Below are 54148 nucleotides of genomic sequence, written 5' to 3' on the forward strand. Positions count from 1 at the left end.
GAGATGGTCATGCCGGGCGACAATACGCAGTTCAAGGTGAAGCTGATTGTGCCTGTTGCCATGGAGCAGGGCCTTCGTTTCGCCATCCGTGAAGGCGGCCGCACCGTCGGTGCCGGCGTCGTCTCCAAAATCCTGGACTGATCAACATGGCTGCAAGTCAAAAAATCCGGATCAAGCTCAAGTCATACGATCATACACTGATCGACAAGAGCGCCGAAAAGATCATCAAGACGGTCAAGTCGACCGGTGCTGTCGTCAGCGGTCCCATCCCGCTTCCGACGCGCAAGTCGATCTACACGGTTCTGCGGTCTCCTCACGTAAACAAGAAGAGCCGGGAACAGTTTGAAACCCGTAATCACAAGCGACTCATCGACATCCTGTCGACGAGCAGCAAGACGGTCGACGCCCTCATGAAGCTCGAGCTTCCGAGTGGCGTGGACGTTGAAATCAAGGTCTGATATGGAAAAGATGCTTCGTAAGCTCACTCTCTTCGTTCTGCTCATCGGCTTTGTTGCCGTGACTGCAGGGTGTGACAGCAATGACGACGACGACGCCAGTGTGGTCGTGGGCGCATGGGGCCTGGGTGGTCTCAGTGATGCCTCCGGCGATCGCACGGAAGGTTTCTCGGAAGGGTTCAACAGCGTGGTCATCACGTTCAATGGCGACAACACGATGTCACTGGCCATTGACAGCAAGAATGACGCCCTGGACCAGAACATTTCCGGTACCTATACCACGAACGAGTCGGCCGAGTCGCTGAGTGCCTCGTTGACGGTGGGCGGCAGCAGCCTTCCGTTGACTTTCACCTACGAAGAAGTCAACAGCAACTCCCTCCGCCTTACGGCAACGGGCAACACGTCAGTGCTGCTTGGATCCGTATTCCAGACATCCCTGGCCGATCCGGTGGTTATCACCGTCGTCCGGGTCAATTGAACGCGAACGTAACGCGCTTACCAATCCGGTCGTGGTGACACGGCCGAACCAAACAGGATTGCAATGAGCAAAGGAATTTTAGGCCGGAAAATCGGCATGAGCAGCTACTTCACGCCTCAGGGGGACCATGTCGCCTGTACCGTGATTGAAGTGGAGCCCAATGTCGTGACGCAGATCCGGACGGAAGAAAAGGACGGCTACAATGCGGTCCAGTTGGCCATGACGGCCCGCAAGGAAAAGCGGACCTCCTCGGCCATGAAGGGCCATTTCGAAGCTGCGGGCACGACGCCCAAGCGCTTTGTATGCGAATTCCGTCCATCGGACATGGAATTGTCCCTCGGCGATGAGGTCACGGCCTCCCAGATTTTCGTCGAAGGCGAGAAGATTGATGTCACGGGCACATCCAAGGGCAAAGGCTTCCAGGGTGTGGTCAAGCGCCATGGCTTTGCCGGCGTGGGCGATGCCACCCATGGTCAGCACAATCGTCAGCGTGCACCCGGTTCCATTGGCGCATCGTCATGGCCGTCGCGCGTGTTCAAAGGGATGCGGATGGCCGGTCGTACCGGGAATGACCGGGTAACGGTCAAGAACCTGCAGATCATCCGCATTCTCGAAGATCAGAATACAGTTCTCGTCCACGGGGCCGTCCCGGGTGCAAAGAACTCCCTGATCGAACTCAACAAGAAAAAGTGAGCCTCGGATAGACGATGAAATTGAAGATTCACAAGCAGGACGGGACTGCGTCGTCCAAGAGCGTCGCGCTGAGCGAGGCTGTGTTCGGTGTTGAGCCGAACGACCACGCCATCTGGCTGGATGTCCGCCGTATCCAGACGAATGCCCGCCAGGGTACCGCCAAGTCCAAGGAGAAGAGCGAAGTTGCCGGAAGTACGCGCAAGCTCTATCGCCAGAAGGGCACCGGTAACGCCCGTGCGGGATCGGCCAAGTCACCTGTGCGCAAGTCGGGAGGTACCATGTTCGGTCCTCGCCCGCGCGTGCACGGCATAAAGGTCAACAAGAAGACGCAGAAGGTGGCACGTCGCAGTGCGCTCACCTACAAAGCGCGGGAAGAAGCCGTCCGGTTGATCGAAGACTTTTCCTTCGATGCGCCGAGCAGCAAGGCCCTGTCGTCCATCCTTAAGGCTCTCGAGCTGAACGGACGGAGCGTACTGGTCCTGACGGGCGATCACTCGCCGGCCATTGCGCGCTCCGGACACAATGTGCCCAAGGTGACCGTGCGGGCTGTCCGTGACGTCTCGACGCTGGATGTCATGGCGGCACAGGTCGTGCTCATGCAGGCAAGTGCGCTTGAATCACTCGAAAAGCAGCTCGGACAGTAACATGAGCAACTCCATTCTCATTCAGCCTCTGGTAACAGAGAAGCTTACGGCCCTCATGGAAGAGGGACACTTTGCCTTTGAAGTCGCGAAATCGGCGAACAAGGTGGAAATCCGTAAGGCCATCGAGACGCGTTACCCGGGCGTCAAGGTCAAAGAAGTGCGCACCATGATCGTTCGCGGCAAGCGCCGCGCGCAGATGACGAAGCGTGGGCGAATTGAAGGTCGTCGGGCTGCCTACAAGAAGGCACTCGTTACGCTCCTTCCTGACAGTGAACAGATCGATTTCTTCGAGGAAGTATAGGGCTGAACGCCCGGACTGGAATCCATCATGGCAATCAAGAAACTCAAGCCCAATACTCCGGCACAGCGCCAGCGCTCGGTATCGGCGTTCGAGACGATTACAAAGTCTGAACCCGAGAAGAGCCTGTTGTCGCCGCTGAAGAAGAAGGGTGGACGCAACAACAACGGCCGCATCACGGTCCGCCACCAGGGTGGTGGGCACAAGCGCCGGTACCGCATCATCGATTTCAAGCGCAACAAGATCGGCATTCCCGCCCGTGTTGCCAGCATTGAATACGATCCCAACCGGACGGCGCGTATTGCCCTTCTGGTCTATGCGGACGGCGAAAAGCGGTACATCATTGCTCCGAACGAGATCACTGTGGGCATGACGCTTCACAATGGTCCGGATTCACCTCCGGAGGCCGGCAACTGCCTGCCCCTCGCGAAGATTCCGGTCGGCTCGTTCGTTCACGCGATCGAAATGCGTCCCGGGAAGGGTGCTCAGATGGCCCGGTCCGCCGGCACCTTTGCACAGCTCACGGCTCGCGAAGGGAAGTACGCCAATCTCAAGCTGCCCTCTGGCGAGACGCGTATGGTACCGGTTGTCTGCATGGCCACGATCGGCACAACCAGCAACCCGGACCATATGAACATCGAGTTGGGCAAGGCCGGACGCAGCCGCTGGCTGGGCATCCGTCCGAAGACCCGCGGTGTTGCCATGAACCCGGTTGATCACCCCATGGGTGGTGGTGAAGGCAAGGCTTCTGGTGGACATCCTCGTTCTCCCTCGGGCGTCCCTGCGAAGGGTTTCAAGACGCGCAAGAAGAAGAATTCCTCTGACAAGTACATCGTACGCAGTCGCAAACGTAAGTAAGTATGGCTCGGTCACTCAAAAAAGGCCCCTTCATCCACTTCAAACTCCAGGAGAAGGTGGATGAACTGAACAGCTCCGGCAAGAAGAAAGTCGTCAAGACCTGGTCGCGGGCGTCGATGATCACTCCGGAGTTTGTTGGGCACACGTTCGCCGTGCACAACGGCAAGCAGTTCATTCCGGTGTATATCACCGAAAACATGGTGGGTCATCGTCTCGGGGAATTCTCTCCGACGCGCGCCTATCGCAGCCATGCTGGTACATCCAAGGACCGCAAGGGCAAGAAGTAAACCGACGGTCTAATCATCCGAGACAATGGAATCCAGAGCAGTACGTAAACACATCCGGAGCTCAGCCAAGAAGATGCGGCCGGTCGTCAATGTGGTCCGTGGACAGAGTGTCCCGGCAGCGCTTGATGCACTGAGCTTTCTCCCGCAGAAAGTGACGTCCATCGTCCGGCTTACCATCCTTTCTGCCGTCCATAATCTTATGGACCAGAACAAGGAAGAGCGGGTCGATGAGCAAGAGCTCGTGATCAGTGAGATCCGCGTGGACCAGGGGCCGGCATTCAAGCGGTTCCGTCCTGTCTCCCGTGGTCGGGCGCATCCGATCCTGAAGCGAACGTGTCATCTCACGGTTGTCGTCTCGAACCCGGCTGCGGTCGCGGTTGCCGACGAGGAAGCCTAAACGAATACAATAGAATGGGTCAGAAAACACATCCGATCGGTTTCCGCCTGGGCATCATCCGGGGCTGGGATTCCAACTGGTACGCAGGCAAGGACTTTGCCGAGAAGCTGGTTGAGGACGAGGAAATCCGCAACTATCTCGCCGCACGTCTGAAGCGTGCCGGTCTGAGCCGTGTCGTCATCGAGCGGACGCCCAAGCGCGTCATCCTGACGTTGCACACGAGCCGTCCCGGCGTTGTCATCGGTCGCGGTGGAGCCGAGGTGGAGAAGCTTCGCGAAGAGATCAAGAAGCTTACCAACAAGGACATCCAGATCAACATCAACGAGATCAAGCGCCCCGAATTGGACGCCAGTCTGGTTGCGCAGAACATTGCCCAGCAGCTTGAAGGACGTGTGTCCTTCCGCCGTGCAATGAAGCAGACCATCACGGCTGCCATGCGGATGGGTGCAGAAGGCATCCGTATCCGGGTCGGTGGACGCCTTGGTGGCGCTGAAATGGGTCGCACCGAGCAGTATCTCGAGGGACGCGTGCCGCTGCACACCATCCGTGCGGATATAGACTACTCGGAGGCCACAGCCTATACCATTTACGGCACGACGGGTGTGAAGGTGTGGATTTACCGGGGTGAGATCCTCGGCAAGCCGGACCTCAGCCCGAATGTGCAGGCCCAGCGCCAGCAGCTGCAGCAGATGGAGCCCGAGCGGCGTCGTGGAGGACGCGGTCGGAGGGACCGTCGCGATGGCGAGCGGGATGCCGGTCGCGGTGGACGGGGCGGCAAACGATAATATTCGATTCAGAGAGGTAGCATCATGTTAATGCCAAAGCGCGTCAAGCGCCGCAAAGTCCATAAGGGAAGGATCAAGGGTAACGCCCAGCGCGGAACGCGTGTGGACTTCGGGGATTTCGGGATCAAAGCTCTTGAAATCGGTCGACTTACCAGCCGCCAGATTGAAGCCGCACGTATTTCCATGACGCGCCACATGAAGCGTCAGGGTAAGGTCTGGATCCGCATTTTCCCGGACAAACCCATCACCAAGAAGCCTGCTGAGACCCGAATGGGTAAAGGCAAGGGCTCACCCGAATATTGGGTAGCCGTGGTTCGTCCGGGCAGGATCCTGTTCGAGGTCGGCGGTGGCATCCAGTGGGATCTGGCCTCCGAGGCCATGCGGCGTGCCCAGCAGAAGCTTCCCATCAAGACGAAACAGGTCATCCGACCTGACTATACAGCCTGAGGACGGTCATGAAGGCAAAGGAAATACGCGAAATGTCAACGGAGGAGATCGCAACGCGCATCCAGGAGGAGCAGGCGGCCTACGGCCAGATGCACTTCCAGCATGCGATCGCCGATCTTCAGAATCCCATGCAGATTCGCCAGAAAAGAAGACTCATTGCACAGCTCCACACCATTCTGCGTGAGCGGACTGCTGCATCCTGACAGGAATCAATAAACAGGTAGTTGGTGGGGAAACGGTAAACGGCCCACCAAGCCGGAAAAACGAATGGAAACGACAACACAGAGAAACGCCCGTAAGGAAAGGGTTGGCGTTGTGGTGAGCGACAAGATGGACAAGTCCATCACGGTAGCCATCGAACGCCGGATGAAGCATCCGATCTACGGCAAGTTCGTCAAGAAGACGTCGAAGATCATGGCTCATGACGAAGAGAACACCGCCGGAACCGGCGATACCGTTCGAGTCATGGAGACGCGTCCGCTCAGCAAGAACAAGCGTTGGAGACTCGTCGAAATCGTCGAGCGGGCCAAGTAAGACCACCAACCCAATCCAAGTGCCAAAGAAATGATTCAGCAGGAATCCAGACTCAAAGTCGCGGACAACAGCGGAGCCAAGGAAGTGCTTTGCATCCGCGTTCTTGGTGGCAGCGGACGTCGTTACGCCCGTATCGGTGACCAGATTGTCGTCTCCGTGAAGTCAGCCATTCCGGGCGGAAACGTCAAGAAAGGTGATGTCTCGAAGGCGGTCATCGTTCGTACCAAGAAAGAATATCGCCGCCCTGACGGGACATACATCCGCTTCGACGAGAACGCGGCTGTATTGCTCAACGCCCAGGGCGAACCTCGTGGAACACGCATTTTCGGCCCGGTAGCGCGCGAGCTTCGTGAGCGCCAGTACATGCGCATTGTTTCCCTCGCACCCGAAGTATTGTAAACCCCAGACGTCATGCCACGGACGAAGAACAAGCAGAACAAGCTCCATATCCGTAAAGGGGATATCATTCGTGTGCTGTCCGGTAATGATCGCGGCAAGGAAGGAAAAATCCTCCGCGTATTTCCGGAAAAGCATCGTGTGATTGTCGAGGGTGTGAATGTGCGCATCCGCCATACCCGCCCGAACCAGATGTATCCCCAAGGTGGACGCATTGAGCAGGAGATGCCCATCCATGCATCGAATGTCATGCCCCTTGACGGGAACGGCGAGCCCACGCGGATTGGTCGCAAGAAGATCGAGGATCCTGAAACCGGCCGCGGCCGCTGGGTCCGTTATGCAAAGACGACCGGCGAGGAGCTGGACAGCTAAAATATTGGAATCCCATGGACGGTTACGTACCTAGACTCAAACAACACTACCGGGGCGAGATCATCGGCTCCATGACGAAGCAATTCGGCTATGAGAATCCGATGCAGGTTCCGAAGCTGGTGAAGATTGCCATCAACAAAGGTGTTGGTGAAGCGTCCCTGAACAAGAAGATCCTGGACGATGCGATCGAGGAGATCCGCACCATCACCGGGCAGCAGCCGACGGTCCGCATGGCCCGCAAGGCCGTGTCGAACTTCAAGCTTCGTGAAGGGATGGCCATCGGGGCAGCGGTTACCCTCCGGGGTGATCGGATGTACGAATTCCTGGATCGGTTGGTCACGCTGGCGCTGCCACGTGTTCGCGACTTCCGGGGTATCCCGGACAAGAGCTTCGATGGCCGTGGCAACTACACGCTCGGCATCAAGGAGCAGATCATTTTCCCGGAAATCAACGTGGACAAGACGGACCGGATTTCCGGTCTGGATGTGACCTTCGTTACCACCGCTGAAACCGACGAGGAGGCTTTTGCCCTCTTGAAGGCTTTCGGTATGCCCTTCATCCGGCGCGGCGAAGAAGCAGAAGCTGTTTAAGAACACACAAACATCATGGCAAAGAAAAGTTGGATAGCCCGCGAGAAGAAGCGCGAACGCATGGTCGCCCAGTACGCCGATCGGCGTAAGGCGCTCAAGAAGGCGCTGGACTCTGAGGGATTGCAGAAGCTGCCCAGGGATGCTAGCCCGGTCCGTATGCGGAACCGGTGCAAGCTGACCGGTCGGTCGCGCGGCTACATCCGTCGCTTCGGATTGAGCCGGATTGCTTTCCGGGAAATGGCACTGGCGGGTCTCATCCCCGGTGTCCGTAAATCAAGCTGGTAGGAACCTCCTGCCGCTTCGTTCACGTGGTCAAGCGCTACGGCGAACTGACCGCAACACGAGACAAGAAAAATGAACGTAGTTGATCCAGTTGCAGACATGCTGACGCGTATAAGAAACGCACAGCAAGCCTCGCATCGACATGTGGATATTCCTGCTTCCAAGTTGAAGCGTGCCGTAACCCAGATCCTTCTGGACAAGGGGTACATCCGTCGCTACATCGACATCGATGATGACAAGCAGGGACTTATCCGCATCTACCTCAAGTACAGCAAGAAGGGTACTCCGGTTATCCAGAACCTGAAACGGGTTTCCACGCCCGGTTTGCGTACGTACGTCAATGCTGACGATCTGCCCCGCGTGCGGAACGGTCTGGGTATTGCCATCATTTCCACATCCCGTGGCGTGATGACCGACAAGGAAGCCCGTCTCCACCACATTGGTGGGGAAGTGTTGGCCTACGTCTACTAGGATTTTTAAAACGAAGCGAGTGTAACAATGTCACGAGTGGGAAAAGCTCCGATTGCGGTCAGCAGCCAGGTAAAGGTTGACGTCGCGTCGAACAACGTTGTGACGGTCAAGGGACCCAAGGGCGAAATGACGCTCCAGGTGGACCCGGACCTTTCGTTGGCCCTCGAAAACGGGGAACTCACGGTCACACGCCCGACGGAGCAGAAGCGTCACAAGGCCATGCATGGCCTGTACCGGTCGCTCCTGGACAACATGGTCACCGGTGTCACCACCGGTTACAAGAAGGAACTCGAGGTAATCGGGGTCGGCTTCCGTGCCGCCGTACAGAACGGCGTGCTGGAATTGGCCCTTGGCTTCTCGCATCCCATTTACTTCCTGCCGCCGGACGGTATCTCGATTGATGTCGATACCAAGCGCGGAAAGAACACCATCATCATCATTGAGGGCATAGACAAGCAGATGGTCGGTCAGGTCGCTGCGAAAATCCGTGCCCTGCGTCCGCCAGAGCCCTACAAGGGCAAGGGTGTTCGCTACACGGATGAGTTTGTCCGTCGCAAGGCCGGCAAGACTGCTGCCCGATAACCCCGATTTCAACGATCATGGCACACAAGAAGAACGAACAGCGCGCCCGCGTAAAACGCGGTATTCGCAAAAAGGTGACCGGAACGGGCGTGCGCCCACGTCTTTCCGTGTTCCGCTCGAATCGGCACATCTATGCCCAGCTCATTGACGATTCGAATGGCGTGACCCTTGCTGCGGCATCGAGCCAGACGGCTGGTGCAGAAGGCAAGCCGGTGGACGTCAGTCGCGCCGTCGGGAAGAAGTTGGCCGAGTTGGCCAAGGCATCCGGTGTCGATGGCGCCGTATTCGATCGTAACGGCTACCGTTACCACGGCCGCGTCAAGGCGCTCGCCGAGGGTGCGCGCGAGGCCGGTCTCGAGTTTTAACCATATTCAACGGCTTTATAATGGCAAAGGGAAGAAATCGTCAGGATCGTCGCGACCGTACGCGGGCAACCGACGCACAGATCGAGTGGATTGAACGACTCGTTTCTGTCAAGCGCGTCGCGAAGGTGGTCAAAGGTGGTCGCCGATTCTCATTCAACGCGGTAGTTGTCGTCGGTGATGGCAAAGGCAGCGTAGGAACGGGTCTCGGCAAGGCCAACGAAGTGGCCGACGCCATCTCGAAGGGTACGGAAGACGCGAAGAAGAACGTCATCAACGTTCCGATGTCAAAGGGTACGGTTCCGCATCCGGTCATCGGAAAGCAGGATGCCGGTCGTGTCCTCTTGAAGCCGGCTTCGCACGGTACCGGTGTCATAGCCGGTGGTGGTGTACGCGCCGTCCTCGAGTGCGCCGGATACACGGACATCCTTTCGAAATCCCTGGGCTCGAGCAACCCACACAACCAGGTGGCAGCCACAATGGATGCGCTGGCCAACCTGGAAGACCCGCGGGAAGTGGCCAAGCGTCGCGGTATTCCGCTTTCACGAGTGTTCGAAGGATAGGATCATGGCAACATTGAAAATCACACAGGTCCGAAGCGTCATCCGACGCCCCAAGGTCCAGAAACTGACCATGCAGGCCCTCGGTCTGCGTCGTTTGCACCAATCGGTCGAGCACAAAGACACCCCGGAAATCCGTGGGATGCTGCAGCGCGTCAACCACTTGGTCAGCATTGAACCGACGAAATAATCCAATCATCAGCGAGTCCCGGTCTCCGGGGCGTAAAGCATACCATGGATCTCAGCAATCTCAAGCCCGCAAAGGGCGCTACGAAGTCGCGTAAGCGAATTGGTCGTGGAGTCGGCTCCGGTTACGGTGGTCACTCCTCAACGAAGGGCAACAAGGGCCAGAAGAGCCGCGCCGGTGCCAGCATCCCTGTCTGGTTCGAGGGTGGTCAGATGCCCCTCCAGCGTCGCTTGCCGAAGTTCGGATTCAAGAATCCGTTCCGCGTGGCCTACAAGGCCGTCAATGTGGCTCGTCTCCAGAAGCTCGTCGACGACGGTGCGCTGGATGGGTCTGCTCCGGTTACGCCAGAATTGCTGCGCGAATTGGGACAGATCGGAAAAGGCGACCTGGTCAAGGTCCTGGGCAGTGGCGAATTGACCGCCAAGCTCCAGGTCACCGCGAACGCATTCAGCGCGTCAGCCCGCAAGAAAATTGAAGAAGCTGGCGGTAGCGTCACCGAACTGTAACAGGCGCAATCGCCCTCAACAACGTTGAATTATGGCAGGTCTTACCGAGAGCGTCCGCAATATCTGGAAAATTGAGGAGTTGCGACGCCGCATCTTGTACACGATCGGGCTTTTGCTGATCTACCGACTTGGTGCCTTTGTTACATTGCCGGGTGTGGATGCTGCACAGCTGGCGGCAATCAACGCCCAGTCGGATTCCAACAACCTTCTGGGGATGCTGGACATGTTCGTGGGCGGCGCGTTCAGTGCAGCCGGTATTTTTGCCCTCGGGATCATGCCGTACATCACGGCATCGATCATCATCCAGCTCATGGGAGCGGTTGTCCCGTATTTCCAGAAGCTGCAGCGTGAGGGAGAGGAAGGGCGACGCAAGATCACCCAGCTCACCCGTTACGGTACCATCCTGGTCACGGCCCTCCAAAGCATCGGGTTTGCCATCAACCTGCAGTACGGTGCCACCGGGGCCGCCATCGTGATCGGTCCGACCTTTTTCATGGTGTCGACCGTGATCGTGCTTACCTCCGGGACCATGTTCGTGATGTGGCTGGGTGAACGAATCACGGAGAGCGGAATCGGAAACGGCATATCCCTGATCATCATGATCAGCATCATTGCGTTCCTTCCGCAGTCCCTGTTCAACGAATGGGAGCTGTCCGGCAACATGTTCATCTTCCTCCTTGAAATAGGCGTATTCGTGCTGGTGACGGCGGGTGTGGTCATGGTTACCCAGGGCATGCGACGGATTCCGGTCCAATACGCCAAGCGTGTGGTTGGACGGAAGGTGTTCGGGGGTTCGACCCAGTACCTGCCCATCCGCGTGAACGCGGCGGGCGTCATGCCCATCATCTTTGCGCAGTCCATCATGTTCGTTCCTGCGACGTTTGCCACGCTGTTTCCGGCGTCTCCGTTCATGCAGGAAATGGGCGTGTTCTTTACGGACATCAGTGGTTGGGGATACTCCACCGTCTTTTTCATCATCTGTGTGTTCTTCACGTACTTCTACACCGCCATCGCGGTGAATCCGAAGGAAATGGCGGACACCATGAAGCGTCAGGGTGGCTTCATTCCGGGCATCCGTCCGGGCAAGCAGACCAGTGAGTTCATTGACAACATCCTGACGCGAATCACGCTTCCTGGGTCGATCTTCCTGGGCTTTGTGGCCATCCTTCCCGCGTTCGCCATCATGTTCGGCGTGACGCAGGGCTTCGCACAGTTCTTCGGGGGAACGAGCCTGCTGATCCTGGTTGGCGTGACCCTCGATACGTTGAAGCAGGTCGAGAGCCACCTGCTCATGCGTCACTACGACGGCTTCATGAAGTCCGGACGCGTCCGGGGTCGCAGCTGAGCATGATCCACTACAAGAGCAATAGCGAATTGGAGAAACTCCGCGCATCGGCCGACCTGGTAGGTCGTACGCTGGCGGAAGTCGCCACGCGTGTTGCTCCGGGTGTATCCACCAATACGTTGGACAAGATCGCGGAGACATTCATCCGGGATCATGGCGCGTCGCCGGCCTTCAAGGGCTACCGCGTAGGACACCTCGTATTTCCCGGCTCCCTGTGCACGTCCGTCAACGACACCGTGGTTCATGGCATTCCCAACGACAAACTCCTCACTGAAGGAGATATCGTGACCCTGGATTGCGGCGTGCTTCTGGATGGTTTCTACGGGGACTCCGCCTACACCTTTGCCGTCGGAGAGATTTCCGATGACAAGCGTGCGCTCTGCTCGACGACCTATGAGTCGCTGTATGCTGGCATTGATCAGTGCGTGCCGGGGCGCCGTCTTGGTGACATCGGGTTTGCGGTGCAGTCGCTTTGCGAGGCGCGCGGATACGGCGTCGTTAAGGACCTGGTGGGCCACGGCATAGGTCGCAGTCTGCACGAGGATCCCCAGGTACCCAATTTTGGCCGGGCAGGAAACGGGCGGAAACTGAAAGCCGGTCTGGTAATTTGTATTGAACCCATGATCAACATGGGCGATGCGGCGGTGTCCACGGATGCCGACGGATGGACCATCCGCACGATCGACAACCAGCCATCGGCTCATTATGAGCATATGGTTGCTGTGACGGACGGCGGTCCCGAAGTGCTTACGACATTCCAGTACATCGAGGATGTCCTGACCACATTACCCTACGAACCTTGCACCGATGCAGCGGTCCGATGAATCCAAGCTTCACACAAAACGTGCGAACCTCGATTGAATCGGGACGTTAATAATCGGCTGCAACCAAAAATGGCTTGAATTGACATGAAAGTCCGCGCAAGTGTAAAGAAGCGTTCCGCCGACGACAAAATTGTCCGTCGCAAGGGACGCATTTACGTGATCAACAAGAAGAATCCGAAACACAAGCAACGTCAGGGTTGATCCCCAGACGGTCAAACAGCTGAATCCATGCCTCGAATTGCAGGAGTAGACGTTCCTACACACAAGCGCGGAGAAATCGCGCTGACGTCCATTTTTGGTATCGGACGCCCGTTGGCGATCCAGATCCTCAAGAATGCGGGCGTTGACCCGAACGTGCACCCAGAAAACTGGACCGAAGATCAGACCAAGGAAATCCGTCGGGTGATCGAGGACGAGTCGTTGGTGGAGGGTCAACTCCGAACGGAAGTTCAGTTGAACATAAAGCGTCTGATGGATATCGGATGCTACCGCGGACTTCGTCATCGTCGCGGTTTGCCGGTCCGTGGACAGCGGACCCAGACGAACGCGCGTACACGGAAGGGCAAGAAGAAGACGGTGGCCGGAAAGAAGAAGGCACCGCGCAAGTAAACCAACGGTCCCGGTCGACTGACCGGAATCATTTGAACCACAAGAGCAGGATCAATGGCAAAAAGACAACGGGGAAGTGCCCGGCCACGTAAGAAGAATGTTGTTGTAGAGTCAAACGGACAGGCTCATATCAAGGCAACGTTCAACAACGTGCAGGTGACACTCACCGACCAGTACGGGAATACCATTTCCTGGGCCAGTTCCGGAAAGATGGGCTTCAAGGGCAGTCGCAAGAACACGCCGTATGCCGCACAGGTGGCAGCGTCGACGGCTGGCAAGGAAGCTTACGATCTGGGTCTGCGTCGGGTCGAGGTCTATGTAAAAGGACCTGGATCCGGTCGTGAGTCCGCCATACGGGCATTGTCGGGGGTAGGGCTGGAAATAGCCACTATCCGCGACGTTACGCCTGTTCCCCACAATGGCTGTCGGCCTCCAAAGCGTCGCCGCGTGTGACGCTGTCCGGATGCGTGTTTTGCCACACGCATCTTGGTTTAAGCCCGACTACTGAGTGCACATGGGGCATTCAGTACGTTTGTACAACCTTCAAACGAGGAAATCATCATGGCCCGTTACAGAGGCCCGAAACAAAAGATCGCGCGCCGGTTCAAGGAGCCGATCTTCGGCCCGAGCAAGGCGCTCGAGCGCAAGCCCCACCCACCGGGGCAACATGGCCGTTCGCGCCGCCGCAAGGAAAGCGAATACTCCGTTCAGCTCAAGGAAAAGCAGAAGGCCCGTTTCACGTACGGTCTGCTTGAGCGTCAATTCCGGAATCTGTTCGAGAAGGCAGCCCGGAAGAAGGGCGTGACAGGAGAGAACCTGCTGAAGTTCCTCGAAGCACGTCTGGACAACACGGTCTATCGCCTTGGTTTTGCCCGTACACGTCGTCAGGCGCGTCAGTTGGTGAACCATGGTCACATCATGGTCAACGGAAGCGTTGTTGATATCCCATCCGCCATGCTGCGTGGTGGAGATATCGTTTCCATCCGGCCCAAGAGCCGGAATCTGGAAATCGTAAGGGATGCGGCGAATACGACCCGCCGCAGTTTCCCGTGGTTGGAAGTCGACCGGAACATGCTGCAGGGCAAGTTCCTGGATTTCCCGAATCGCGAGGACATCCCGGAGAACATCAAGGAGCAACTCATTGTCGAGTTGTACTCGAAGTAATCCGTACACCTACATTATTTGCATCAAGCTGATATGAGCACTTACTCGATTCAGATGCCCGATGGCGTTGACCTGGAAGAAACGACCGAAACGTTCGGTCGATTCACGATCCAGCCGCTTGAGCGTGGTTTCGGAGTTACGATCGGAAACGCGCTTCGCCGCGTATTGCTGTCGTCCCTTCAGGGCATTGCCATCACGGCAGTCAAGATTGACGGCGTTCAGCACGAATTTTCGACCATTGAAGGCGTCTCGGAGGATGTGGCCGATATCATCCTGAACCTCAAGGGTGTCCGATTCCGTGCCAATGACGGAGCGGATGGCAACATCCACTTCATCGTCAAGGGTCCCGGAGCCTGGACCGCCAAGAACATCGGTGACGCCACCTCGGACTTCGAAGTCCTGAACCCTGATCATCACATTGCGACGCTGGACAAAGGGTCCAGCTTTGCGGTCGAGTTGAGGATGGATCGTGGCCGTGGCTATGTTCCGGCCGAGGAGAACAAGCGTGCCGACGATCCCATTGGCGTTGTTGCCATGGACGCCATCTTTACGCCCATCAAGAATGTCCGCTACACCGTCAACCCGACGCGTGTTGGCGAAAAGATTGACTATGAGTCGTTGACCATCGAGGTCAACACGGACGGATCGGTCATGCCCGAGGATGCGCTTGCCCAGGCAGCGTCCATTCTCCGTGACCATGTCAATCTGTTCATCAAGATGGACAGCGAGCCGCAACCGACTGAAGAAGAGAAGGAAGTCGATGCCGAAGTGCAGCGCATCCGCGAGCTGTTGAATCAGTCGGTCGACGAATTGGACCTTTCCGTCCGCGCCCACAACTGCCTCAAGGCGGCCAACATCAAGACGATTGGTGACCTGGTCCGCCGGGAAGAGTCGGAAATGCTCAAGTTCCGGAATTTCGGTCGCAAGTCCCTGCAGGAACTCATGCAGGTGATTGAAGAGCGGAATCTGGAGTTCGGAATGGACGTCGACAAGTACCTCGAAGAAATTAAAAGCTGATTCCGATGAGACATCAACACAAAGGATTCAAGCTTGGGCGTACCAGTTCCCACCGGAAGGCGACGTTGTCCGCACTCTCCACGGCCCTGATCCGTCACAAGCGTATTGAAACGACCATCACCAAGGCCAAGGCCTTGCGCATGTTTGTCGAGCCCATCATCAACCGGGCGAAGGCCGATACGACGCACAATCGTCGCGAGGTATTCCGCGCACTCCAGGACAAGCATGCCGTGACCGAATTGTTCACGGACATCGCAGGTCGGATTTCCGACCGTCCCGGCGGATATACGCGGATCATCAAGTTGGGGCAGCGTGCCGGTGACTCCGCTGAAATGGCGGTCATCGAGCTCGTGGACTACAACGATGTACGTCCGGATGGCGCCGCAGGTGGCTCGAAGAAGAAGACCCGTCGCGGCGGCAGTGGCGGAGGACGGCGCCGGAAGGGTGGTGACGCCCAGGCAGCCGCACCTGCGGCCGTTGCTGATGCCGACGTGACAGAAGCGCCGGAGGCCGTAGCTGAGGAGCCGGAAGTCGCAGAAGCCGACGTCATCGAGGCCGAGGTCGTGGCAGAAGAGCCCAAAGCTGCAGAAGCCGAGGCAGAACCGGAAGCAGAAGCTGCCGCGGAAGAGCCGGAAGCAGAAGCTGCCGTGGAAGAGCCGGAAGCCGACGAATCGACGGACGAAGAGAAGAAGGGTTAAACCGCCCTGTTCCGTCCATCGGAAAGCCTTGAAAGGGGCGGCTCCCACCGGGAGCCGCCCCTTTTTCTTGCGGGTGGACAGGCCCGAGCGTTCATGGTTTGCATGCACAATCGGGTGTTCGGGCCAGGAACTGCCTTTTGGCATGGGGTATAAGGCGTATGATTGAGACTTCCGCCATTCTCAAAGGAAACGGGCTGCACATCGAGGAGCCGTTTGTCGAGGCACTGGACGAACTGGTTGCCTTGTGTCATCGCCATCTGCCGAGCGTCGATGAGGATCTCATCAGACGGGCATTCCGGCTCAGCTATTGGGCACACAGGAATGATCGACGGAGCTCCGGTGAGCCTTACATCATCCACCCGTTGGCTGTGGCCCGTATTTATGTCGAGCAGATCGGGTTTGATGATGTGAGTGTGGCGGCGGCGCTCCTGCACGACGTGGTGGAGGACACGGAGCTGTCGCTCGAATTCATTTCGGATACGTTCGGACCTTCGCTGGCTACCATCATCGATGGTCTCACGAAGATCAGCGGTGCGTTCGAGAGCAGGGATATCACGAAGGCAGAGAATGTCCGGAAGCTCATGCTGTCCATGGCGTCGGACATCCGGGTCATCTTCGTCAAGTTTGCCGACCGTTTGCATAACATGCGGACGCTGGATTCCCTGCCTCCGCACAAGCGATACAAGATTGCGAACGAGACGCTGACGCTGTTCGCCCCGCTTGCCCACCGGTTCGGATTCTTTTCCATCAAGAGTGAATTCGAAGATCTGTCGCTCAAGTACATCCACCCGGAGGAGTATGCGGAGATCACGCAGGGCCTCCGGGATGCGAAGAGGGACCGGGAGCTGTACATCGAGCGAGTGATTGCCCCGCTCAAGCAGCGGCTGGAGGAGAACGGGTTCGAATTCGAGATCTACGGCCGGTCCAAAAATCTGTACAGCATTTTCCGGAAGATGAAACGGCAGGACAAGCCACTTTCGGAGATCTATGACATATTTGCCATCCGGATTGTCCTGAAAGGTCCACATTCGAGGGGCAAGGAGGACTGTTGGCGGGTCTATTCGCTCGTGACGGATCTGTTCAAGCCCCTCCAGGAGCGGTTCCGGGATTTCCTTTCGGTTCCCAAATCGAACGGATACCAGAGTTTGCACACGACCGTCGTCGGGCCCGAAGGCAGGAAGGTGGAAATCCAGATACGTACCCAGGAAATGCACGAAATCGCCGAGAAGGGTGTCGCTGCACACTGGAAATACAAGGAAGGGACGGTAGACAACAGTGACGAGAAGATGGACCAGTTCCTGTACTGGGTCCGTGAGTTGCTGGAAAACCCGGAGTCGGAGCGCGCCACGGATTTCGTGAAGGATTTCCGCCTGAACCTGTACGATGAGGAAATCTATGTTTTTACTCCGAAGGGTGATCTCTTTACCTTGCCCAGAGGGGCCTCTCCGGTGGATTTTGCCTTCCTCATCCACACGGAAGTCGGTCACCATTGCATTGGAGCAAAAGTCAACGGGAAGATGGTCCCGCTGTCCCACGGCCTGACGAGTGGAGACCAGGTGGAAATCATTACGTCGAAGAAACAGACGCCGAATCCGGATTGGATCAAGTTCGTCGTGACGCAGAAGGCTCGCAGCCGGATCCGTAACTGGGTCAACGAGAAGCGACGCAAAGCCGAGGATACGGGGCGGGAACTGTGGGAACGCAAGTCGAAGCGTGAACACCTTGAGCTGACCGAGCACGAACTCAACCAGGTTGCCAACCGCCTGAAGTACCCCAGCCTGAAACAGCTGCTGTATGAAGTGGGATCGGGGCTCCTTGACATCGACGAGATGATCAAGGCAGCGCGCCTTGTTCAGCGCGCTGAAGGGGAAGAGCCCAGTGAAGAGAAATTGCGGCTGCAGTACGAGAACTTCCTTGAGTCGGCCCAGTCATCGGGATCGCCTGCCTTGCTCATTGACGGAGAGGTCCAGACCGATCTGGCGACATCCTATGCGTCATGTTGCAATCCCATTCCGGGAGATGCCGTGTTCGGTTTCGTATCCCGTACCGGCACCATCAAGATCCATCGCGTGAGCTGCAAGAACGCTCCACATCTCATGTTGAACCGGGCCGACCGGATTGTTCCGGTTGAGTGGAGCCGGCAGAAGGATGTTCGTTTCGTGTCGGGTCTGCGGGTGATGGGTGAAGATCGGGTCGGAATGCTCAATGACGTAACGACGGTGATCTCAAAGAATCTCAAGACGAATATCCGATCGCTCACCATTTCCACGGAGGATGGCGTATTCGACGGAAAGATCGTCCTGTTGGTCAGTGATCTGGACCACCTCCGGAGACTCATTGAGCGAATAAAGCGACTGGACGGCGTTCACGGCGTCTATCGGATTGAAGAGCAGTATGATGACGCCCAGGATGCTTGACCCGGAGTCTGGAGCGCCGCCCGGACGGCGCGTGCCAAATTTCTGATAAAAGTCTGTAATCCTTGATTTTGGATGCCTGAGTTCGTTTCTTGGGCGGCCCCATTTACGTTATACCTTTCAAGCATGTCGGACAGACCTAGAACATTGACGAAGAAGGACGTGGCACGGCGCGTGTCCGAATTGGTGGATGAACCGATCTACAAATGCGAACCCTGGGTTTCGGTTGCCATTGAGGCCATTGGACAACTCATGATGGAAGCCGACCCGGAGGTCAGGATCGAGCTTCGCGACTTCGGCGTATTCGAAGTCAAGAAGACCCGTGCCAAGCCCAAGGCCCGCAACCCCAAAACCAACGAGACTGTGTTCATACCCAGCCGTCGGAAAACGCATTTCAAGCCCGGCAAGCGCATGCGTCAGGTGCTCCAGCAGCCCCTATCCGATCTGAATTATGATGTCCCGGACGGCAGTGCAGACCTCATCCGCTCCTCGTGACATGCGGCGCGTGGTCGGTCTTGATTTCGGAACCAAGCGGGTTGGACTCGCTGTTTCGGACCCACTGCGTCTTTTTGCCCAACCCGTAGGCACCTTCACACCGGATGACGCGGTCGGCCAGCTTACCCGATTGGAGTCAGAGTTCGGTATAGATGCCATCGTTGTCGGGTGGCCCCTACTGGAGGATGGCGTGGAAGGAATTGCCGCGGAACGGGTACAACATTACATCAATCGCATCGTCAAGAAGCTGCCCGGTGCCAGGATCGTAAAGTGGGACGAGCGGTTTTCCACGGAACGCGCCCGGGACCAACTCAAAACAGGATCGCGCCCCTCGTTGCGCAAAACCGGTCGCGGTCGCATAGATACAGCCGTTGCCGGAATACTCCTTCAGGAATACCTGGACGAGACAGACCAGCATCCATCATGATTCTTCCCATACATCTGCTCGGCTCACCTATTCTGCGCGAAGACACCGTGGAGGTCACACCGGACATGCCGGAGGTCCAAGGCCTCATAGATGACATGATCGAGACCATGCAGGGTGCCCGTGGGATCGGCTTGGCAGCGCCCCAGGTAGGGAGGTCCGAACGGATTTTTGTAGTGGACGTCTCGCCAATGGCTGAGGACTTCCTGGAGGCCGGACTGGCCATGCCCGAGCAACCGATGGTCTTCCTGAACGCACGGATCACGGCGTCGGGCGACGAGGAGTCGGAGTTCGAGGAGGGATGTCTGTCCATTCCTGACATCCACGAAACCGTATTTCGACCCGATCGGATTGAGCTGGAATGGATGGATGGTTCATTCAAGCTGCATCGGGCCTGGTTCGATGGCATTCTTGCCCGGGTAATCCAGCATGAATACGACCATGTGGACGGAGTCCTGTTCATCGATCACCTTCGTCCGTTGCGAAGAAGGCTTCTCAAGCGGCGTCTGCTGGATATCCAGGAAGGCCGCGTTTCCTCCGACTACCCCACATATGGACACGGGATCGGCCTCATTGCGGCCGACCCCGTGTCCTGAAGTCAATACGCTCGCTGTTGAGTAGACCTACGGTTCGATGGTCACCGGAAACGTGACGTCGATATCTGTCTCGTCACTCTGATTGACGCCGTCCTTCGGGTCGTCGTCGAAGTGACTGAGGATGACGCGCAGGGATGCCTGACCAGCTCCACCGGATGTCGTTGCCACGGTGAATGCAAGACCCACGGGCAAGCCATTGCTGTCCGAGTCGGTGACGGTGACCGACAGGCGCGAGGCATCCTGGCCACCAGGCAGGAAGAAGAACTGGTGCTCATCGGCTTCCTCGTCGATCTCTGCGCCCACGTTTTCCCCATTCACATCGTCGAACACACCGATCGTACCGGTATACGTTACGCCCGCCTTGAGCACCAGTGTTCCGATGGTCAGATTGGCTCCGTCACCGTCGGGATCCGTAGCCTCCACAACGACCTGTGGGGCCTGTGGTGAGGTGAGTGTCAGTTGGATGCGAGTAATCAACTCCTCGTCTCCTGCACCGTGATCGTCCGGTTCCGTGGAGTCACACCCGGAGGCGGAAAGGGCCACGATCAGGGCCGCGGAGAGAAGAAGAGGGAAGTGAAAGCGCTGGATTGGAAAAAGGGTATTCATGATGGTATTAAGGTTCAGGATCCGGCACCGAACGACAGCTGCATCCGCAGCGATACATTCCGTCCCGGATCGTCAATGAAATAGCGAAAGCGACTCATGTAGTCGCGATAAGCGGTGTCAAAAACGTTGTTGACATCCAAAGACCAAGAGAGGGGTGTCGACCCGCGTGTCCAGCTACCGGAGATTCCGGCATTGACCAGGGAGTAACCGGGAGGCGGCGGCGCATAGTCCACACCTTCCGGGATTCTGTCCTGTTGCTTCACGGCGATGATATCCAGGTGGAGGCTGGTCGGACGCTCCGAACCCGAAAGGAATCGGGGAGACCACTCCACGCCTCCACGGATGCGGTCCGCGGGCATCTCCACCAGTGCTTCGCCAGACTCCCGGTCGGTTCCACGAACAATCGACGACGTCACATGGACATCCAGTCGATCGGTAAGATGGACCTCGATCCAGCCGTCCAGACCCTTCAACGTCGCATTCTTCTGGACGTAGTGGAAGGCCGGGAACGTACCCCGGATGGTCACGCGGGGCTCATCATCCGGAAAGAGGAATATGTATCCGTCCATGCGGTTCCGGAAGGCACTCAGCTCGGCGGTGACTCCATCGGAGGTGTGCCGGAGTGTGACATCCAGGTTCCAGGACTGTTCGACACCCAGATCCGGATTTCCGGTCTCGAACTGGGCCGTGCCGTGGTGGACTCCATAGTTGAACAATTCGTTCACGCCGGGAGGTCGCCAGGCATGTCCCAGGTTCGATGACACAGACCAGGAGGGATCCATGCGCCAGATGACCCCGGCGATGGCCGACAGGCTGCCATACGTGGCATCGTGACGGACAAAGGGTCCACTGGACAGGTTTTCCCTTGGCCAGGCACGCAGCCAGCGATGATCGTACCGCAATCCGGCATCGAACGTCCAGGCATCCGTGACGAACATCTCATGGATGAAGGCGCCCACCGTCGTGGCCCGGAAATTGGGAATCAGGAAACCGGACTCCCCGTTGTGGTTGCCCTGGGTGGTCGCGGAAAGACCGATTGAGCCGATGAGGCCACCACGCGGACGCTGCCGCAGCTGGACTTCAGCCGAACTCGTCTGCAGGGTAAGGGAGAATGCCGGATCCGTATCCGGATCACCGAACCGACGATGCGCATCGAACTCGCTTCGCCGGTTCGACTGGAACCCCAATTGGGCGTCAATCCAGTCTCCCGAGGAAAGCCGGATGTGCCCATTCAGGGAAATCGCGTCGTGCGAAATCCGTTGTTTTGGCGCCGAAATATCATACGTGAACGCATAATCAACGGCTGGCTGGCCGCGCTCGATGGCCCGGAGGAGGTCGTCGAAGTTGCCGATATGGGCACCGGAAAACAGGCCGAGGGTGGTTCCGAAGTGCGACACGTGCAGACGGAATCCGGCACGATTCGAGTGGAAGCCCACGGTCGCTGCGGCGTCGAGTTCCTGGAAGCCCGAGTTGCCGATGACGTAGTCGGGCGTCCGCGAATCGCCGGCTTTCCGGGCGCTCGTGCGCACCCGCCAGGCCCACTTCGACCCCAGGCCGCTGAATACACTGGCCGACACCGCCCCGTGGCGGTTGTTGGAGAACGCATTCAGGGCCAGGTCGGCACCCAGACCACGGTCATAGGGCAGCTCTTCCGGCTCAATCCGGATGACGCCACCAATGGCTCCGACGCCGTATTCGACCGAGGCCGCACCCCGGATGACTTCCACGCGCCCCGCCGAGAACGGATCGATCTCCGGGGCATGTTCACCGCCCCATTGCTGACCTTCCTGCTGGACCCCGGCGTTCACGACCACGAGTCGCTGGCTGTGCAACCCCCGGATGACCGGTTTTGCAATGGAAGGCCCCGTCGACAATACGGAGACGCCCGGAAGCTCGGAAAGCATGGCCCCGATGGTCTGTCCGCGGGACCGATCCAGGTCTTCCGGCGCCAGGATGGACACCGAACGCGTGGACCGCTTCAGCATGGCATCGGCTTGTCCCTCGGCTGTAATGACGGTTTCCGCGAGGTCCACCCGGGCCTCCTGCATGACGACATTCACCACGGTTTCTCCGGCCACCACGTCCACGAGCCTGTTTTCCGTTCGGAATCCGACGAACCGGAACTCCAGCGAAACGGGCTCGAGAGGCAGTTTATCCAAGAACCATCGGCCCCCCTCGTCGGTAACGGTGCCCCGATCCAGACGCTCCACAACCACCTGGACCAACTCCAGAGGCGCGCCATCGGTCGTGGTAACACGACCGACAAGCGTCTGGGCATGGGCGGTGGTTGAAAGGGAAAACAGGAGGATGGCCAACAGGAGCCAGCCCCGTTTTTTCAACGGTATCATGGACGGGAAATCAGAGTGAACAAAGGGGGTCGGCCGGGATGGATCCCGGATCGGGTCAACACGCCTCGGGCGCGGTCAGACGCCCTGGTTCACTGGAGGTCCTCGTGTCCGGAGACCGTTACCCCGATCCTGTCCCTGCAGGCGGCCGGAGTCGGCATGCACTTCATTCCGCATGCCGGACGGAACGGTGAACGGGATGGCAGACGGACCCAAGGATGTCGTCGTACGCTGGTGGAACACACATTGCGTGTGGTCGACGGACGAATGATGACGTTCGAATGCCGTCTGGTGCTCATGGTGCGGACAATGCGCGCTGGATTCCTGCTCGTGATCGGCAGGATGATGCAGTGCATCGTGCAGGTTCGGAATCAGTCCACCACCAACCAGAAGGCCAATGGCGAGCAGGGGGCTGAGGATAGCCGTGCATATGACAGATCGGAAGACACGCATGATTGCATGCTAATGCACGCTTGCTCCCGGGGGTTCCTCAGGGACGTCGGATACCGAAATACAGCAGGAAGGCCACGATCTGGCTCAGGACGATCGCCGCACCGGAGGGGATATTGAAGACCCAGGAAGCATGCAAGCCGGCCATGGTGGCCACCACCGAAAGAACAATGGCCGACAGCATCATGGTCGAGAAGCGACGGGATCGGAGCCGCGCGGCCGCAGGCGGTATGACGAGCCAAGCGGAGACCAGAAGGATGCCGACCATTTTGATGGAGACGACGATGACCAACGCGACAAAGACCGTAAGCAATAGACTGTCCCGTCCGGTATGGAGGCCCTGAGCTCGGGCCGACTCATCGTCGAATGTGGCGTAAGCCCATCGTCCCCATAGTCGTGGCAGCGTCAACAGACTGAGAAGAGCCAGTCCGCAGACCAACCAGAGATCCGCCGGACTTACGGCAAGGATGGACCCGAACAGGTACGAAGCCGCGTCCATGGTGGAGCCGGTCCTGAGCGACAGGAACAGTACGCCCAGAGCAACGGACAGCGAGAAAAAGATGCCGATGGCGGTGTCATCGGCCAGATCGGTGGCTTGGCGGATCCAGTGGATGCCCGCTGCAACGAGCACCGTGAATGGCAAGGCAATCCAGAGCGGTTCGACACCTGTCAACAAACCGGCCGCAATGCCTCCGAACGCCGCGTGCGCGAGGCCGGCACCCAGGAAGCTCATTTTTCGCTGTACGACAAACGAACCGAAATACCCGCCCAAAGAAGCCAGCAGGATGCCGATGACCAGGGCGCGCTGCATGAAGGGAACCCCGAGCCAATCGAAAGCAAACAGATCAATGCCCATGTTGGCCTCCCACGACATCGTGCGCATGACCCACATGCCCGAAGGCCTCACGGACCGCACTGTCCGTGAGCGCCGCTCCGGGTGCTCCCGACGACACCACGCGCCGGTTCAGCAGCACCACGGACGACGCGTGATGATACGCCACATCCCAGTCGTGCGTGACCATGACGATGGTGGCCTGGTGCTGTCTCCTGTAGGTCTCCAGGATATCGAACAAATCCAATGCACCAGCCCGGTCGACACCCGCTTCCGGTTCATCCAGAATGAGGAGCGGAGGCGAACAGGCGACCGCCCGCGCCAGGTAGACGCGCTGGAGTTCGCCTCCGGACAGACGGGCCAGGGGTGCCGAGGCCAATTTCTCGGCACCCACTTTTTCCAGGGCGGCCTGTGCAATGCGACGATCTTCCTTGCCGAGACGAAGGGGCCACCGCCCCAATCGACCACTGGCCACCAATTCGAGGGCCGTAGCGGGAAATGCGCGATCCAGGGTTTTGACCTGGGGTACGTACCCGACGACGGCGTTGCCCGTTTCGGATTCAATGGTCCCCGAGACCAGCGGGACCAGGCCCAGGATGGCCCGGATAAGCGTCGACTTTCCGCCGCCATTCGGCCCCAGGATGGCTACGAAATCGCCTCTTTCCGCCCGGAATCGTACGGAATCAAGAATCAGGCGACCGCCCAACCGGACGGTGATGTCATTGACGTGCAGCATGGACGCGTGAAATCAGGTCCCGGATGTACGCATCGTAATGTGCGTGCCCCGAGCCCACGGGTTCAACTGGGGTGACGGTCAGTCCGTTGTCCATGGCAAACTGTTTCAATCCGCTGTCATTCAAGATGGTTTGCGTCAGTAGTCCGACGGCCGCTGACGTCGCGGCCTTGTTGGCGACCGCGTCCAGCGTAGACGGTGCATGCATTTGCCCGGGGACCGATTGGAGGGGGCCAAGATAGGGAACGTCATAGCGATCCAGGAGCGGAATCAGGAAGGGGAGTGCAAGGACAACCGGAGGTCGATCCGTCTGTTCGCCGAACAAGGTCCGGGCCCAGCGGTCCAGTTCCTTCCATACGACCGTGAGCGAATCGGCCCGATACCGGATTCCGTCACAGTCGTCGGGAAAGAGGCCGCAAAGGTCTGCAGCAACCACCGGAATGCCCTCGGCAAAGTGGACGGGATCCATCCAGACATGGGCGTCCTCCGAGTGGTCATGCGCATGGCCTGTTGGGCTGTGGCCGCTTGCGTCACGAGTGATCTCACCGTCCTGTTGGTCCTGGAACACAAATCGCACCGGGTCGGCGGTCATCCTTTCGAACCACCCGTCTATGTCAGGGTGCAGGGCAATCCGGATCCGGGCCCGGGCCAGAAGGATGGCGTCGGACGGCCGTGGTTCGAATCCGTGGGGCGATGCGCCGTCGGGAAGCAGGACCCGTACGTCCGCATCCATCCCTGCCAGCGGTTCCACCAGATGCGCCGCGACAGGCATGCTTACGACAATCAGCGGACGTTCATCGGAATCCTCCTGTGCCGGCGGGCTGCAGGAGGAAAGGACCGCCAGGACGAGCGGCACCAGTAACCGGAACGGGATGGCCCTTGAATTCATGTCAGTGACGCTGCAATACGTTCCACCGTCTGCGCAAACGGGCGGGGGGCGAACGCCAGTTCGCGCCCCGCCTTGCTGTTGTCATAGCACGACATGGAGGTGGACAAACGCGCTGTTTCCCTGGTGATGAGCGGTTTCTTTCCCGTCAGGCGGGCGGCGGTTTCAAGGAAGAATGCAGCCGTCATGAGCAGGCCGGACGGAAGGGGTGCGCGCGGAGGACGGACACCGAATGCGCAGGCGTAGGATTCCAGGATGTACTTCCAGGGCAGATTGTGTCCTGAAAGAAGGTAACGTTCCCCCGTCCGGCCGGCATCGCCGGCCGCGATCATCCCCTCGACAACATCGTCCACATCCACGACATTCGTGCTTCCGGGGGGCATGAATGGCAACTTTCCGTCCCGGACCTGCGCGGCAATCTGGGTCGTGTTTTCACCTTCCCGACCCGGTCCAATGACCAGGGAAGGGTTGACAATGACGGCATCCAGACCCTCGGCAATACCCCGGTGGACTTCCAGTTCAGCCAGGTATTTGGAATGGGCATATTCCGTGTTGAGACGCGACGGCGTCCACGAAGCCGACTCGTCCAGGCAGTCCGTGCTTCGCTCACTCCGACCGAGTGCCGCAATGCTTGAGGTATGGACGAATCGACCGACTCCGGCGTCCAGGCAAGCGTCCACCATGGATGCGGTGCCCTCCACGTTTACCCGTCTGAGTTGGTCGCGGCTCCGGGGGCCCCCGAAGCCGAGCCATGCGGCACAGTGGAAGACCCGGTCCACACCGGCCAATGCATCCTGCAGCATCTCCTTGTCGAAGAGATCTCCGGTGTACCACGACACGTCGGCGCCGCAACTGCCGATCAGGTCATCCGATGACGTCGAACGGCGGAGCGCACGGACGTCGTGCCCCTGACCAACAAGGTGACAGACCAGACGGGAACCCAGGAATCCGGTCGCACCGGTAACGAAAATGGTCATGATTCGAATTCGATCAGGACCTGGGCCTTCGTCACGGCGTCTCCGGCCTGGACCCGGACGGACCGGACCGTTGCGCCTTTTTCGGCGCGGAGTTCGTTTTCCATTTTCATGGCCTCCAGCACAAGGAGCGGCTGACCGACATCGACGGTCTCACCGTCCGACACCAGGACGGACAGCACCAGCCCGGGCATGGGAGCCACCAGTTCCAGCACTTCTGAATCTCCGCCGGCCGCGAATCCCCATTCAGCCAACAATTGATCCCGCTCATCCTGGACGGTTGCCGAGAAGACCCGGTTGCCGGACCAGAGCCGGATATCCCGTTTTCCGACATACTCCACCGTCACGGGCATGCAGGTCCCGCGGAACCGGAGCAGATAGTGATGATCCCGGACGCGGATCAATCCGGTGTCAGACGGATCATGTGCACCGGGATCCACAGGAAGAGCCGCAGCGGCATCCAGTTCAACCAGATAGGGCGTCTTGGAGTCAGGCATGTTGGAGGTGGGTATAGTGACGTCCGGAGGACGTGGTACGATGCCCTGTCGGCGGGTGTTTCTACATATATTCAAGCCGTCCGGAGAACTGTTTGCCCTCCGGCTTCATTCCACCCCGCAGCAACCACCCGGCATTGGAGCCGACGCTCTCATGGACACCTTGAGTCGAATAGGAATTTTCACCTCGGGCGGCGATTCGCCAGGCATGAATGCATGCCTCCGAGCCGTCGTTCGCAGCGCCATTGCCCACGATCTCGAAGTCATGGGTATCCGTCGTGGATACCAGGGCATGATTGAGGGTGACATGGTCGAAATGGACTCGAAGTCCGTATCGAACATCGTACAGAAAGGGGGGACCATCCTGAAGAGCGCCCGATCCGCCGAATTCCGTACGCCGGAAGGCCGCGCCAAGGCGGCCGACCAACTCAAGCGGAACGGCATCGATGGTCTGATTGCCATCGGCGGGGACGGAACGCTCAAGGGGGCGGCCGTCTTTTATGACGAGTATGCGATCCCGTTGGTCGGATGTCCGGGCACGATTGACAATGACTTGTTCGGAACCGACGAGACGATAGGGTTCGATACAGCGCTCAATACCGCACTGGAAAACATTGACCGGATCCGTGACACGGCCGATGCGCACGACCGCCTGTTCCTGGTGGAGGTCATGGGACGGGATGCCGGGTTCATCGCGCTGCATTGCGGCATTGGCGGCGGAGCGGAAATGGTTCTTATACCGGAGACGCTGAACGATATCGACGACATCAAGAGCCATATCCACTCCCTGATGTCCTCGCAGCACAGAAGCTCCATCGTGGTGGTGGCCGAAGGCGATGAGTTGGGTGGCGCTACGCAGATTGCCGAAGCCATGCGTGCCGATGACCAGTTCGCGAATATCGACCTTCGCGTGTGCATTCTGGGTCACACCCAGCGGGGCGGTGCCCCCACAGCCCGGGATCGTGTCCTGGCCAGTCGACTGGGTGTTGCAGCGGTCGATGCCCTCGTGGAAGGTCACAGCAATGTGATGGTTGGCCTGGTCAACAATGAAGTCAAGCTGACCCCTTCAAGGAACGTCTGGAGTCGGAAGAAGAGCATCAATTATGACCTCCTCAAGCTTACCCAGATCCTGAGTTGATATGGCATCTTCCCGAAATGTACCCCCGGTAGGCATGGTCGAAGGCAAGAAGCCGGCCGTACGTGCCATGTTCAATGCCATCGCTCCACGCTACGATTTGTTGAACCGGGTGTTGAGTGGGGGGATTGATCAGTCCTGGAGGCGCAAGGTCATTCGTACGCTCATGGAGACGGCACCGGAATCCGTTCTCGATGTCGCCACGGGTACCGCCGACCTGGCCATCATGGCAGCGCGGAACGGGGTAGCCGAGAACATCGGAGTGGATATTTCGGAAGACATGCTGGAAGTGGGGCGTCGTAAAGTGTCCCGGGCAGGACTCCAGGAGCAGGTCATCCTTGAAACCGGGGACGCCGAGGCGCTGCCCTATCCGGAAGGCCGCTTCGATGCCGCCACGGTATCGTTCGGCGTCCGGAATTTCGAGGATCTGGATGCGGGTCTGCGGGAGTTGCACCGGGTGCTGAAGCCGGGTGGTCGTCTGATTGTCCTGGAATTCAGCCGACCGCGGGCGTTTCCGGTCAAGCAGTTCTATTCTTTCTACAACGCTCGCATCCTTCCGCTCATTGGACGCATGGTGTCCGGCGATTCAGGTGCGTATACCTATTTGCCCGAGTCGATCGCCGTGTTTCCCGACGGAGACGATTTTGAACGTCATCTGACGGATGCCGGGTTTGCAGAACCGTCAACACGTCGTCTGACGTTCGGCATTGCCTCGTTGTACGTGGGCGTGAAAAGCCCTACCGCTCCTTGACCATGAGGCACTCGTTGGTGCCGTTGCGCGTGGAAAAGGTCACGGCATCCATCAATTTCCGCATGATGTGGACGCCGAATCCGCCCGACTTGCGGTTCTTGGCAAATTCAGCGAGATCCGGCTCACGATAGGTACTGGCGTCGAAGGCACGTCCCTCATCACGGATGCGGATGGAGAAGTGACGATCGTCTACGAGGACGGCGATATCTATGGTTTTAGACGCATCGTTGCCGTACGCATGTTCAATCACATTCGTGCAGCATTCGTCCACGGCGATTTTCAATTCCTCGACGTCCTCATCCGAAAAATTCGCGGCCAAGGCATGCGTCTTGACGAACTCGCGTACATCTTCCAGGAACCGCGTGGAACTGGGAATCGTGATGGTATGGATGGTGGCGGCCACGTGCGCTTGGTCCAGATCAGTCCGAAACGGCCGATGAAAATTTGGATACGGCCTCATCTTCGGTTTCCATGATGTCGAACAACATGGGGAATCCCAGCAGGTCGAAGACGTTGTAGACCTTGGGTTGAAGGGCAGCAATCTTGATGTCTCCACCACATTCGCGGACCTCCTCTATGAAGGCCATGAATACGCCGAGCCCGGCGCTCGAGATGTAGACGAGATTCTGGCCATTCACCAGAATGTTCACGGCCTGCTCACTTTGGCACTTCTGGATGGCCGTCTCCAGTTCGGCGGCCGTGTGTGCGTCCAATTCACCGTGCAAATCCAGGATCCGAACGGTTCCTTGATTCCTGAAGCCGACTGAAAAGTCACTCATGAGTCTCGTGGGGAGCAAATGATGGTCAATATCCTGCGACGCACCTGCTTGGCAGCTGCATCTGTTGCCCGGAATATAGGGCCGCCCGGGGACTCTTCTGCACGCCGTTCGCATGAAGGGATGTTTTACCGGCGCGGCGCAATGTTTGTTACACATCGGTAACTTCAAACTTGCGCGACCGTATGACGACGCATCCCATGCATCCCCCCGACGCTGTTCCCATGAGAAATCGCACGCTGGTTCGCATTCAGCTCCTTCTGCTCGTATCCCTCGTCATCCTGATCGTGTGGCGGTTTTCGGCCGGTCCCCGGATTGGTGAGGGCTTCGTCCAGATCCAGCCCTCCGATCTCGGACAGCTCGACGAGGTCTCCTTCACCGTTGAACGGCCCACGTCCATTCATGTCCGCGCCGTGGGTGCGTTCGAAACGGATGAGGCCGGTGCGCCGCTGGCTGCCTATGGATGGGTGTTGGACCGGAGCAATGCGCAGGTGGTGTGGAGCATGGAGACCTTCAGGGTGGATCGTGACGGCGTGTTGGCATCGGCCGACGATTCCCTCCGACTCGCCCCCGGTTCCTATACTGCATACTTCACGTCTTTTGGACCGACGCCGTCATCGCGGGAACAGCGGGCATTCCTGGGCTTGAAGCCGCACTGGACGAACCATCGGGATGCCTTCCATCTGGTGCTTTCGACCCGTGATTCAGACGAGGACGCCATCCGCTCCGGAATGACCGTTACGGCCGAAAGCGGAGACGCCACCTCCACGCCACTGTGGTCGGCCCTGCGGGTGTCCAACCGGAAAACCATGGAAGAGCTGGTCCGCGTTGATTCGGACGCGGGATTGCGTATCCAGGCGATCATCGGGCTCTGTTCATCCGGATGCGACATGGCTTATATCGAGGACCTGGACACCGGGGCCACGGTCTGGGAGATGTCCATGGAGAACACTGTCGCGGCCGGTGGATGGGAGGCCAACCGATTGTTCGACGACATCATTCGTCTTGGAGAAGGTATTTATCGATTTGTGTTGACGACGGACAGACGGCATTCCTGGAACCGTTGGAGCGCAAATACGCCATACAACCCCGAAGGCTTCGGGATGCAGGTGGAGGTTGTTTCCGGGAGTGCCGTCACGCTCGATCCCACAGCCGGGGATGCACGATTGGTCTCCATGGTCGACATAGGATCGAGTGAGCACCGGACCATGCGGATGCGTGTTTCGGAACGGACGCTTGTGCTCGTCGATGCGATGGGTGAGATCTCGTCGAACGGGACGCTCTATGATTACGGATACATTGTCCGGGATTCCAACGGGGAACGTGTCTGGCGGATGAGTCTGGACAAGAGTGTCCCGGCCGGTGGGCACGAGACGAATCGTCAGGAGCGCGCCGTGGTACGGTTGGATGCCGGTGAATACACGCTCCACTACGAAACAGATGACAGCCACGCGTTTGGCGATTGGCGCAAAGACCGGCCCCGCGAGACGGACAGGTGGGGAATGACCCTTTACCTTCTCAGCGGGACTCCGGGTTCCGTTTCAATCCTCGAGGACTCCGCGGCTTCTGCCCCGGCCTCTGTTTCCGCCCCAACCCATGCACCGATCACGCGCAGCGATGTCGGGCCCCTGTTGGCCGGATTGCATGAGGCCGGCAACGATACCCGGTTCGAACAACCCTTCCAACTCACCGCTGCGACGACGGTCCATGTCGAGGCCATGGGTGAAGTGTCCACCAATGGCCGCTATGATTATGGTTGGATCGAGCGCGCGGATACGGGTGAGCGCGTCTGGGAGATGACGTTGGAGAACACGGTACATGCGGGAGGCGATGACCGGAATCGAATGTTTGATGGAGCAGTTTCCCTGCCGGCAGGTGAGTACGTTGTCCACTACATTTCGGACTTCAATCACGCGTTCGGCGACTACGGAGATGGTCCCCCGACGCAGGCTGCCGACTGGGGCATTCGCATCTACAATCCTCTTCCATGACTTCCTGTCGTATTGCATTATCGGTTGACCCTGCCCATCATGATCGGCTGGTTGCCGAATTGTCGGACTGGGGAGCTGAAGGATTCGAGGAATTGGACCACGTGCTTGTGGCGTTCTTCCCGGAATCGGAGTGGGATTCGGTCGAACCGGCCGTCGAGCGGCTGGTGGCCGGGATGGGTGGGGAGCGGGTCGGTCCGGTTGAGCGGCTGGAAGACCGTAACTGGAATGCCGATTGGGAGGCAACCATCCAGCCCATTGACGTGGATCCGTTCTGGATCCGGGCATCATGGAATGACGGTACCGTACCGGAGGGGAGAACCGTCGTTGTCATCGACCCCAAAATGAGTTTCGGAACCGGATATCATGAGACGACCCGCCTCATGCTGCGTAATCTGGCACGTTTCGTCCGGCCTGGAGACCGGGTCCTGGATGCGGGTACGGGTACCGGAGTCCTGGGTATTGCGGCGTTGCTGAAGGGCGCTTCGCACTGTATAGGCTTCGATATCGACGAGTGGTCGACCGACAACGCGACCGAGAACGCTCTCCGAAACGACGTCGGGGATCGCTTCGAGGTACGGGAAGGGGATGAAACCACGGTCCCGGAAACCGGATTCGGACTGGTCATGGCGAATATCAACCGGAACGCCCTGCTGGCCATGTTGGATTGGCTCCTCTCGCGAACGGCACGCGACGGGACCCTGGGACTGTCGGGATTGCTGATGACGGACCGGGACGATATGATGGACGCGCTCGCGGCCCGCGAGGTGGCCGTGATTGCGGAAGAGCGTGAAGGAGAATGGTGGAGTGTCTGGGTACGGCATGCGACTGGCAACCATTGATGTCGGGACGAATACCGCACTTCTGCTGATTTCGGAATGGCAGCAGGGTCGGCTGGTCGAGGTGACCAGATCCTCCGGTTACGTTCGACTCGGAGAAGGTCTGGAGGCAAGTGGACGGGTCTCCGGGGCCGCTCTGGAACGTCTGCGAGGTGTACTTGAGGCGCACATGCAACTGGTACGGGAATCCGGAGCTGCCGATGTGGTGGTCACGGGTACCAGTGCCTCACGGGATGCCGGAAATGGTCACCTACTCCATGACATCGTCCGGGAAATCACGGGCACACCGTACCGGATCCTGTCCGGGGAAGAAGAGGCCGAAGTGACGTTCCTTGGGGCCGTCTCGGGGTGGACGGGTGCTTGGCCGGGTATCGGGATTCCCACCGTTGTGGACGTGGGTGGGGGGTCCACTGAAGTGGTCCAGGGTCGGGCCACGGATGAGAATGTCGAGTTGGGACACCGAACGAGCATGGACCTGGGCTCGGTACGGATTACGGAGCGGTTCTTTGATCGCTTGCCCCCGAAAACGTTGGATGTCGAGGCGGCGCGCATGCATGTCGGAGAAATGGTCCGGAAACGGTTGTCCCTTTTCGATCGGCCGGTACACTTGGTGGGAGCATCGGGGACGGCCCAGGTACTGGGCAGTCTCCATGCCGAACAGACCGGTCGTCCAGGACCGGGTGAGGATGGCATACCGCGCGGGGATGTGGACGCATGGGCCCATCGACTGGAGGGCATGTCTGCGGATGAAGTCATGGCTCTTGATCCTGCACGGATGCGCGGACGGGCCGATGTGTTCGCTGCAGGCGTGATGATCCTGCGTGAGGTCATGGAGGCATTGGATGCGCCGCGCTTGTTCATTTCCGGGTATGGGGTCAGACACGGCGTGGCCATTCGATATTTCAGGGAATTGACGGGTTGAACGGAACAGCCGGATGGAAGTCCGGTCCAACGAGTCCCATCAACAGCCTCTCCCTATGACCGTCGAACACGTTCTCAAAGCACTGGCCCAGGTGGTCGACCCGGACACCGGATCCAATGTTCTCCGACTGGACATGATCAAGGAATTGCAGGTGTCCGAATCGGGCATTGCATTCACCATCCTGCTCCACGACCCGACCGCCGGATTCGCCCGGACGGTCGAGACCGATTGCCGGAAGGTGCTCGCCGCGGAGTTCGGTCCTGATGTGCGTCTGGATATCCGGATGGACAACGAAATGCTGGATCTCGGAATGGATCTGCAGGTCGATGGTCAGACGCAGGCAGAAGGCTTCCGGGGTGTCCGCAATATCATTGCCGTGGCTTCCGGCAAGGGGGGTGTGGGCAAGAGCACGGTGTCCGTGAACCTCGCCGTTGCGTTGGCCCGTCAAGGATTCTCGGTCGGGCTCGTCGATGCCGATATCTACGGTCCATCCATTCCGACCATGTTCGGGGTCGAGAATGCCAAACCCCGTGTTTCGGCCGATCGACGGATAATCCCGTTGGAAAAATTCGGTGTCAAACTGTTGTCCATGGGATTCCTGGTGGATCCGGAAAAAGCCGTCATTTGGCGGGGACCCATGGTAACGAGCGCCATCAAACAGTTCCTGGGCGATACGGAATGGGGGAACCTCGATTACCTGTTGCTGGATTTGCCGCCAGGGACGGGAGACATCCAGCTCACGATTGTCCAGACGGTTCCGCTGAACGGTGCCGTCATTGTCTCCACGCCCCAGCGTGTGGCGTTGGCCGATGCGCGCAAGGGCGTGGCCATGTTCGAGCAGGTAGGCGTGCCGGTTCTCGGCCTGGTGGAAAACATGGCTTGGTTCACGCCACCCGAGCTGCCCGAGAACAGGTACTACCTGTTCGGAAAGGGAGGTGCCCGGGCCCTGGCCAATGAGTTGGGGGTTCCGCTTCTGGCCGAACTTCCCATCCAGGAGACCATCCGTCAGAATTGTGATGACGGGACCCCTGCTGCGAGCGAAGCCGATACGTCGGCTTCAAAAGCCTTCGCGGGTTTGGCACAGGCGGTCGACGAACAGGTCATCCTGCGCAATGCCACGCGACCGGCCACGGAAAAAGTAGATATCCTCCACCGGTAAGCCCGCTTTCCGCGAACCCGTCGCGTTCAATGACGTAGGACGGAGACACATCCGGATTTCCCAATGATCATGCGTCCCGACATCGACAACAACCTGGTCCAACAGGTCGAATCGGCCCTCGATACGCTGCGTCCTTATCTGAAAGCGGACGGCGGAGAAGTCCGCCTGCTCGACATCACCGACGAGATGGTCGTGGAACTGGAGCTGTTGGGTGCATGCGGAACGTGTCCCATGAGCACCATGACGCTCAGGGCCGGGATTGAACAGGCCGTGAAACGGTCGGTCCCCCAGATTTCCCGCGTCGAGGCCATCAACGCCAGCGGGGCGTAGTGTCAACAGGCCCTAGTTGAACCCTTCGCCGGTAACCGCCGGGGGATTGTCCTGGTTGGCAACCTGCCATGCTGTACCGAAGATCAGTCGGGCAATCCGCTCCATTCGCTCGTATTCGATCTTGTCGGGCTCATCGTCCACGCCGTGATAATCGTCGTGCGTCCCGGTGAAGAAGAATATGAACGGAATGTTGTGCTTGCCGAAGTTCCAGTGGTCGGAACGACGGTAGAACTGGTTCGGATCGTCCTTGGAATTGAACCGCTCGTTGAGGTCCAGGTCCGTACCCATGACCTCGTTCGTTTTCACGTTGATGTCGTGGAGCTCCTGCGAGATGAGGTTGGAGCCGATCAAGTAGACGTAATCGCCGTCTGGACCCGGGTGCGTGGGATCAATCCGACCGATCATGTCGATGTTGAGGTTCGTTACGGTCTTTTCCAACGGGAAAATCGGTTCGTGATCCGTGTACCAGGCGGAGCCCAGCAAGCCTTTCTCTTCGCCGGTGACGTTCATGAACAGGACCGAGCGACGGGGACCGTACCCCTGTTTCTTGGCAGCCATGAAGGCTTCCGCGATCTCAAGGATGGTGACCGTGCCGGAACCGTCATCATCGGCACCGTTGTTGATCCGGTCTTCACCCGTGCCACTGAACCCGATATGATCGTAATGTGACGTGACGACAACCAGTTCATCCTTCAGGTCCGACCCCTCCAGGTAGGCCACCACGTTCTCGGTCTGGGCCTCGAACGCATCGTTTTCCACATTGCCGTTCAGGGTCAGACCCGGCACTTCAAGGACCGTGGGCTCGAGAGACGCAGTGATTCCGTTCTGGAGGGCTTCAACGGTGGTGCCGGCGGGCGACAGGAGTTGATTGGCCAGTTCAACCGAGATCTCGAATACGGGCGGAAAACTGCGACGCCGTGATCCCGAAGCATTGGGATCGGGAGGGGTGAGCGACAGGCCGCCAACGCCAGCTGGCGCTGTCGCAGCCACTGCAACGCGTTCGGCAAGCGGGGTCGCCGCGTCAGGGGAAACGACGAGGATCCCCTTGGGCATGCCGGTCTGGCCCATGGAGCTGAACTTCGTGAATCGTCCCGTCGTCCAGCGGGACGGCTCACCATCCGTGGTCAGGAGACTCTTGCCCGACGCATCCATCGGTTCTCCAGCCAGAATGAGGAGCCAGTTCTGCGTGAGGTCCAGGTTGGCGGCGGCCAGGGCGCTCATGTCATTGTAGCCCAATTCATCATCCGCAATACCGTATCCCCCGAAAATCAAGCCCCCCGATACATCCTCACCGCTTCCGAACTGGAGCATGAGGTGTCCGTCCGAGTTGGAGCCACCGTACGTGGCAGACGCGAGCGGACCATCGCCGGTGCGGGCCACCAGGCCGGCCTGCTTGAATTTGGATCCATACACCGTGAAGGGTTGCATGTAAGCAGCTGGATCCCGCGGATTGTCCGTTCCGGCTGTTCCACGGGGCTCGAGTCCGATCTTGCGATACTGCGAGGCCAGGTACTGCGCCGCGAGTTTCTGTCCCCGGGCGGACGTTTCCCGCCCTTCGAAGAAGTCCGACGCAAAAAAGTAGAGGTGTGCGGCCAGATCCTCCGCGGTGATGGTCTCGGCGAACGCATTGACTACAGCCGGGTCATCGAACAAGGTGGGCGTTGGCGACGGCGGGGACGCAATGGGCTGTCGGACGTCGGTGTCCTGGGCCATGACGGCCAAAGGACCGACAAGCAGGGCGAAAAGGGCGATCTGCAGGAATCTTTTCATGACAACCTCTGGCGTTTGTTCAGATACGCGAGTAAAGCGGCACGGTAGCTCGTGGACGTGTCGAGTTCTATGAAATCAATGTTACGTTCCCGGCACCGGTCACGGAAACGATCAGAGAACGCTTGGACGGCTTCTGCGTAATTTTCACGCAATTGGGACGGTTGAAGGCTCATTTCCTCACCCGTCTCCATGTCCACGAATCGCATGGGGACATCCGGAAAGCGGAAGCGACGCTCGGTTTCCGTTTCAAGGACGTGGAATACCAACACCTCATGACCCCGGTATCGCAAGTGCCGGAGCGACTTGAGCAGGGCTTCGTGTTCACTGACGTTTTCGAACAGGTCTGTTATGAGGACCACCATGGACCGGCGACCAATACGCTCGGCAACTTCGTCAAGAACGGCAGCGGCGCCGGTCCTGTTTTCGGTGGGTGCGGCACCGGTAAGCTCTTCCAAACGGGTCAGCAGCTGCCGCAGATAGCCCTGGGTAGACTTGGGCGGCATGAGGGTGTGGATGTGGTCATCGAAACCAATGAGCCCGGTCGCGTCGCGCTGGCGCACCATCATGAAATGCAGGGCACCGGCCAACCACGCGCCGTATTCCAGTTTGCTGATACCGGATGCATGCTTGTACCGCATGGAAGGAGACGTGTCGAGGACGACGTACTGACGCAGGTTGGTTTCTTCCTCGTACTGCTTCACGTAGTGCCGGTCGGTCTTCGCGAATACTTTCCAGTCGACGTGACGGAGTTCATCGCCCGGATTGTACGGGCGATGTTCCGCAAATTCCACGGAAAACCCGTGATACGGGCTTTTATGGAGACCGGTAATGAACCCCTCAACAATCATCCTGGCCCGCATTTCCATGGTGGACACCTGGGATATGAACGCCGGGTCGAGGTATTTCAGCAATTTGGATTCTGCAGCCACCGTTGTCGGGAATTGTTGGATGGAATGGGTGAAACGGGTCGGCCCCAATCGGTTCCGGCAATCGGTTCCGGATCTTTTCACGCGCTCTACGACGACAAACTTCCGTTGGGTGCGTGAAATGCACTAACTTTCCGGCATGGAACCCACCGACGTCATCAAAGCCCGGTTGATGGATGAACGCGACCTGGAGCGAACGCTCCAACGCATGGCGCATCAATTGATTGAGGTTTTCGAACTGGATGAGGCCCGTGGGGAGACATTCGGACTCATTGGCATGCAGACGCGGGGAGCCCATCTCGCTGCCCGTATGCAGCGGATGATCCACGATGACATCGGTATCCAGGTCCCGCTCGGTGTACTGGATGCCACCATGTACCGCGACGACTTCCGCATGCGCATGAAGCAGCCTGTGGTTCGGGAGACGCGGGTCGAATTCGACATACGCAACCGGCATCTGGTCCTTGTGGACGACGTATTGTTCACGGGACGCACGTTGAGGGCGGCCCTCGATGCATTGATGGACATGGGTCGACCGGCATCGGTGCATTCCCTCGTCATCATCGATCGCGGGCTCCGGGAGCTGCCCTTGCGTGCCGATTTCGTGGGCAGGGTGGTTCCCACGCTCCCTGGCGAAGAGGTTCGCGTCCGTGTCCGGGAATGCGACCAGATGGAAGGTGTATGGTTGGTTTCCCATCCTGACAGCGAGGAATAAGTGGAAAATGTGATCCCCGAAAAGCTTGAACACCGGCACCTTCTGGGGCTTGCCGACTACTCCGCCGGGGAAATCCAGTTGATCCTGGAGACGGCACGCCGATTCCGGGATGTGTTGGATCGCCCCATCCGTCGTGTACCCACCCTGCGGGGGATCACGGTGGTGAACCTGTTTTTCGAGGCGTCCACCCGGACCCGGATTTCGTTTGAGCTGGCCGAAAAGCGCCTGTCGGCCGATACCGTGAACTTTTCCGCATCAGGATCGAGTGTATCCAAGGGGGAAACGCTCAAGGACACCGCCCGGAATATCGAGGCCATGAAAATCGATATGGTCGTCGTCCGCCACGCGTCTGCCGGTGCGCCCAGCTTCCTGACCCGTTGTGTGGATGCCGTCATCGTGAATGCCGGAGACGGGGCGCATGAACACCCCACCCAGGCATTGCTCGATGCCCTCACGATTTCGGACCGCTTCGGGTCGTTCAAAGGATTGAACGTATCGATCATCGGGGACATCATGCACAGCCGGGTGGCCCGGTCCAACATGCATGCCCTGCTGGCCCTCGGCGCAAATGTCACACTCTGTGGCCCCCGTTCACTGTTGCCCGTTGCATTGGACAGGATGGTCGGACACGGATCGGTTCGGGTGACTACGCGTCTGGATGAGGCGCTCGAGGGGTGTGATGTGGCCATGGCGCTCCGTATCCAGATGGAGCGTCAGGGGCGGAGCCTTTTTCCGTCGGTCCGGGAATACCACGACCAATTCGGCATACGACGTGACCATCTGGATACGTACAAGGATTTGATCATCATGCACCCGGGCCCCGTGAACCGCGGTGTGGAATTGGCCACCGACGTCGTGGATCATGAACGCGCGCTGATTCTGAACCAGGTCACCAATGGCGTTGCCGTCCGCATGGCCGTCCTCTATCTCCTGTCCGGAACCCGGGAAGAGGCGTAATGGGAAGGCAGATCCACGATGCGGTCCGTCGTCGTCACGTCGTGGATGGTCCGGAGGAGCGGGTCCGGCAGGCCGTCCTGGACTGGTTGATCGGACAGGCCGGCGTACCGGCCGGACTGATAGCCGTCGAAAAGTCCATTCGGGTACAGGGTCAGGTGCGTCGACCGGATATCGTGGTCCACGACAGGAAGGGCCGGCCCTGGCTCGTGGTGGAGTGCAAGGCCCCGTCTGTCCGTCTGGATCGATCTGTCGCCGAGCAGGTTGCCGCCTACAACGCCGTACTGAAGGCCCCGTATGTCATGGTCACGAATGGGCAGGATCATGTGGGCATGCATCTCCTTGCTGCCGAGACATCCATCCGCTTCCTGACGGAATTTCCGACGTATCCACGGGTCGACACGCCATGACATCACATACTGAGCAAGCCATGGTGGGATTGGCCGCTGTTCGCGAGGCGGGGGCCCTGTGTGAGGTCATCCGCCGTGATCTGGCAGGCGCCACGCTCCAGAAGCAGGACCGGTCACCGGTCACCGTGGCGGATTTTGCCAGCCAGGCGCTGGTCTGCTCGCGACTCCAGCGGGCCTTTCCGGACATTCCCATCGTGGCCGAAGAGTCCTCATCCATCCTTCGCGAGGAGGAGTCCGCCGGTATCCGGGCGCAGGTTGTCCAGCACGTACGTTCGGTCCGGCCGCACGCCACGGAAGCCGACGTACTCGCATGGTTGGATGCCGGAAGCGAGCGAATCCGCCCTGCGCGCCCGGACCCGCCTGCCACGTACTGGACCCTCGATCCGATTGATGGTACCAAGGGATTCCTTCGTGGTGATCAATATGCCGTGGCGCTGGGCCTGGTAGAGGGCGGGAAGGTGGTTGCCGCCGCCATGGCCTGTCCGAACCTGATGCTTCCGGAATGGTCCACCAGGCGCGGCATTCTGGCGGCAGCCACCCGGGGAGGAGGCGTGGACCTGTACGGGTTCCACCATGCCGACCACCTGGGCCGGGCAATCGTCAGTCAGGAGCACGACCCCGGAGGCATGCGGATGTGCGAGTCCGTGGAGTCGGCCCATACGTCCCACGAGGAGTCGGTCCGGGTGGTCGGCCGGATCGGGATCGGTGGCTCGCCGGTTCGCATGGATTCACAGGCCAAGTACATGATGGTCGCATCGGGCGCTGCCGAGATTTACCTCCGATTGCCCAAAGGCGGATCCTATGTGGAAAACGTGTGGGACCACGCGGCGGGCTGCCTGCTGGTGGAGGAAGCCGGAGGACGGGTCACCGACGTGCACGGCGAGCCCTTGGATTTCGGACGGGGATCAACGCTGTCCGGAAATTCAGGCATTGTCGCATCCCACGGGCCGCTGCACGACGAAATCGTACGGACCCTCTCCGCGTGACCGACAGGGTCAGCCGAATGCCGAACGCAGCCGATTGCACGCATCTTCCAGGACCGGGTACTCTTTTGCGAAGCAGAAGCGCAGGCAGGAGCTTCCGTCGGCCTCATCGGTGAAGAACGAACGCCCGGCGACGGTACCCACGCCCGCCCGATCGACCAGCGTACGGGTAGCGGCGAAGTCATCCTCGAATCCGTCGAAACGCTTACGGAGCGGGGAAAAGTCGGCCAGGACGTAATAGGCCCCCTGGGGCCATGGTACCAGGAAGCCTATGTCCTCCAGGGTCTTGCACATCAGCTCGCGCTTGCGGGCATAGGCCGTGGCCATGTCGTCAAAGTAGGTGTCGGACATGGAAAACGCTTCAGCGACCCCATGCTGCAGCGGGGTCGGAGCGCAGATATAGATCAAATCCGACAGCAATCCCATCCGATCAATGATTTCCCGGGGCCCGGTGGCGTATCCCAGGCGCCAGCCGGTCATGTTGTAGGTCTTGGAAAACCCGGACAATGTGATGGTCCGCTCGAAGGCACCGGGCAGGGACGCCAGCGAGAGGTGCTCACGCCCGTCGTACAGCATGTACTCGTAGATCTCGTCCGTGATGGCATACAGATCATGCTTTTCCAGGAGGGTCAGCATGGTCTCCAGTTCCGTCCGGGACCAGACCTTGCCGTTGGGGTTGCCCGGTGTATTGATGATGATGGCTTTCGTCTTGTCCGAAATCGCCGCCTCGACGGCCGCGAAATCAATTTCCCAATCGGGTCCCGTGGTCGTGATGGTCCGGATCCCGATGCCCATGACCGTCAGCAGGTTGACGTGGTACCCGTAATAGGGTTCGAACACAATGACTTCGTCCCCGGGATTGAACAAGGTCAGGAGCGTGGACACGAAGGCCCCGGTCGAACCCACGCTGACCATTACGTGGTCGGCCGTGACGGGCAACCGGTTGTACGTGCGACACTTCTCGGCGATGGCCTCCCGCAACGGGGCGATGCCGCCGTAGAAGGAATAGATGGACTCGTCGCCGTCGATGGCGGCGTGGGCTCCTGCCTTGATGGGATCCGGTGTCGGCATGTCACAGATGCCCTGACCCAGATTGATGCCGTTCGTGTCCTTCAACAGGAGCGTGATCGCGCGGATATTGCTCTGGCGGAGATCGTGTGTTCGGTCGGCGAGGTCTTTCATACAGTGCAGGAAGGGGATCTGGGCGTCGAGGAACTATCTTGTCGGGCTGCGCAATATAGCAGTACGCATGTGCCCTCCGATAGAATTGATGTGAAATGACGGATATCGACTACCTGGAAGCAACGCTGACCATGGCCCGTGAGAACGTCGATCGGGGAGGCGGTCCGTTTGCGTGCCTCATTGTGCGGGATGGCGTTGTCGTCGGCGAGGGGACGAACGTCGTAACGCTCCGGAACGATCCTACGGCTCATGCCGAGGTGGTGGCCATCCGCGATGCCTGCGCCCGGTTGACCTCCTTCCAGTTGGCCGGCTGCGTGGTCTACGCTTCGTGTGAACCGTGCCCCATGTGTCTGGGCGCATTGTACTGGGCGCGCCCGGATCGCGTGGTATATGCCGCGGACAGGGCCATGGCAGCTGAGGCCGGATTCGACGACGGCTTCATATACGACGAAATACATCTCCCGGACGCCGAACGCTCCCTGTCCATCCACCATATGCCATCGGATGGGGCGCAGGCGCCGTTCAACGCGTGGAAGGCGGCCGAGGGCAAGACCCGCTACTGACCGGTCAGCAGCCGTCGCCAGGACGTGAAATCCGTCTGGTAGGATACGCCCACGCCTCCCGTATTGGTCAATTCGGTTCGTTGCAGGATGTCGCCCTCCCGGCGATAGAAGACTTCGATGGCAACCCGCGGAGTCAGTCGGATTTCAACCACGAACTCGCCTTGCAGTCCGTCGTTGGCCCGGACGTTGTCGGTGGCGTTGGCTCCCTGGTATACGCCCTCTCCGCGGATGATGAGCCGCTCATCCACGAGTCGCAGGGCCACGCCGTACGTGACATCCAGATCCTGGGCATTCTCGCCCTGCAGTCCAAAATTGAACTCCACATTCGGCAGGGCCGCATTCAGGAAGCGGTTGAGCTGTGCCGAAACCAGCTGGGATACACTGTTGAACGCCAGTTGCCCGCCGGATTCGGTTGAGATGTTTTCGGTCGTCAGGATGAACGAATTGGTCAACAGGACACTGGTGGCATACTCGGTTGCACGATCCGGACGGTTGAGTCGGGCTTCCAGGGCCTGGTAATCACCCAGCACATTCTGGTCTGATCGGTCCACCTGAAGGGCCAGGTCAACGGCCGGGGAGGAGACGGTACCGGTAATATGCAGTTCCACGATCAGCGGAATGAGCCCCTGGGATTCGTTCAGATCCGAAAGTCCGGCAAGCGAGGCGCGGGTGCGGAATGAACCGACAATGTCCAGGCTGGCATCGAGCGGATCGCCATCCCAGCGCATGGTGCCGCCATCCTGGATGAAGAAGCGACGTTGGAACACGTCTCCTGCCGTGAACAGGTAGTCTCCGCCGGCCACCTGCAACTCACCGTACACGAAGAACTCCCCGTTTTCGCGGACCAGTTGGATGCTGCCCCGACTGGAGGCATTGATGACATCCCCGAGCAGCGGATCGATGACCAGGTGGACCATGGACCCGGAGGGTGCCTGGATGTTCAGGTCCATATCCAGGGCATCCAGGAACTGGCGTTCGGCGGCCGGTCGGCGTGCAAGCAGAAACGTCCGTCGGGAAAGCCGCTGGAAGTCCGGGATCACGCCCACCGAATCCTCGAATACGATGAAGCTCTCGTCCGTCTCGGATACCTCGTCTTCGATGGGAATGAAAATACGGGACTCGGGCGTCGTTACGGCGTTGTTGGAGCGAAGCACGGCGTCGTACAACGGACCCGTGAGCGCAAACGTGCCCGAGGCCCAGATGTATCCATAGAACGGCATGTCGGAGTTGGCTCCGATGCCGATGATCTGGAGATTGCGGATATCTCCGCCCAAATCCAGCGTGAATTCGCGGTATTCATTGAAATCCAGTCGCCCGGCAATGCGTCCGGAGCCGCCGGTGGACTCCCGAACGTCTGCCCGGAGAACGTGGATGGCATCGGCGTCAATCCGGACATCACCGTCCATCCGGTACGACAATCCGGTCTTCGGAATGCTGAACGTGCCATCCAGGATACCGGCATTGATCTGGAAAACCGGGCGTTTGAACGTACCCCGGATGGTGCCGTCCCCGGTCGCGAATCCGGCCACGTCACTCAGGGCCGTATTGAAGATGTACTGGAAGAAGAAAAGATCGACGCGCTCCAGGTCGGCCTGAAGATCCAGCCGGCCGTCGTCGCCATCGTTCGAGGATGGCAGCCGCATGGTGCCGTGGAAGCGCAGGTCGTTCGCCACCTCCAACGGGGAGGACAGGGAGTCCAGCGGGGTTATCCGGACGTCGACGCTCACTTCAGGGGTACCCGCAACGAGGCGGCTTTCCACGAAGAGGTTTCCGACGGTGTGATCCTCGAACGAGGCACGGGACAATTCCAGGTATCCGGCCAATTGAGGCTGTACGAGTCCTCCGGTCAGGACCAGTTCGCTGTTCAACATGCCTCCGATCCGTTTCCGGATGCCCAGGAATGCCGATAATTCCTCCATCCGGACCTGCCCTGCCGAAATATGGAGTGAATCGGTCGGTACGGACGAAAGGGTGCCGGAGGCCCGGATGAACTCTTCCCCCGGGATGTGGTCAAACGCGGTCGGGGACAGTCGGATGGCATCGGAATAGACGTCCAACCTGGACGGCTCTGTCAGCGCCCACGCTGCCCCGTCGGTGGTAACGGTTGCCTCCTGGACGGTAATGGCATTGCGGTCGTCCAGCAAGTGCACCACCGCAGCCAACGAAAGGGAATCGGTCTGTCCGATACCCGACGAGCGGATGGCCACGGACGCCCGACCATTGGCGGCATCCATGGAAAACGTTGGCGCATTGACACCCAGTCCGCCCAGGGAAAGTCTGTCTGCCGAACCCCGGAGCCCCCCGGTCATACTCCGGGACAGCAATTCGGACCGTGCGACCGAAAGATCCAGATGGATACGGCTCCGCTCGGCGTGGATGGATCCCACGGAGAGCGTGCCGATGTCCGACCGGGCATCAATCAACAGTCGGTCTGCGTCGAGCGTCAGGTGGACATCCGTTGCCCCATCCAGGGCCAGCGGATTCCGGTGCGGCCGGATCGCATTGATGATGGCCGCATCCCGCACCGTGGCCGAGAAGACGGCTTGACCCGGGCCCGCCGTTTCCCCGGCTTCGACGAAGGCCGCCTCCATCCGGGTGCGGAACCGTTCCGGGGATCGGCGTCCGGGTACGGCAGCGGCCGCCGTGGAGTCGGGTTCGGTCAGCGGCTTCGCCAATTCCTCCATCCACGTATGCTGGAATCCACGATACCACGCGTTTGCGCGCGCAACAAGCAATGAGACCGGACGATCCGACTCCAGTCGCATTTCCGCACCCGGGAAGACCAGCGACGCTACGGCGTCACCAACGCCGGGAGGTTGGACGGTAAGGATGGCGTGCTGCGGCTGGATGACGCCCACGAACCCGTCGCGCGAGACGGTGGAAGAATCGGCGACCACATCCAGGCTGAGAGCGAAGCGCGGGTCCCAGACGGGGAGGAGAGAGCCCGCCGCCCGGACGGTCAGATCGGTGCTCAGGTTGTCATCGGCCAACAGTGGACCCACGTCTGCATGGGTCAGGTCCAGGTCCACCCGCATGGGCCCCCGCTCCGGATGGACGCGTCCGCTCGTGCGTACGTCCACGCGTCCTGCACCGTGCTCAATCAGGGCCTGACCGGTCACGAAGCCCCGTTCCCAGAACGTGGTTACCGTCATCCGGTCGGCTCGGCGGTCGTTCCACTGGGGGCGGTTCAAGCTGAGCACGGCCTCTGTTGACGCATTCTCCAGGGACGTTCCCGTCCCGGTAAGGACCAAGGTCCCGGTCAGGACCGACGCATCGGACGGCCGGCCCAACCAGGGTCCGAGATTCATCCGGTCCGTGCGGATCTGAACGCGGTGGCGAACGGCGGGTCCCACCGTGCGACGCACGTCAAAGGAAGCCGACGCCCGGCCCGCCGGACTCTGGAGGTCCAGATTTCCCTCGACGTGCTGTCCGGCGGGCCAGCCCGACCGCCATTGCGCAACGTCCACCAGGGTCCCCGTGGCATAGGACTGTACATGTACTCCGACCAGTTGGTCATTGAACGGTACATTCTCTGCATCCACCGACAACTCGAACCGGGCTGACTCCGGAAGACCCTGAATGGTCCCCGATGCTTCGTACGCGGCGTTGTTGTGGCGAACGCGCATCCAGTTGATGGCCATATCGGAGACGGCACCCTGGATGCGGGCAGAGACGGATGCCTGACCGGCAACGGTCAGGTCGGGCACGAGCCGGCGAAGCTCGTCCAGGTCCAGTGCGGACGACGGGATTTCCAGTTGGAAGAGGCGATGCACCAGCGCCGTATCGGTCCGCGCAAGCGACCCACTCGCCGCGACCGACGATGCGCCGAGCCGGGCAAACGCATTGGTCAGTCTGAACTGGTCATCCGAGACCACCAATTGGCTGCGTGCCTCGGACAGCATGAGGTCATCCTCGAAGAACCGGCCTCGCAGGGAAAGCAGGTCCACCTGCCGGATTTCAGGGGACCAGGCTACGTTCATCTCGGCCTGGATGTCCCGTGCCGGATGCATGATGAGCCAGTCCATCCAGGCTGGCAGCGGAGCGCCTCCATCCCGTGCGGCATGTATTTGAACGCCATCGAGCAGGATGGCGGCATTCTGGACGGCCCATGGATTGGACGAACCCGTCGGGCGGAACACCTGCTGGATGTTGGACCGGTCCCCGTCGTGCCGGATATGGATCCGGGTGTTCACCGCTTCAATGCGCCGTACCGAAAACTTCCTGGACCACAGCGCTGTCCAGCGGGGGACCACGATCAGTGAATCCATTTCCAGGAGGAAATGTCCCGTCTCGTCGGTGATCGAAATGCCGGACAGGTACATGGTTCGGGCCAGGTTGCCCGTCATCGTCTCGATATGCAGTTCACCGAAGAACCGTTGATTGAACTCCGTTTCGATCTGCCGCGCCAACGTATCGCGTCCCACCTGGGAACGAGTGACGGCAAAAAACAGCAGGACGGCCGCGAAAAGGACGACGCCGGCAAACGTAAGAACGGCCCTGACAATATTGGACGTAATGCGGATCAGCACGGACGACCCAGGGCGTACGCCCAGGCGGCTTCGACATCAGGTGAGGTCACGTCCCGCTCCACGTAGGCTTCGCCCAGTTTCTTGAGAAGCACGAACCGGAGTGCGCCCGACTCCTGCTTCTTATCTGCGTCCATGGCAGCGTGGAGGGTGCCCGTGGTCAACCCTTCAGGAAAGGGTGGGATGGGAAGCGCGTCCAGGATGGTCTCGGCGCGCACCTGATTCACCTGGCGGTGCAGGCGTCTGGACAGGAACAGAGCTGCCCGCATGCCGACCGCCACCGCTTCGCCATGCGTCAGCGTTCCGTAACCCGTCACATTTTCCAGGGCGTGTGCGAACGTGTGACCGAAATTCAGGAGGGCGCGGCGGCCGTCCTCGCGCTCGTCGTCGGAGACGACGCGCGCCTTGACGGCCGCCGCGCGATAGACCATGTCCGGTACCACACCGGGGTCCCGGGCCAGGATCCGCGGCCACTCCGCCTCCATCCAGGCGAAGAAGGGTTCGTCGGCAATCAAGGCATGTTTCACGGCTTCGGCCAGCCCACTGGTCCACTGGCGGCGCTCGAGCGTGTACAGGAGACGCGTATCGGTAAGTACGAGGCGGGGTTGGTGGAAGGCACCTATGAGGTTCTTGCCGACCGGGTGGTTGATGCCGGTCTTGCCACCGATGGCGCTGTCCACCTGGGCAATCAGGGACGTGGGTACCTGGACCAGCGGAAGCCCGCGAAGCAACGTGGCTGCAGCGTATCCCGCGAGGTCACCCACGACACCGCCACCCAACGCCACGATCGGGGTCCGGCGGTCGACTCCCCACTGGAGCGCTGCATCGTAAACGGCATGAAGGTGTTTGGGGCTTTTGGTGGCCTCCCCGGCCGGCAGGACGAGGATGAACGGCTCCCAACCATCCGCCGTCATGAGGGCGTCCACCCGGTCACGGTAGTGATGGCCGACGTTGGAATCGGTGACAATGAGTACCTTTCCTGCACGTAACCCGACCGACCGCATGGCCTCGGGAAGGGTGTCCAGTTCGGCGAAGACGATTTCATAGGATCGCTTCTCCGGCAGACGCACGGGAATGGGTTGGTCGACGCGTTGCAACAGCATTCGGTAACGGGAAAAACGGGACGTAAAGAGGGCCCCGAAAGATACGATCGCATCCGGATGAGGATTACGAACATCGTACATACAATGGTCCGGGAGGTCATCCGGCCGGGAGATCGGGTGGTCGATGCGACCTGCGGTAACGGGCACGACTCGGAATTCCTGGCCGCGAAAGTGGGTCCGGAAGGCCATGTATGGAGCCTGGATGTCCAGGATGCGGCGGTGCAGGCCACCCGGATGCGGCTGTCGACAGCCGGCCTGGCTGTACAGAGTACCGTCGTGCAGGCAGATCATGCCAGTCTGGCGACGGTGGTGCCCGCGGCTTGGAAGGGTACGGTCTCCGCGGTCCTGTTCAACCTGGGGTATTTGCCCGGGGCCGATCGGGGTATTCGCACACGCCCCGGATCGACGATTGCGGCCCTCGGGGATGCGTTGGATCTCTTGCGGCAGGACGGCATGGTTTCGGTCGTGGTGTATCCCGGACACGAAGGCGGGGCGGACGAATCCCATGCCGTCCGTGGGTACGTATCCGCACTGGATCCGAAACAATTCGGGGTCTGGAGGTACGAATCCATGAACGGACCTCCGACCGTACCTTGGCTTGCGATCATCCGCCGATCGCGCCACCATCCTTGATGCCCATGTGCCTGATCCTGTTTTCCTGGAAAGAGACGCCCGGTCATGACCTCGTGCTGCTGGCGAATCGGGATGAATTCCTGGCCCGTCCGACGCGCCAGGCCGACTTCTGGGAGGATCATCCGGATATCCTGGGTGGACGCGATCTGGAGGAGGGTGGCTCGTGGCTGGCGGTGGGGACCAACCGGCGCATGGCGGCCGTGACGAATGTCCGGGAGCCCGGTCGAACGGTCCGGGACCCGATTTCACGCGGGCATCTGGTGACGGCGTTCCTGACTTCGATGGATTCAGCCCGGCATTTTGCGAGGGCGACCCGCGATCAGGGTGACCGGTACAATGGATTCAACCTCCTTCTGTATGACGGCAAGGAGTTGGTGTTCGTGTCGAACAGATCAACGGAGAATGTGCGCGTGCTTCCGCCCGGTCTGTATGGGTTGAGCAATGCCGATCTGGACACGCCCTGGCCCAAGGTGGAATCGGGCAAGGAGGATCTGGAGCGGGTCCTGTCGGGGAATCCCGGATGGTCCCTGACAGATTTGATGCCGATACTCATGGATACGACAAAGGCGCCCGATGCCGACCTGCCACGTACCGGCGTTCCCCTGGAATGGGAACGCATCCTTTCGGCACGATGCATCCGTTCACCCGAGTACGCGACGCGGTCATCCTCCATTGTCCTGGTGACGACCGATGGCGGCGTCACGTTCCGCGAAAGAACGCATCAACCGAACCCTCACGACGTCACGTTCGAACTCATACCATGCCAACAACGACCGTAACTTTCAATAACGCACGTGGCCAGGAATTGGCTGCCAAGTTCGACACCCCGGCCGACGGCCGTGCGCGTGCATATGCCCTCTTTGCCCATTGCTTCACGTGTACCAAGGACCTGAAGGCAGTGGGTCACCTGACACGTGCCATGACCCGGGCAGGCTACGCGGTCCTGCGGTTTGATTTCACCGGGCTCGGTCAGAGCAGCGGAGCGTTCGAGGATACCGATTTCGGGACGAACCTGGAGGATCTTGAGGCGGCTGCCGCATGGTTGGCGTCGAACCATGCGCCGCCGCGACTGCTCGTGGGGCACTCCCTGGGTGGGGCGGCGGTCCTGCACGTGGCAGAACGACTGCCGGATGTCAAGGCGGTGGCCACGATCGGCGCCCCCTTCGATCCGGCGCACGTCCGGTCCCTGTTCAGCAACAAGGAGGCCGATATCCGGAAGGACGGAGCCGCGACCGTGTCCATCGGTGGTCGGCCGTTCACCATCCGGAATTCGTTCCTGGAAGATCTTGAAGCCCGGGATCCGGGGGCAGTGGTTCGGGGATTGGATCGTGCGCTGCTGGTCATGCACGCTCCGACCGACGGGATTGTAGGCATAGACAATGCAGCCCGGATTTACAGCGCCGCGCGGCATCCGAAGAGCTTCGTATCCCTGGACACCGCCGATCACCTGCTTTCCACGGAAGCCGATGCCGTCTACGCCGGGCAGGTGCTGTCGGCATGGTCCGCGAGGTACGTGGACAAGGAGGAGCCCGTCGAGGATGCCAAACACCATGGACACCACATCATGGCCTCGCTCGACCGGTCCCACTACCGGACCGAGATCGTGGCGAGCGGGCACGTGTTGGTTGCGGACGAACCGGAGTCCCTGGGCGGAACCAATGAAGGCCCCAGTCCCTACGATCTCGTGTCGGCCGGTCTGGCCGCGTGTACGGCCATCACCCTGCGAATGTATGCCGACCGGAAAGAATGGCCCATGGAGCAGGTCCAGGTGGAGGTCGTGCACGAAAAAATGCATGCCGAAGACTGCGACTGCGGCCGCGATGCCAGCATGGGACGGATTGACGTGATGGACCGGAAAATCCACCTCCACGGAGACCTTTCGGACGAACAACGGCAGCGGTTGCTGGAAATTGCCAACAAGTGTCCGGTGCACCGATCGCTGGATGAAGGAAAGGTAGCCGTCCGGTCGCGGTTGGTCTGAGTCAGGAGGAGGGCGTGGTCGTGGGTCGGACGCCCAGGCCGGGCCGGTCGGGCAAGCCTATCCGGCCGGCATCGAAGGACAGGCCCTCGTAGGGGTCCTGCGCCACGTGCATGGGGCCGTCCAGATCCAACCAGTCGAACAACGGTGCAATGTGGGCCGCGGCGGTGAGTGCGATGGAGCTCTCGATCATGCAGCCCAACATGAGGCGCAGGTCGAGTGCCCTTGCCAAGGCCACGAGGTCCAGTGCCGGTCGGATGCCCCCGCACTTGGCGAGTTTGATGTTGATGCCATCCACGGCTCCGGCCAACTCAATAACGGAATCCGCATCCTGTACCGATTCGTCCGCCACCAGCGGCGTGGACCGGTCCGGCATGATGCGGCGCAGCAGGTGCCAGTCGTCAATCGGTTGAGCGGCAATGGGTTGTTCCACGAACTCAAGGGCGCAGTCCGCCAGTTTCGGAATAATGCGCGCAGCATCGGGAAGGGACCAGCCCGCGTTCACATCCACACACAACCGCCCTCGATACTGTTCACGGGTGCGGCGGACAATGGCCTCATCGAAATCCACATTGCCCGATCCAATCTTCAATTTCAGGAACGGGAAGTGGCGTACGGCATCCAGTTGCCGGTCCAGATCGTCCAGGTCCTCCGGGATGGGCAGGGCATAGGAACTGGGTTGCATGTGTTGCACATCCAGCCCGAAAAGGTGGTAAAGGGGCGCCTGGAGGGCGGTGCCCCATGCGTCATGGACGGCCATGTCCACGGCCGCCCGAGCCGGGGAAGGGCCGGCAGGAAGGTGGTCCAGGAAGGCCCGGGGCTCGTGCACCTTGAATGATGACCAGTCCAGGTGGTCCGCATAGTCGATGATATCTTCCATGCGGTGGGGATAGTAGGGGGGCAGGGCGGCTTCACCAAGGAAGGGTCCCATCCCGTCCACGGTCAGTTCGAACACGGCGTTCGTGCGCTCGGTGCTGGCTCCGTGGGAAATCCGGAACACGTGCTTCAATCCGAGGACGAGCGGGCGGACGCTGAGTTTCGGGGATTCGTTCATGATGGGACGTCGATGGCCACATATCGGGGAAGCGCTGTCGCGGGGGCGTCACTGCCGGAAATGGGCATGAGCCGGTCCGCAAGGCCACGCGCCAGGGTCTCGGGATCGGTCATGGAGGAAGGAAGCATCCGGTTGGATCCGCCACGGGATATCGGCCAGCCTGCGCTGGTCCAGGCGAAGTTCCGGGACACGGCGGCCATGTGGAGCTGGTGCTCATCAATATCCACGGCGGGCGTTCCGGCGTGCCAGCCTGGTTCATTCACGGACATGTCCCGCGTGAAACGGATACCCTGCTCGGCCAGCAAGGCGGCAGCGGCCTTGAAAAGAAGGGGGTCGTGCGATGCCCAAGCGGGAATTCGTCCGGAGGCCCGGAGCTCCACCACGTCCGGATGGACCACGGGACAGGCCGATGCGCCGGCGGAAAGAACGGCCCTGCACGGTCCGGACAAGGGAAGCGTGAACGCCAACCCGCGGATATCGGTCGGATCCGGTACGTTGCCGAGGTCGGCCCGGAAGACCACGCGGTCGGCATTCGGAAGGACCTGTTCCAGCCGTCCACTGATATCGAGCAGATTCCAGGTCACAAGGGGAGCCGTAATCCGCTCTATTCCGGCGTCGTGTGCCGCGTCATTCAAGGTGTGGACGAGAACGGACCATGACCCGGCAGGGTGACCGGAGAGCAACAGGGCGCTGTGCCGCAACCGGAGCTCAACGGCAGGAGCGGCGTGTCCGCGTCGCGACGCCGTGGCATCGGCCGTCCGGTGGACGGCCGATGCCACGCGCCTCACTTTGTCATAGAGCCGGCTCCGCAGGGTAGGAAGCAGTCGACTCGTACAGTCGGCGACGGACACGTACGCCATTACCCGCTCCGGCCGTATGGAGAGGACGCCTCGTTCCAAGGCCTCCTCGGCTCGGGCACCGGCCTCGTCGATCAGCAATTCCAGAAGTCGTGTAGAAGGGTCGGACACGTTGGCTGTGCTTGGAATGGGGCGCAGGCCAACATACCAAATCCGCTACGGCTTCGTAAGTGCCGTGAAAAACTTCTGCAGGACCACGCCGCCACTTCCGTCATTCACCGGTCGAAGGGCCTGGACCATGAACGACTCCCCGGAGTCGAGGCGACCATACACCCGGCGGAAATCATCGACCGATGCGATCGGCTTCCTGTCCACTTCCACGATGATGTCCCGCTGGCGGAGTTCCGCCTCACGGAACGCCTTGCTGTTCTGGTCGATGCGTGCAATCACGGCGCCTTCCACATCGGCATTGCCTATGGCCTGCCTGAATTCGGGCGTCACCGATTGCAATTGCAGCCCCAGGAGTTCTTCATTGGCATCGTCCCGCCTGGAATCCGGCTGCCGTTCCGCGGGGAGCGCTCCCACAAGGTCGAATTCCGCCCGGTTCGCAAGTTCAACGGACATCTTCCGGAGATCCCCATCGCGGGAAATCTGCAACTCCACCTTGTCACCGGGGCGCATGTTGGCGATGGTGGTCCGGAGCTCGTTGAAGTCCCGGAGTTCGACACCCTGCACGGCCACAATGATGTCACCCGGCTGCAGGCCGGCGGCCTCTGCCGGCGTACCGGGGGTCACGGCCGTCACCTGGGCCGCTCCGCGGGGCACACCCTGAAGACGGGCAAGCGTCTCGGGCACATTCGAGAAATTGACGCCCAGGAAACCACGCTCAACCGTGCCAGAGTCAATGAGTTGCGAGGTCACATTCCGGACGACATCCACCGGAATGGAGAACGCAATGCCCTGGTTGCCCCCGGAGCGGGAGTAAATGGCCGAGTTAATGCCGACCAATTCGCCGCGCAAGTTGACGAGTGGGCCTCCGGAGTTCCCCGGGTTGATGGCCGCGTCGGTCTGGATGAATGCAGAGAACGTATTCAGTCCCGTCAGCTGTTGACTGGTTCGCCGCAGGGCGCTGATGATGCCGCTGGTCACGGTATTGCCCAGCTCTTCGGAGAGGGGAGACCCGAAGGCCATGACCCACTGACCGATCTTGACGTCCTCGATCCGGCCCAGCGATACGCTGGGGAACGTTCGTTCCGCGCCACGAACCTGCAACACGGCCAAATCGGTGCTCGGATCCGTTCCCAGTACCTCTGCTTCGTAGAAGGATCCATCGTAGAGCATGACTTCCAGGTCATCCGCGTCCTGGATGACGTGATTGTTGGTCACCAGGATGCCCGAGTCGCGGATGAACACGCCGGATCCCAGCGCATTCGTCCGGAAAACCTGGGGCTGCTGGTTCATGCCGGGCTGATTGAAGTACTGTTCGAACGGCAATCCCTGGAAAGGATTCACGGCCTGGCGTTCAACGATCCGTTCGGAGCGGATCTGAACCACCGTCGGGTTG

General features: G+C 59.8%; 68 protein-coding genes (1 of these 68 cut by a window edge). 50 read left to right on the plus strand and 18 right to left on the minus strand.

Annotation, left to right across the window (positions count from 1 at the left end):
* The 35 genes from tuf to def form a co-directional block, all read left to right on the plus strand.
* The coding region (gene tuf / locus RIE53_05670; protein ID MEQ9104166.1) for an elongation factor Tu at positions 1-141 on the plus strand (141 nt) is incomplete at its 5' end.
* 5 nt (positions 142-146) lie between these two features.
* Complete coding sequence (rpsJ, locus tag RIE53_05675) at positions 147-458, plus strand: 30S ribosomal protein S10 (GenBank protein ID MEQ9104167.1); 312 nt, start codon at positions 147-149, stop codon at positions 456-458.
* Between the two features lies 1 nt (position 459).
* Entirely contained in the window at positions 460-933 is a 474-nt protein-coding gene (locus tag RIE53_05680) for a lipocalin family protein (GenBank protein ID MEQ9104168.1), read from the plus strand.
* A gap of 63 nt (positions 934-996) precedes the next feature.
* The gene (gene rplC / locus RIE53_05685; protein ID MEQ9104169.1) at positions 997-1626 is read left to right on the plus strand and encodes a 50S ribosomal protein L3; all 630 of its coding nucleotides are present in this window, start codon (positions 997-999) and stop codon (positions 1624-1626) included.
* Positions 1627-1640: 14 nt separating this feature from the next.
* On the plus strand, positions 1641-2270 hold the full coding sequence (gene rplD / locus RIE53_05690) for a 50S ribosomal protein L4 (GenBank protein ID MEQ9104170.1): 630 nt from the start codon (positions 1641-1643) through the stop codon (positions 2268-2270).
* Position 2271: 1 nt separating this feature from the next.
* Positions 2272-2571, plus strand: coding sequence for a 50S ribosomal protein L23 (gene rplW, locus RIE53_05695; GenBank protein ID MEQ9104171.1), 300 nt, complete (start codon positions 2272-2274; stop codon positions 2569-2571).
* A 27-nt stretch (positions 2572-2598) separates the two neighbouring features.
* A complete protein-coding gene (gene rplB, locus RIE53_05700) occupies positions 2599-3426 on the plus strand; it encodes a 50S ribosomal protein L2 (GenBank protein ID MEQ9104172.1) in 828 nt (275 codons plus the stop codon).
* A gap of 2 nt (positions 3427-3428) precedes the next feature.
* A complete protein-coding gene (gene rpsS, locus RIE53_05705; protein ID MEQ9104173.1) occupies positions 3429-3713 on the plus strand; it encodes a 30S ribosomal protein S19 in 285 nt (94 codons plus the stop codon).
* Positions 3714-3738: 25 nt separating this feature from the next.
* Positions 3739-4110 (plus strand): 50S ribosomal protein L22, encoded by a 372-nt coding sequence (gene rplV, locus RIE53_05710; GenBank protein MEQ9104174.1) that lies wholly within the window; start codon positions 3739-3741, stop codon positions 4108-4110.
* Positions 4111-4124: 14 nt separating this feature from the next.
* Entirely contained in the window at positions 4125-4895 is a 771-nt protein-coding gene (rpsC, locus tag RIE53_05715) for a 30S ribosomal protein S3 (protein MEQ9104175.1), read from the plus strand.
* A gap of 24 nt (positions 4896-4919) precedes the next feature.
* Positions 4920-5342 carry a 50S ribosomal protein L16 gene (gene rplP, locus RIE53_05720; GenBank protein ID MEQ9104176.1) on the plus strand — a complete coding sequence of 141 codons (423 nt, stop codon included), beginning with the start codon at positions 4920-4922 and terminating at the stop codon, positions 5340-5342.
* 8 nt (positions 5343-5350) lie between these two features.
* A complete protein-coding gene (rpmC, locus tag RIE53_05725) occupies positions 5351-5545 on the plus strand; it encodes a 50S ribosomal protein L29 (protein ID MEQ9104177.1) in 195 nt (64 codons plus the stop codon).
* Between the two features lie 64 nt (positions 5546-5609).
* Entirely contained in the window at positions 5610-5876 is a 267-nt protein-coding gene (gene rpsQ / locus RIE53_05730; GenBank protein ID MEQ9104178.1) for a 30S ribosomal protein S17, read from the plus strand.
* A gap of 30 nt (positions 5877-5906) precedes the next feature.
* Positions 5907-6275, plus strand: coding sequence for a 50S ribosomal protein L14 (gene rplN / locus RIE53_05735; GenBank protein MEQ9104179.1), 369 nt, complete (start codon positions 5907-5909; stop codon positions 6273-6275).
* A 12-nt stretch (positions 6276-6287) separates the two neighbouring features.
* Positions 6288-6644 (plus strand): 50S ribosomal protein L24, encoded by a 357-nt coding sequence (gene rplX / locus RIE53_05740; GenBank protein ID MEQ9104180.1) that lies wholly within the window; start codon positions 6288-6290, stop codon positions 6642-6644.
* Positions 6645-6658: 14 nt separating this feature from the next.
* Positions 6659-7234, plus strand: a complete 576-nt coding sequence (gene rplE / locus RIE53_05745) for a 50S ribosomal protein L5 (protein MEQ9104181.1) — start codon at positions 6659-6661, stop codon at positions 7232-7234.
* Positions 7235-7249: 15 nt separating this feature from the next.
* Positions 7250-7519 (plus strand): 30S ribosomal protein S14, encoded by a 270-nt coding sequence (gene rpsN, locus RIE53_05750; protein MEQ9104182.1) that lies wholly within the window; start codon positions 7250-7252, stop codon positions 7517-7519.
* A gap of 69 nt (positions 7520-7588) precedes the next feature.
* Positions 7589-7987 carry a 30S ribosomal protein S8 gene (gene rpsH / locus RIE53_05755; protein ID MEQ9104183.1) on the plus strand — a complete coding sequence of 133 codons (399 nt, stop codon included), beginning with the start codon at positions 7589-7591 and terminating at the stop codon, positions 7985-7987.
* A gap of 27 nt (positions 7988-8014) precedes the next feature.
* Positions 8015-8569 (plus strand): 50S ribosomal protein L6, encoded by a 555-nt coding sequence (gene rplF, locus RIE53_05760; protein MEQ9104184.1) that lies wholly within the window; start codon positions 8015-8017, stop codon positions 8567-8569.
* A 17-nt stretch (positions 8570-8586) separates the two neighbouring features.
* Positions 8587-8934: a 50S ribosomal protein L18 gene (rplR, locus tag RIE53_05765; protein ID MEQ9104185.1), complete on the plus strand. Its 348-nt coding sequence runs from the start codon at positions 8587-8589 to the stop codon at positions 8932-8934.
* A gap of 20 nt (positions 8935-8954) precedes the next feature.
* Positions 8955-9494: a 30S ribosomal protein S5 gene (gene rpsE, locus RIE53_05770; GenBank protein MEQ9104186.1), complete on the plus strand. Its 540-nt coding sequence runs from the start codon at positions 8955-8957 to the stop codon at positions 9492-9494.
* Between the two features lie 4 nt (positions 9495-9498).
* On the plus strand, positions 9499-9681 hold the full coding sequence (gene rpmD / locus RIE53_05775) for a 50S ribosomal protein L30 (protein ID MEQ9104187.1): 183 nt from the start codon (positions 9499-9501) through the stop codon (positions 9679-9681).
* Between the two features lie 44 nt (positions 9682-9725).
* A complete protein-coding gene (gene rplO / locus RIE53_05780; protein MEQ9104188.1) occupies positions 9726-10184 on the plus strand; it encodes a 50S ribosomal protein L15 in 459 nt (152 codons plus the stop codon).
* Between the two features lie 31 nt (positions 10185-10215).
* Positions 10216-11529, plus strand: a complete 1314-nt coding sequence (gene secY, locus RIE53_05785; GenBank protein MEQ9104189.1) for a preprotein translocase subunit SecY — start codon at positions 10216-10218, stop codon at positions 11527-11529.
* 2 nt (positions 11530-11531) lie between these two features.
* Positions 11532-12353 carry a type I methionyl aminopeptidase gene (map, locus tag RIE53_05790; protein ID MEQ9104190.1) on the plus strand — a complete coding sequence of 274 codons (822 nt, stop codon included), beginning with the start codon at positions 11532-11534 and terminating at the stop codon, positions 12351-12353.
* A gap of 84 nt (positions 12354-12437) precedes the next feature.
* Positions 12438-12554, plus strand: coding sequence for a 50S ribosomal protein L36 (gene rpmJ, locus RIE53_05795; protein MEQ9104191.1), 117 nt, complete (start codon positions 12438-12440; stop codon positions 12552-12554).
* Between the two features lie 27 nt (positions 12555-12581).
* Entirely contained in the window at positions 12582-12962 is a 381-nt protein-coding gene (gene rpsM / locus RIE53_05800) for a 30S ribosomal protein S13 (protein ID MEQ9104192.1), read from the plus strand.
* Positions 12963-13016: 54 nt separating this feature from the next.
* The gene (rpsK, locus tag RIE53_05805) at positions 13017-13415 is read left to right on the plus strand and encodes a 30S ribosomal protein S11 (GenBank protein MEQ9104193.1); all 399 of its coding nucleotides are present in this window, start codon (positions 13017-13019) and stop codon (positions 13413-13415) included.
* 108 nt (positions 13416-13523) lie between these two features.
* Positions 13524-14126 (plus strand): 30S ribosomal protein S4, encoded by a 603-nt coding sequence (gene rpsD, locus RIE53_05810; GenBank protein ID MEQ9104194.1) that lies wholly within the window; start codon positions 13524-13526, stop codon positions 14124-14126.
* A 33-nt stretch (positions 14127-14159) separates the two neighbouring features.
* Positions 14160-15143, plus strand: coding sequence for a DNA-directed RNA polymerase subunit alpha (locus RIE53_05815; protein MEQ9104195.1), 984 nt, complete (start codon positions 14160-14162; stop codon positions 15141-15143).
* A 5-nt stretch (positions 15144-15148) separates the two neighbouring features.
* Complete coding sequence (gene rplQ / locus RIE53_05820; GenBank protein MEQ9104196.1) at positions 15149-15841, plus strand: 50S ribosomal protein L17; 693 nt, start codon at positions 15149-15151, stop codon at positions 15839-15841.
* 158 nt (positions 15842-15999) lie between these two features.
* Entirely contained in the window at positions 16000-18258 is a 2259-nt protein-coding gene (locus tag RIE53_05825) for a bifunctional (p)ppGpp synthetase/guanosine-3',5'-bis(diphosphate) 3'-pyrophosphohydrolase (protein MEQ9104197.1), read from the plus strand.
* A gap of 123 nt (positions 18259-18381) precedes the next feature.
* The gene (locus RIE53_05830) at positions 18382-18750 is read left to right on the plus strand and encodes an HU family DNA-binding protein (GenBank protein ID MEQ9104198.1); all 369 of its coding nucleotides are present in this window, start codon (positions 18382-18384) and stop codon (positions 18748-18750) included.
* 1 nt (position 18751) lies between these two features.
* On the plus strand, positions 18752-19177 hold the full coding sequence (ruvX, locus tag RIE53_05835) for a Holliday junction resolvase RuvX (GenBank protein MEQ9104199.1): 426 nt from the start codon (positions 18752-18754) through the stop codon (positions 19175-19177).
* The gene (gene def / locus RIE53_05840; GenBank protein ID MEQ9104200.1) at positions 19174-19770 is read left to right on the plus strand and encodes a peptide deformylase; all 597 of its coding nucleotides are present in this window, start codon (positions 19174-19176) and stop codon (positions 19768-19770) included. Before ruvX ends, def begins: the two co-directional genes overlap by 4 nt.
* A gap of 27 nt (positions 19771-19797) precedes the next feature.
* Here the strand turns inward: def and RIE53_05845 are convergent, their stop codons facing one another.
* From RIE53_05845 to RIE53_05880, 8 genes are all read right to left on the minus strand, one after another.
* Positions 19798-20376, minus strand: coding sequence for a hypothetical protein (locus RIE53_05845; protein MEQ9104201.1), 579 nt, complete (start codon positions 20374-20376; stop codon positions 19798-19800).
* 14 nt (positions 20377-20390) lie between these two features.
* Positions 20391-22724, minus strand: coding sequence for a TonB-dependent receptor (locus RIE53_05850; GenBank protein ID MEQ9104202.1), 2334 nt, complete (start codon positions 22722-22724; stop codon positions 20391-20393).
* 75 nt (positions 22725-22799) lie between these two features.
* Entirely contained in the window at positions 22800-23174 is a 375-nt protein-coding gene (locus RIE53_05855; protein MEQ9104203.1) for a hypothetical protein, read from the minus strand.
* Between the two features lie 37 nt (positions 23175-23211).
* Positions 23212-24054 carry a metal ABC transporter permease gene (locus RIE53_05860; protein MEQ9104204.1) on the minus strand — a complete coding sequence of 281 codons (843 nt, stop codon included), beginning with the start codon at positions 24052-24054 and terminating at the stop codon, positions 23212-23214.
* On the minus strand, positions 24017-24739 hold the full coding sequence (locus RIE53_05865) for a metal ABC transporter ATP-binding protein (GenBank protein MEQ9104205.1): 723 nt from the start codon (positions 24737-24739) through the stop codon (positions 24017-24019). The genes RIE53_05860 and RIE53_05865 overlap by 38 nt, the downstream gene beginning before the upstream one ends.
* Positions 24723-25625: a metal ABC transporter substrate-binding protein gene (locus tag RIE53_05870; GenBank protein MEQ9104206.1), complete on the minus strand. Its 903-nt coding sequence runs from the start codon at positions 25623-25625 to the stop codon at positions 24723-24725. The genes RIE53_05865 and RIE53_05870 overlap by 17 nt, the downstream gene beginning before the upstream one ends.
* Complete coding sequence (locus RIE53_05875; GenBank protein ID MEQ9104207.1) at positions 25622-26599, minus strand: SDR family oxidoreductase; 978 nt, start codon at positions 26597-26599, stop codon at positions 25622-25624. The genes RIE53_05870 and RIE53_05875 overlap by 4 nt, the downstream gene beginning before the upstream one ends.
* Entirely contained in the window at positions 26596-27093 is a 498-nt protein-coding gene (locus RIE53_05880) for a biotin/lipoyl-containing protein (GenBank protein ID MEQ9104208.1), read from the minus strand. Before RIE53_05880 ends, RIE53_05875 begins: the two co-directional genes overlap by 4 nt.
* A gap of 151 nt (positions 27094-27244) precedes the next feature.
* Here RIE53_05880 and pfkA point away from each other — a divergent pair, with 151 nt between their 5' ends.
* Both pfkA and ubiE read left to right on the plus strand, forming a co-directional pair.
* A complete protein-coding gene (pfkA, locus tag RIE53_05885; GenBank protein ID MEQ9104209.1) occupies positions 27245-28228 on the plus strand; it encodes a 6-phosphofructokinase in 984 nt (327 codons plus the stop codon).
* A 34-nt stretch (positions 28229-28262) separates the two neighbouring features.
* Positions 28263-28976, plus strand: a complete 714-nt coding sequence (gene ubiE, locus RIE53_05890) for a bifunctional demethylmenaquinone methyltransferase/2-methoxy-6-polyprenyl-1,4-benzoquinol methylase UbiE (protein ID MEQ9104210.1) — start codon at positions 28263-28265, stop codon at positions 28974-28976.
* Here the strand turns inward: ubiE and RIE53_05895 are convergent.
* Positions 28963-29379, minus strand: a complete 417-nt coding sequence (locus RIE53_05895; protein MEQ9104211.1) for an ATP-binding protein — start codon at positions 29377-29379, stop codon at positions 28963-28965. The genes ubiE and RIE53_05895 overlap by 14 nt on opposite strands.
* A gap of 16 nt (positions 29380-29395) precedes the next feature.
* Positions 29396-29755 (minus strand): STAS domain-containing protein, encoded by a 360-nt coding sequence (locus RIE53_05900; GenBank protein ID MEQ9104212.1) that lies wholly within the window; start codon positions 29753-29755, stop codon positions 29396-29398.
* 221 nt (positions 29756-29976) lie between these two features.
* On the opposite strand from RIE53_05900, the gene RIE53_05905 reads away from it, so the two are divergent.
* The 5 genes from RIE53_05905 to RIE53_05925 all read left to right on the plus strand — a co-directional run bounded on the left by RIE53_05905 (position 29977) and on the right by RIE53_05925 (position 34990).
* A complete protein-coding gene (locus tag RIE53_05905; GenBank protein MEQ9104213.1) occupies positions 29977-31743 on the plus strand; it encodes a hypothetical protein in 1767 nt (588 codons plus the stop codon).
* Positions 31740-32582 carry a 50S ribosomal protein L11 methyltransferase gene (gene prmA / locus RIE53_05910; GenBank protein MEQ9104214.1) on the plus strand — a complete coding sequence of 281 codons (843 nt, stop codon included), beginning with the start codon at positions 31740-31742 and terminating at the stop codon, positions 32580-32582. Before RIE53_05905 ends, prmA begins: the two co-directional genes overlap by 4 nt.
* Positions 32563-33501, plus strand: coding sequence for an exopolyphosphatase (locus RIE53_05915; GenBank protein ID MEQ9104215.1), 939 nt, complete (start codon positions 32563-32565; stop codon positions 33499-33501). The genes prmA and RIE53_05915 overlap by 20 nt, the downstream gene beginning before the upstream one ends.
* A 55-nt stretch (positions 33502-33556) precedes the next feature.
* On the plus strand, positions 33557-34660 hold the full coding sequence (locus RIE53_05920; protein ID MEQ9104216.1) for an Mrp/NBP35 family ATP-binding protein: 1104 nt from the start codon (positions 33557-33559) through the stop codon (positions 34658-34660).
* Between the two features lie 69 nt (positions 34661-34729).
* Positions 34730-34990 (plus strand): NifU family protein, encoded by a 261-nt coding sequence (locus tag RIE53_05925; GenBank protein ID MEQ9104217.1) that lies wholly within the window; start codon positions 34730-34732, stop codon positions 34988-34990.
* A gap of 12 nt (positions 34991-35002) precedes the next feature.
* Here the strand turns inward: RIE53_05925 and RIE53_05930 are convergent, their stop codons facing one another.
* Both RIE53_05930 and RIE53_05935 read right to left on the minus strand, forming a co-directional pair.
* On the minus strand, positions 35003-36760 hold the full coding sequence (locus tag RIE53_05930) for a M28 family peptidase (GenBank protein ID MEQ9104218.1): 1758 nt from the start codon (positions 36758-36760) through the stop codon (positions 35003-35005).
* Positions 36757-37770 carry a DUF58 domain-containing protein gene (locus RIE53_05935; GenBank protein ID MEQ9104219.1) on the minus strand — a complete coding sequence of 338 codons (1014 nt, stop codon included), beginning with the start codon at positions 37768-37770 and terminating at the stop codon, positions 36757-36759. The genes RIE53_05930 and RIE53_05935 overlap by 4 nt, the downstream gene beginning before the upstream one ends.
* Before the next feature lie 55 nt (positions 37771-37825).
* On the opposite strand from RIE53_05935, the gene pyrR reads away from it, so the two are divergent.
* The 4 genes from pyrR to RIE53_05955 are packed head-to-tail and all read left to right on the plus strand — an operon-like array spanning position 37826 to position 40751.
* Positions 37826-38401: a bifunctional pyr operon transcriptional regulator/uracil phosphoribosyltransferase PyrR gene (gene pyrR / locus RIE53_05940; GenBank protein ID MEQ9104220.1), complete on the plus strand. Its 576-nt coding sequence runs from the start codon at positions 37826-37828 to the stop codon at positions 38399-38401.
* Between the two features lie 9 nt (positions 38402-38410).
* On the plus strand, positions 38411-39358 hold the full coding sequence (locus RIE53_05945) for an aspartate carbamoyltransferase catalytic subunit (protein ID MEQ9104221.1): 948 nt from the start codon (positions 38411-38413) through the stop codon (positions 39356-39358).
* On the plus strand, positions 39358-39765 hold the full coding sequence (locus RIE53_05950) for a type I restriction enzyme HsdR N-terminal domain-containing protein (GenBank protein MEQ9104222.1): 408 nt from the start codon (positions 39358-39360) through the stop codon (positions 39763-39765). Before RIE53_05945 ends, RIE53_05950 begins: the two co-directional genes overlap by 1 nt.
* Positions 39762-40751, plus strand: coding sequence for a 3'(2'),5'-bisphosphate nucleotidase (locus RIE53_05955; protein ID MEQ9104223.1), 990 nt, complete (start codon positions 39762-39764; stop codon positions 40749-40751). Before RIE53_05950 ends, RIE53_05955 begins: the two co-directional genes overlap by 4 nt.
* 9 nt (positions 40752-40760) lie before the next feature.
* Here RIE53_05955 and RIE53_05960 read toward each other — a convergent pair whose 3' ends face one another.
* Entirely contained in the window at positions 40761-41930 is a 1170-nt protein-coding gene (locus tag RIE53_05960) for a pyridoxal phosphate-dependent aminotransferase (GenBank protein MEQ9104224.1), read from the minus strand.
* Positions 41931-42025: 95 nt separating this feature from the next.
* Here RIE53_05960 and RIE53_05965 point away from each other — a divergent pair, with 95 nt between their 5' ends.
* Positions 42026-42493 (plus strand): nucleoside deaminase, encoded by a 468-nt coding sequence (locus tag RIE53_05965; GenBank protein MEQ9104225.1) that lies wholly within the window; start codon positions 42026-42028, stop codon positions 42491-42493.
* On the opposite strand, the gene RIE53_05970 is transcribed toward RIE53_05965, so the two are convergent.
* The gene (locus tag RIE53_05970; protein MEQ9104226.1) at positions 42487-47022 is read right to left on the minus strand and encodes a translocation/assembly module TamB domain-containing protein; all 4536 of its coding nucleotides are present in this window, start codon (positions 47020-47022) and stop codon (positions 42487-42489) included. The two genes, RIE53_05965 and RIE53_05970, sit on opposite strands and share 7 nt — an antisense overlap.
* On the minus strand, positions 47016-48122 hold the full coding sequence (gene aroB / locus RIE53_05975) for a 3-dehydroquinate synthase (protein ID MEQ9104227.1): 1107 nt from the start codon (positions 48120-48122) through the stop codon (positions 47016-47018). The genes RIE53_05970 and aroB overlap by 7 nt, the downstream gene beginning before the upstream one ends.
* Before the next feature lie 57 nt (positions 48123-48179).
* On the opposite strand from aroB, the gene RIE53_05980 reads away from it, so the two are divergent.
* Genes RIE53_05980 through RIE53_05990 form a run of 3 tightly spaced genes read left to right on the plus strand, consistent with a single transcriptional unit; the run spans position 48180 to position 50736 of the window.
* Entirely contained in the window at positions 48180-48755 is a 576-nt protein-coding gene (locus tag RIE53_05980) for a class I SAM-dependent methyltransferase (GenBank protein MEQ9104228.1), read from the plus strand.
* A 5-nt stretch (positions 48756-48760) separates the two neighbouring features.
* Positions 48761-49534, plus strand: a complete 774-nt coding sequence (locus RIE53_05985; GenBank protein MEQ9104229.1) for an NRDE family protein — start codon at positions 48761-48763, stop codon at positions 49532-49534.
* Positions 49516-50736, plus strand: a complete 1221-nt coding sequence (locus RIE53_05990) for an alpha/beta fold hydrolase (GenBank protein MEQ9104230.1) — start codon at positions 49516-49518, stop codon at positions 50734-50736. The genes RIE53_05985 and RIE53_05990 overlap by 19 nt, the downstream gene beginning before the upstream one ends.
* A gap of 1 nt (position 50737) precedes the next feature.
* On the opposite strand, the gene RIE53_05995 is transcribed toward RIE53_05990, so the two are convergent.
* The 3 genes in view from RIE53_05995 to RIE53_06005 are tightly spaced (at most 45 nt apart) and all read right to left on the minus strand, a layout consistent with a single transcriptional unit that may run on beyond the window.
* The gene (locus tag RIE53_05995; GenBank protein MEQ9104231.1) at positions 50738-51787 is read right to left on the minus strand and encodes a dipeptide epimerase; all 1050 of its coding nucleotides are present in this window, start codon (positions 51785-51787) and stop codon (positions 50738-50740) included.
* A complete protein-coding gene (locus RIE53_06000; protein MEQ9104232.1) occupies positions 51784-52755 on the minus strand; it encodes a hypothetical protein in 972 nt (323 codons plus the stop codon). Before RIE53_06000 ends, RIE53_05995 begins: the two co-directional genes overlap by 4 nt.
* Before the next feature lie 45 nt (positions 52756-52800).
* On the minus strand, positions 52801-54148 hold the 3' portion of the coding sequence (locus RIE53_06005) for a Do family serine endopeptidase (protein MEQ9104233.1). It continues 215 nt past the right edge of the window; only the last 1348 of its 1563 coding nucleotides appear in the window; the start codon falls outside the window, past its right edge; the stop codon is at positions 52801-52803.

The organism is Rhodothermales bacterium, from assembly GCA_040221055.1.
Taxonomy (GTDB): Bacteria; Bacteroidota; Rhodothermia; order Rhodothermales; family UBA10348; genus 1-14-0-65-60-17.

What these genes read in the sequence shown, in the direction of transcription:
- RIE53_05955 (MEQ9104223.1), top strand. Translation starts at nt 39,762, where the DNA reads ATGACATCACATACTGAGCAAGCCATGGTGGGATTGGCCGCTGTTCGC.
- RIE53_05815 (MEQ9104195.1), top strand. Translation starts at nt 14,160, where the DNA reads ATGAGCACTTACTCGATTCAGATGCCCGATGGCGTTGACCTGGAAGAA.
- aroB (MEQ9104227.1), bottom strand. Translation starts at nt 48,122, where the DNA reads ATGCTGTTGCAACGCGTCGACCAACCCATTCCCGTGCGTCTGCCGGAG.
- RIE53_05845 (MEQ9104201.1), bottom strand. Translation starts at nt 20,376, where the DNA reads ATGAATACCCTTTTTCCAATCCAGCGCTTTCACTTCCCTCTTCTTCTC.
- rplB (MEQ9104172.1), top strand. Translation starts at nt 2,599, where the DNA reads ATGGCAATCAAGAAACTCAAGCCCAATACTCCGGCACAGCGCCAGCGC.
- rplR (MEQ9104185.1), top strand. Translation starts at nt 8,587, where the DNA reads ATGGCACACAAGAAGAACGAACAGCGCGCCCGCGTAAAACGCGGTATT.
- RIE53_05855 (MEQ9104203.1), bottom strand. Translation starts at nt 23,174, where the DNA reads ATGCGTGTCTTCCGATCTGTCATATGCACGGCTATCCTCAGCCCCCTG.
- RIE53_05680 (MEQ9104168.1), top strand. Translation starts at nt 460, where the DNA reads ATGGAAAAGATGCTTCGTAAGCTCACTCTCTTCGTTCTGCTCATCGGC.
- rpsE (MEQ9104186.1), top strand. Translation starts at nt 8,955, where the DNA reads ATGGCAAAGGGAAGAAATCGTCAGGATCGTCGCGACCGTACGCGGGCA.
- pyrR (MEQ9104220.1), top strand. Translation starts at nt 37,826, where the DNA reads ATGGAACCCACCGACGTCATCAAAGCCCGGTTGATGGATGAACGCGAC.
- RIE53_05925 (MEQ9104217.1), top strand. Translation starts at nt 34,730, where the DNA reads ATGCGTCCCGACATCGACAACAACCTGGTCCAACAGGTCGAATCGGCC.
- RIE53_05995 (MEQ9104231.1), bottom strand. Translation starts at nt 51,787, where the DNA reads ATGAACGAATCCCCGAAACTCAGCGTCCGCCCGCTCGTCCTCGGATTG.
- rplD (MEQ9104170.1), top strand. Translation starts at nt 1,641, where the DNA reads ATGAAATTGAAGATTCACAAGCAGGACGGGACTGCGTCGTCCAAGAGC.
- rpsH (MEQ9104183.1), top strand. Translation starts at nt 7,589, where the DNA reads ATGAACGTAGTTGATCCAGTTGCAGACATGCTGACGCGTATAAGAAAC.
- prmA (MEQ9104214.1), top strand. Translation starts at nt 31,740, where the DNA reads ATGACTTCCTGTCGTATTGCATTATCGGTTGACCCTGCCCATCATGAT.
- rpsM (MEQ9104192.1), top strand. Translation starts at nt 12,582, where the DNA reads ATGCCTCGAATTGCAGGAGTAGACGTTCCTACACACAAGCGCGGAGAA.
- RIE53_05990 (MEQ9104230.1), top strand. Translation starts at nt 49,516, where the DNA reads ATGCCAACAACGACCGTAACTTTCAATAACGCACGTGGCCAGGAATTG.
- RIE53_05950 (MEQ9104222.1), top strand. Translation starts at nt 39,358, where the DNA reads ATGGGAAGGCAGATCCACGATGCGGTCCGTCGTCGTCACGTCGTGGAT.
- rpmJ (MEQ9104191.1), top strand. Translation starts at nt 12,438, where the DNA reads ATGAAAGTCCGCGCAAGTGTAAAGAAGCGTTCCGCCGACGACAAAATT.
- RIE53_05965 (MEQ9104225.1), top strand. Translation starts at nt 42,026, where the DNA reads ATGACGGATATCGACTACCTGGAAGCAACGCTGACCATGGCCCGTGAG.
- secY (MEQ9104189.1), top strand. Translation starts at nt 10,216, where the DNA reads ATGGCAGGTCTTACCGAGAGCGTCCGCAATATCTGGAAAATTGAGGAG.
- RIE53_05865 (MEQ9104205.1), bottom strand. Translation starts at nt 24,739, where the DNA reads ATGCTGCACGTCAATGACATCACCGTCCGGTTGGGCGGTCGCCTGATT.
- RIE53_05980 (MEQ9104228.1), top strand. Translation starts at nt 48,180, where the DNA reads ATGAGGATTACGAACATCGTACATACAATGGTCCGGGAGGTCATCCGG.
- map (MEQ9104190.1), top strand. Translation starts at nt 11,532, where the DNA reads ATGATCCACTACAAGAGCAATAGCGAATTGGAGAAACTCCGCGCATCG.
- rplP (MEQ9104176.1), top strand. Translation starts at nt 4,920, where the DNA reads ATGTTAATGCCAAAGCGCGTCAAGCGCCGCAAAGTCCATAAGGGAAGG.
- RIE53_05960 (MEQ9104224.1), bottom strand. Translation starts at nt 41,930, where the DNA reads ATGAAAGACCTCGCCGACCGAACACACGATCTCCGCCAGAGCAATATC.
- rpsQ (MEQ9104178.1), top strand. Translation starts at nt 5,610, where the DNA reads ATGGAAACGACAACACAGAGAAACGCCCGTAAGGAAAGGGTTGGCGTT.
- rplE (MEQ9104181.1), top strand. Translation starts at nt 6,659, where the DNA reads ATGGACGGTTACGTACCTAGACTCAAACAACACTACCGGGGCGAGATC.
- RIE53_05930 (MEQ9104218.1), bottom strand. Translation starts at nt 36,760, where the DNA reads ATGAAAAGATTCCTGCAGATCGCCCTTTTCGCCCTGCTTGTCGGTCCT.
- RIE53_05825 (MEQ9104197.1), top strand. Translation starts at nt 16,000, where the DNA reads ATGATTGAGACTTCCGCCATTCTCAAAGGAAACGGGCTGCACATCGAG.
- rpsD (MEQ9104194.1), top strand. Translation starts at nt 13,524, where the DNA reads ATGGCCCGTTACAGAGGCCCGAAACAAAAGATCGCGCGCCGGTTCAAG.
- rplN (MEQ9104179.1), top strand. Translation starts at nt 5,907, where the DNA reads ATGATTCAGCAGGAATCCAGACTCAAAGTCGCGGACAACAGCGGAGCC.
- RIE53_05900 (MEQ9104212.1), bottom strand. Translation starts at nt 29,755, where the DNA reads ATGAGTGACTTTTCAGTCGGCTTCAGGAATCAAGGAACCGTTCGGATC.
- rpsS (MEQ9104173.1), top strand. Translation starts at nt 3,429, where the DNA reads ATGGCTCGGTCACTCAAAAAAGGCCCCTTCATCCACTTCAAACTCCAG.
- rpsN (MEQ9104182.1), top strand. Translation starts at nt 7,250, where the DNA reads ATGGCAAAGAAAAGTTGGATAGCCCGCGAGAAGAAGCGCGAACGCATG.
- rpmC (MEQ9104177.1), top strand. Translation starts at nt 5,351, where the DNA reads ATGAAGGCAAAGGAAATACGCGAAATGTCAACGGAGGAGATCGCAACG.
- RIE53_05915 (MEQ9104215.1), top strand. Translation starts at nt 32,563, where the DNA reads ATGCGACTGGCAACCATTGATGTCGGGACGAATACCGCACTTCTGCTG.
- RIE53_05880 (MEQ9104208.1), bottom strand. Translation starts at nt 27,093, where the DNA reads ATGCCTGACTCCAAGACGCCCTATCTGGTTGAACTGGATGCCGCTGCG.
- def (MEQ9104200.1), top strand. Translation starts at nt 19,174, where the DNA reads ATGATTCTTCCCATACATCTGCTCGGCTCACCTATTCTGCGCGAAGAC.
- rplF (MEQ9104184.1), top strand. Translation starts at nt 8,015, where the DNA reads ATGTCACGAGTGGGAAAAGCTCCGATTGCGGTCAGCAGCCAGGTAAAG.
- RIE53_05985 (MEQ9104229.1), top strand. Translation starts at nt 48,761, where the DNA reads ATGTGCCTGATCCTGTTTTCCTGGAAAGAGACGCCCGGTCATGACCTC.
- rpmD (MEQ9104187.1), top strand. Translation starts at nt 9,499, where the DNA reads ATGGCAACATTGAAAATCACACAGGTCCGAAGCGTCATCCGACGCCCC.
- RIE53_05875 (MEQ9104207.1), bottom strand. Translation starts at nt 26,599, where the DNA reads ATGACCATTTTCGTTACCGGTGCGACCGGATTCCTGGGTTCCCGTCTG.
- ruvX (MEQ9104199.1), top strand. Translation starts at nt 18,752, where the DNA reads ATGCGGCGCGTGGTCGGTCTTGATTTCGGAACCAAGCGGGTTGGACTC.
- ubiE (MEQ9104210.1), top strand. Translation starts at nt 28,263, where the DNA reads ATGGTCGAAGGCAAGAAGCCGGCCGTACGTGCCATGTTCAATGCCATC.
- RIE53_05850 (MEQ9104202.1), bottom strand. Translation starts at nt 22,724, where the DNA reads ATGATACCGTTGAAAAAACGGGGCTGGCTCCTGTTGGCCATCCTCCTG.
- rplQ (MEQ9104196.1), top strand. Translation starts at nt 15,149, where the DNA reads ATGAGACATCAACACAAAGGATTCAAGCTTGGGCGTACCAGTTCCCAC.
- RIE53_05830 (MEQ9104198.1), top strand. Translation starts at nt 18,382, where the DNA reads ATGTCGGACAGACCTAGAACATTGACGAAGAAGGACGTGGCACGGCGC.
- RIE53_05920 (MEQ9104216.1), top strand. Translation starts at nt 33,557, where the DNA reads ATGACCGTCGAACACGTTCTCAAAGCACTGGCCCAGGTGGTCGACCCG.
- rplW (MEQ9104171.1), top strand. Translation starts at nt 2,272, where the DNA reads ATGAGCAACTCCATTCTCATTCAGCCTCTGGTAACAGAGAAGCTTACG.
- pfkA (MEQ9104209.1), top strand. Translation starts at nt 27,245, where the DNA reads ATGGACACCTTGAGTCGAATAGGAATTTTCACCTCGGGCGGCGATTCG.
- rpsK (MEQ9104193.1), top strand. Translation starts at nt 13,017, where the DNA reads ATGGCAAAAAGACAACGGGGAAGTGCCCGGCCACGTAAGAAGAATGTT.
- rplV (MEQ9104174.1), top strand. Translation starts at nt 3,739, where the DNA reads ATGGAATCCAGAGCAGTACGTAAACACATCCGGAGCTCAGCCAAGAAG.
- rplO (MEQ9104188.1), top strand. Translation starts at nt 9,726, where the DNA reads ATGGATCTCAGCAATCTCAAGCCCGCAAAGGGCGCTACGAAGTCGCGT.
- RIE53_05870 (MEQ9104206.1), bottom strand. Translation starts at nt 25,625, where the DNA reads ATGAATTCAAGGGCCATCCCGTTCCGGTTACTGGTGCCGCTCGTCCTG.
- rpsJ (MEQ9104167.1), top strand. Translation starts at nt 147, where the DNA reads ATGGCTGCAAGTCAAAAAATCCGGATCAAGCTCAAGTCATACGATCAT.
- rplX (MEQ9104180.1), top strand. Translation starts at nt 6,288, where the DNA reads ATGCCACGGACGAAGAACAAGCAGAACAAGCTCCATATCCGTAAAGGG.
- RIE53_05860 (MEQ9104204.1), bottom strand. Translation starts at nt 24,054, where the DNA reads ATGCGCACGATGTCGTGGGAGGCCAACATGGGCATTGATCTGTTTGCT.
- rpsC (MEQ9104175.1), top strand. Translation starts at nt 4,125, where the DNA reads ATGGGTCAGAAAACACATCCGATCGGTTTCCGCCTGGGCATCATCCGG.
- rplC (MEQ9104169.1), top strand. Translation starts at nt 997, where the DNA reads ATGAGCAAAGGAATTTTAGGCCGGAAAATCGGCATGAGCAGCTACTTC.
- RIE53_05905 (MEQ9104213.1), top strand. Translation starts at nt 29,977, where the DNA reads ATGAGAAATCGCACGCTGGTTCGCATTCAGCTCCTTCTGCTCGTATCC.